The 57,671-nt window shown below is 58.3% G+C and carries 42 protein-coding genes (2 of these 42 only partly in view); 17 read left to right on the plus strand and 25 right to left on the minus strand.

Features of this window, described 5'->3' with window-relative positions:
• On the plus strand, positions 1-995 hold the 3' portion of the coding sequence (locus tag V8J88_RS15745; protein WP_338845145.1) for an ExeM/NucH family extracellular endonuclease. 988 nt of this gene lie to the left of the window's left edge; 995 of the gene's 1,983 nt are visible here — the last part of the coding sequence; its start codon lies off the left edge, out of view; it ends in the stop codon at positions 993-995.
• A gap of 256 nt (positions 996-1,251) precedes the next feature.
• Here V8J88_RS15745 and V8J88_RS15750 read toward each other — a convergent pair whose 3' ends face one another.
• Positions 1,252-2,337, minus strand: coding sequence for a TRAP transporter substrate-binding protein (locus V8J88_RS15750; RefSeq protein WP_338845146.1), 1,086 nt, complete (start codon positions 2,335-2,337; stop codon positions 1,252-1,254).
• 128 nt (positions 2,338-2,465) lie between these two features.
• A complete protein-coding gene (gene pmbA / locus V8J88_RS15755; RefSeq protein ID WP_338845147.1) occupies positions 2,466-3,818 on the minus strand; it encodes a metalloprotease PmbA in 1,353 nt (450 codons plus the stop codon).
• A gap of 309 nt (positions 3,819-4,127) precedes the next feature.
• On the opposite strand from pmbA, the gene yjgA reads away from it, so the two are divergent.
• Genes yjgA through maiA form a run of 4 tightly spaced genes read left to right on the plus strand, consistent with a single transcriptional unit; the run spans position 4,128 to position 6,711 of the window.
• Positions 4,128-4,745: a ribosome biogenesis factor YjgA gene (gene yjgA, locus V8J88_RS15760; protein WP_338845148.1), complete on the plus strand. Its 618-nt coding sequence runs from the start codon at positions 4,128-4,130 to the stop codon at positions 4,743-4,745.
• On the plus strand, positions 4,732-5,358 hold the full coding sequence (mog, locus tag V8J88_RS15765) for a molybdopterin adenylyltransferase (protein ID WP_338845149.1): 627 nt from the start codon (positions 4,732-4,734) through the stop codon (positions 5,356-5,358). The genes yjgA and mog overlap by 14 nt, the downstream gene beginning before the upstream one ends.
• Before the next feature lie 10 nt (positions 5,359-5,368).
• Positions 5,369-6,055 carry a dienelactone hydrolase family protein gene (locus tag V8J88_RS15770; RefSeq protein WP_338845150.1) on the plus strand — a complete coding sequence of 229 codons (687 nt, stop codon included), beginning with the start codon at positions 5,369-5,371 and terminating at the stop codon, positions 6,053-6,055.
• An 11-nt stretch (positions 6,056-6,066) separates the two neighbouring features.
• Positions 6,067-6,711: a maleylacetoacetate isomerase gene (gene maiA / locus V8J88_RS15775; protein ID WP_338845151.1), complete on the plus strand. Its 645-nt coding sequence runs from the start codon at positions 6,067-6,069 to the stop codon at positions 6,709-6,711.
• Between the two features lie 26 nt (positions 6,712-6,737).
• Here the strand turns inward: maiA and V8J88_RS15780 are convergent, their stop codons facing one another.
• The 8 genes from V8J88_RS15780 to V8J88_RS15815 form a co-directional block, all read right to left on the minus strand.
• Positions 6,738-8,462, minus strand: coding sequence for an AMP-binding protein (locus V8J88_RS15780; RefSeq protein WP_338845152.1), 1,725 nt, complete (start codon positions 8,460-8,462; stop codon positions 6,738-6,740).
• Positions 8,459-10,387 (minus strand): FAD/NAD(P)-binding protein, encoded by a 1,929-nt coding sequence (locus V8J88_RS15785; RefSeq protein ID WP_338845153.1) that lies wholly within the window; start codon positions 10,385-10,387, stop codon positions 8,459-8,461. The genes V8J88_RS15780 and V8J88_RS15785 overlap by 4 nt, the downstream gene beginning before the upstream one ends.
• Before the next feature lie 40 nt (positions 10,388-10,427).
• Positions 10,428-11,885 carry a hypothetical protein gene (locus V8J88_RS15790; RefSeq protein WP_338845154.1) on the minus strand — a complete coding sequence of 486 codons (1,458 nt, stop codon included), beginning with the start codon at positions 11,883-11,885 and terminating at the stop codon, positions 10,428-10,430.
• A gap of 9 nt (positions 11,886-11,894) precedes the next feature.
• Positions 11,895-12,485 (minus strand): hypothetical protein, encoded by a 591-nt coding sequence (locus tag V8J88_RS15795; protein WP_338845155.1) that lies wholly within the window; start codon positions 12,483-12,485, stop codon positions 11,895-11,897.
• A 429-nt stretch (positions 12,486-12,914) separates the two neighbouring features.
• Entirely contained in the window at positions 12,915-15,623 is a 2,709-nt protein-coding gene (locus tag V8J88_RS15800) for an ATP-binding protein (RefSeq protein WP_338845156.1), read from the minus strand.
• 84 nt (positions 15,624-15,707) lie between these two features.
• Positions 15,708-16,559 (minus strand): hypothetical protein, encoded by an 852-nt coding sequence (locus tag V8J88_RS15805; protein ID WP_338845157.1) that lies wholly within the window; start codon positions 16,557-16,559, stop codon positions 15,708-15,710.
• 307 nt (positions 16,560-16,866) lie between these two features.
• Positions 16,867-20,199 carry a UvrD-helicase domain-containing protein gene (locus V8J88_RS15810; protein ID WP_338845158.1) on the minus strand — a complete coding sequence of 1,111 codons (3,333 nt, stop codon included), beginning with the start codon at positions 20,197-20,199 and terminating at the stop codon, positions 16,867-16,869.
• Positions 20,196-22,943, minus strand: a complete 2,748-nt coding sequence (locus V8J88_RS15815) for a PD-(D/E)XK nuclease family protein (RefSeq protein ID WP_338845159.1) — start codon at positions 22,941-22,943, stop codon at positions 20,196-20,198. The genes V8J88_RS15810 and V8J88_RS15815 overlap by 4 nt, the downstream gene beginning before the upstream one ends.
• A 617-nt stretch (positions 22,944-23,560) precedes the next feature.
• On the opposite strand from V8J88_RS15815, the gene trxA reads away from it, so the two are divergent.
• Both trxA and rho read left to right on the plus strand, forming a co-directional pair.
• The gene (gene trxA, locus V8J88_RS15820; protein ID WP_338845160.1) at positions 23,561-23,887 is read left to right on the plus strand and encodes a thioredoxin TrxA; all 327 of its coding nucleotides are present in this window, start codon (positions 23,561-23,563) and stop codon (positions 23,885-23,887) included.
• A 101-nt stretch (positions 23,888-23,988) separates the two neighbouring features.
• Positions 23,989-25,251, plus strand: a complete 1,263-nt coding sequence (gene rho, locus V8J88_RS15825; RefSeq protein WP_338845161.1) for a transcription termination factor Rho — start codon at positions 23,989-23,991, stop codon at positions 25,249-25,251.
• A 112-nt stretch (positions 25,252-25,363) separates the two neighbouring features.
• Here rho and asnS read toward each other — a convergent pair whose 3' ends face one another.
• A complete protein-coding gene (gene asnS / locus V8J88_RS15830; protein ID WP_338845162.1) occupies positions 25,364-26,764 on the minus strand; it encodes an asparagine--tRNA ligase in 1,401 nt (466 codons plus the stop codon).
• A gap of 833 nt (positions 26,765-27,597) precedes the next feature.
• On the opposite strand from asnS, the gene V8J88_RS15835 reads away from it, so the two are divergent.
• The 3 genes from V8J88_RS15835 (at position 27,598) to V8J88_RS15845 (ending at position 31,067) form a co-directional block, all read left to right on the plus strand.
• Positions 27,598-28,182: a TRAP transporter small permease subunit gene (locus tag V8J88_RS15835; RefSeq protein WP_338845163.1), complete on the plus strand. Its 585-nt coding sequence runs from the start codon at positions 27,598-27,600 to the stop codon at positions 28,180-28,182.
• Positions 28,183-28,191: 9 nt separating this feature from the next.
• On the plus strand, positions 28,192-30,009 hold the full coding sequence (locus tag V8J88_RS15840; RefSeq protein ID WP_338845165.1) for a TRAP transporter large permease subunit: 1,818 nt from the start codon (positions 28,192-28,194) through the stop codon (positions 30,007-30,009).
• A gap of 125 nt (positions 30,010-30,134) precedes the next feature.
• Positions 30,135-31,067, plus strand: a complete 933-nt coding sequence (locus V8J88_RS15845) for an AEC family transporter (protein ID WP_338845166.1) — start codon at positions 30,135-30,137, stop codon at positions 31,065-31,067.
• A 389-nt stretch (positions 31,068-31,456) separates the two neighbouring features.
• On the opposite strand, the gene V8J88_RS15850 is transcribed toward V8J88_RS15845, so the two are convergent.
• Together V8J88_RS15850 and V8J88_RS15855 are read right to left on the minus strand one after the other, a co-directional pair.
• Entirely contained in the window at positions 31,457-32,002 is a 546-nt protein-coding gene (locus V8J88_RS15850) for a response regulator transcription factor (protein WP_338845167.1), read from the minus strand.
• Entirely contained in the window at positions 31,999-33,303 is a 1,305-nt protein-coding gene (locus V8J88_RS15855; protein ID WP_338845168.1) for an ATP-binding protein, read from the minus strand. Before V8J88_RS15855 ends, V8J88_RS15850 begins: the two co-directional genes overlap by 4 nt.
• 147 nt (positions 33,304-33,450) lie before the next feature.
• Between V8J88_RS15855 and V8J88_RS15860 the strand changes: the two genes are divergently transcribed.
• On the plus strand, positions 33,451-34,188 hold the full coding sequence (locus tag V8J88_RS15860; protein ID WP_338845170.1) for a hypothetical protein: 738 nt from the start codon (positions 33,451-33,453) through the stop codon (positions 34,186-34,188).
• A gap of 60 nt (positions 34,189-34,248) precedes the next feature.
• On the opposite strand, the gene V8J88_RS15865 is transcribed toward V8J88_RS15860, so the two are convergent.
• The 3 genes from V8J88_RS15865 to V8J88_RS15875 are packed head-to-tail and all read right to left on the minus strand — an operon-like array spanning position 34,249 to position 40,082.
• Positions 34,249-35,664 carry an efflux transporter outer membrane subunit gene (locus tag V8J88_RS15865; RefSeq protein ID WP_338845171.1) on the minus strand — a complete coding sequence of 472 codons (1,416 nt, stop codon included), beginning with the start codon at positions 35,662-35,664 and terminating at the stop codon, positions 34,249-34,251.
• Positions 35,657-38,818 carry a multidrug efflux RND transporter permease subunit gene (locus tag V8J88_RS15870; protein ID WP_338845172.1) on the minus strand — a complete coding sequence of 1,054 codons (3,162 nt, stop codon included), beginning with the start codon at positions 38,816-38,818 and terminating at the stop codon, positions 35,657-35,659. Before V8J88_RS15870 ends, V8J88_RS15865 begins: the two co-directional genes overlap by 8 nt.
• Before the next feature lie 10 nt (positions 38,819-38,828).
• Positions 38,829-40,082, minus strand: a complete 1,254-nt coding sequence (locus tag V8J88_RS15875) for an efflux RND transporter periplasmic adaptor subunit (RefSeq protein WP_338845173.1) — start codon at positions 40,080-40,082, stop codon at positions 38,829-38,831.
• A 159-nt stretch (positions 40,083-40,241) separates the two neighbouring features.
• On the opposite strand from V8J88_RS15875, the gene V8J88_RS15880 reads away from it, so the two are divergent.
• Complete coding sequence (locus V8J88_RS15880; RefSeq protein ID WP_338845174.1) at positions 40,242-40,868, plus strand: TetR family transcriptional regulator; 627 nt, start codon at positions 40,242-40,244, stop codon at positions 40,866-40,868.
• A 45-nt stretch (positions 40,869-40,913) separates the two neighbouring features.
• Here V8J88_RS15880 and V8J88_RS15885 read toward each other — a convergent pair whose 3' ends face one another.
• Positions 40,914-42,425: a S8 family peptidase gene (locus V8J88_RS15885; RefSeq protein WP_338845175.1), complete on the minus strand. Its 1,512-nt coding sequence runs from the start codon at positions 42,423-42,425 to the stop codon at positions 40,914-40,916.
• Positions 42,426-43,223: 798 nt separating this feature from the next.
• On the opposite strand from V8J88_RS15885, the gene V8J88_RS15890 reads away from it, so the two are divergent.
• Positions 43,224-43,859: a lysozyme inhibitor LprI family protein gene (locus V8J88_RS15890; RefSeq protein ID WP_338845176.1), complete on the plus strand. Its 636-nt coding sequence runs from the start codon at positions 43,224-43,226 to the stop codon at positions 43,857-43,859.
• 136 nt (positions 43,860-43,995) lie between these two features.
• On the opposite strand, the gene V8J88_RS15895 is transcribed toward V8J88_RS15890, so the two are convergent.
• Positions 43,996-44,616 (minus strand): PEP-CTERM sorting domain-containing protein, encoded by a 621-nt coding sequence (locus V8J88_RS15895; RefSeq protein WP_338845178.1) that lies wholly within the window; start codon positions 44,614-44,616, stop codon positions 43,996-43,998.
• Between the two features lie 605 nt (positions 44,617-45,221).
• On the opposite strand from V8J88_RS15895, the gene V8J88_RS15900 reads away from it, so the two are divergent.
• Positions 45,222-46,013, plus strand: coding sequence for a transporter substrate-binding domain-containing protein (locus tag V8J88_RS15900; RefSeq protein ID WP_338845179.1), 792 nt, complete (start codon positions 45,222-45,224; stop codon positions 46,011-46,013).
• A gap of 108 nt (positions 46,014-46,121) precedes the next feature.
• Positions 46,122-47,654, plus strand: coding sequence for a hypothetical protein (locus V8J88_RS15905; protein WP_338845180.1), 1,533 nt, complete (start codon positions 46,122-46,124; stop codon positions 47,652-47,654).
• 91 nt (positions 47,655-47,745) lie between these two features.
• On the opposite strand, the gene aceA is transcribed toward V8J88_RS15905, so the two are convergent.
• Positions 47,746-49,038: an isocitrate lyase gene (gene aceA / locus V8J88_RS15910; RefSeq protein WP_338845181.1), complete on the minus strand. Its 1,293-nt coding sequence runs from the start codon at positions 49,036-49,038 to the stop codon at positions 47,746-47,748.
• Between the two features lie 452 nt (positions 49,039-49,490).
• On the opposite strand from aceA, the gene rraA reads away from it, so the two are divergent.
• Positions 49,491-49,997, plus strand: a complete 507-nt coding sequence (rraA, locus tag V8J88_RS15915; RefSeq protein WP_338845182.1) for a ribonuclease E activity regulator RraA — start codon at positions 49,491-49,493, stop codon at positions 49,995-49,997.
• A gap of 8 nt (positions 49,998-50,005) precedes the next feature.
• On the opposite strand, the gene V8J88_RS15920 is transcribed toward rraA, so the two are convergent.
• Complete coding sequence (locus tag V8J88_RS15920) at positions 50,006-51,190, minus strand: MFS transporter (protein ID WP_338845183.1); 1,185 nt, start codon at positions 51,188-51,190, stop codon at positions 50,006-50,008.
• A 188-nt stretch (positions 51,191-51,378) separates the two neighbouring features.
• A complete protein-coding gene (gene clpB / locus V8J88_RS15925) occupies positions 51,379-53,970 on the minus strand; it encodes an ATP-dependent chaperone ClpB (RefSeq protein WP_338845184.1) in 2,592 nt (863 codons plus the stop codon).
• A 265-nt stretch (positions 53,971-54,235) separates the two neighbouring features.
• On the opposite strand from clpB, the gene V8J88_RS15930 reads away from it, so the two are divergent.
• On the plus strand, positions 54,236-54,766 hold the full coding sequence (locus tag V8J88_RS15930; protein WP_338845185.1) for a hypothetical protein: 531 nt from the start codon (positions 54,236-54,238) through the stop codon (positions 54,764-54,766).
• 111 nt (positions 54,767-54,877) lie between these two features.
• Here the strand turns inward: V8J88_RS15930 and V8J88_RS15935 are convergent, their stop codons facing one another.
• From V8J88_RS15935 to moaE, 4 genes are all read right to left on the minus strand, one after another.
• On the minus strand, positions 54,878-55,504 hold the full coding sequence (locus V8J88_RS15935; RefSeq protein WP_338845187.1) for an HNH endonuclease: 627 nt from the start codon (positions 55,502-55,504) through the stop codon (positions 54,878-54,880).
• 496 nt (positions 55,505-56,000) lie between these two features.
• Complete coding sequence (locus V8J88_RS15940) at positions 56,001-56,732, minus strand: PEP-CTERM sorting domain-containing protein (RefSeq protein ID WP_338845189.1); 732 nt, start codon at positions 56,730-56,732, stop codon at positions 56,001-56,003.
• Between the two features lie 217 nt (positions 56,733-56,949).
• Positions 56,950-57,327 (minus strand): fluoride efflux transporter CrcB, encoded by a 378-nt coding sequence (gene crcB, locus V8J88_RS15945; RefSeq protein ID WP_338849902.1) that lies wholly within the window; start codon positions 57,325-57,327, stop codon positions 56,950-56,952.
• Positions 57,328-57,329: 2 nt separating this feature from the next.
• Positions 57,330-57,671: the 3' portion of a molybdopterin synthase catalytic subunit MoaE gene (gene moaE, locus V8J88_RS15950; protein WP_338845190.1), read on the minus strand. The gene runs 126 nt beyond the window's last position; the window shows 342 of its 468 coding nt (coding positions 127-468); its start codon lies off the right edge, out of view; it ends in the stop codon at positions 57,330-57,332.

Here is a 57,671-nt window from a genome sequence, read left to right on the forward strand (position 1 = left end):
GCAGCAGCACACCGAAAACCGTCGGCGGCAATATCAAAGTCGCCAGCTTTAATGTGCTGAACTACTTCACCACTTTCGCTGATGGCACGACGTTTGACGGCAAGACCGGTCAGGGCTGCAGCATGGGCGGCACGGTCAGCAAGAGCAATTGCCGTGGCGCCAGCGACCTGAATGAATTCAAACGCCAGCGCGCCAAGATCGTGCAAGCCATGAAAGCGGTGAACGCGGATGTGATCGGCCTGATGGAAATGCAAAACAATGGCGATATCGCTATCGCCACGCTGGTGGATGCCTTGAATGCCGCCACCGCCGCCGGCACTTACGCCTATGTGCCGGCGGCGGCGCAAACCGGAGATGATGCGATCCGTGTGGCGATGATTTATAAACCGGCCAAGCTGTCCCTGGTCGGGGTCTCGCTGACGGATAGCGACCCGATCAACAGCCGTCCGACGCTGGCGCAAACCTTCCGCACCAGCACGGGTAAAAAATTCTCGCTGGTGGTCAACCATCTGAAGTCCAAGGGTTCCTGCCCGGGTGATGGCAGCGCGAATGATGATCAGCGCGATGGCCAAGGTTGCTGGAATGCTTTGCGCGTGCAACAGGCGCAGCGCCTGGTCAACAGCTTTTTGCCGCAAGTGCAAGCGGCCGCCGGCAGCAATGATGTGCTGGTGATCGGCGATATGAATGCGTATGGCATGGAAGATCCGATCCGCACGATGCGCAGCGCTGGGCTGGTGTCGGAAATCGAACGTTATGTGCGCCCGCGCGGTATGCCTTACTCGTATGTGTTCGACGGCGCCAGCGGCTATCTGGATCATGCGCTGAGCACCGCTTCACTCTCGCCCAAAGTCACCGGCGTGACAGAATGGCATATCAACGCCGATGAGCCGAGTGTGATCGACTACAACACCGAGTTCCGCACCCAGGATCTGTACAGCGCGACGCCGTACCGCGCCTCTGACCATGATCCCGTGGTGATCGGTTTGAATCTGTAAGCAGTGCGCCACGCCCGTTTCACTGCTGCACTGAAGCAATGGCGCGGCGCGGGCTGGATGCTGGCCTGTTGAAATCCATCACAGCGCGTGGTCCGGCCCGGCCTTGTCATACCGGGGAGCAGATTACGGGCCATACCGGCGGCGATGGCGGCTTTGGCGCACCGCCGTCGCCAAGTTGCTGGATGCTGTAAAAATCCGGCTGATAAAAAAACCGCAGCTTGCAAGGCTGCGGTTTTTTATTCTTGCCACTTGGCGCTTATTTACGGCCCATCTTGATCAGATATTCCTGCATCGGATGTTCCGCCACTTGCGCCCATTGGTTCTGGTCGTTGCGGAAGCGCTTCCATGGTTCGTAGATCTTTTTGAACTTGGCGTTTTTCGCGGCTTCTTCTTCCATCACCTCATGCGCGGCTTTGGCGCAGGCGTCCATGATGTCTTTCGAGAAGGCGCGCAGCTTGACGCCGTTTTTCAACAGACGCGCCAGCGCAGCCGGGTTTTTAGCGTCGTATTCGGCTTGCATATTCACATGCGCCTCATAGCTGGCGACTTCCAGCGCGGCCTGGTATTCCTTGGGCAACTTGTCCCATTCTTTCTGGCCGATGTAGAAGGACAGCTGCGGGCCGGCTTCCCACCAGCCTGGCGAATAGTAGAAGGGCGCAACTTTGTAAAAGCCCAGCTTTTCATCGTCATACGGGCCGACCCATTCCGCTGCGTCGATGGTGCCTTTTTCCAGCGCCGGATAAATATCGCCGCCGGCGATCTGCTGCGGCACCAGCCCCAGCTTGGACATGACGCGCCCGGCGAAACCGCCGATACGCATTTTCAAACCCTTCATATCGTCCACCGAGTGGATTTCTTTGCGGAACCAGCCGCCCATCTGCACCCCGGTATTGCCGCCCATCAGATTGATGATGCCATACGCTTTGTAAAACTCACGCAGCAATTCACGCCCGCCGCCCTGATCAAACCAGGCCGTTTGCTGGCGCGAAGTGAGGCCGAACGGAACTGCGCAGTCAAATGCGAAAGTCGGGTCTTTGCCGAAGTAGTAGTAAGGCGCCGTATGTCCCATTTCGACGGTGCCCGCCTGCACCGCATCCATCACTTGCAGACCCGGCACAATCTCGCCGCCGGCGAAGACGCGGATCTCAAATTTGCCGCCGGTCAGTTGGGCGACGCGCTTGGCGAACACTTCCGCCGCGCCATAAATCGTATCCAGCGATTTCGGGAAGCTGGAGGCAAGACGCCATTTGACGCTGGGGGCGGATTGCGCAATTGCAGGCGCAGCGACAGTGGCGGCAGCGCCGGCCACCGCAGCCTGGGTGATGAAGGAACGACGTTCCATAATGACTCCTCTATCTGATGGAGCGGCCTGCAATGCGGCCCTCTCCGTTGATCAAGCCTGAAAATATGCGTAACAAATGCAGCATAGTGTTACAGCCGTCGCAGATTGTATCCTGCTTTTGGCCAAATTCAATTGCCTGCCACCACCATGTTTTCGATCAAAATCGAACCGCAGGTTTTGGCCCCGCGCTGCATTTCATCCGCGCCCACCGCCACAATTTGCTGGAACATGTCACGCATATTGCCGGCAATTGTGATTTCCTCGACCGGGTAGGCAATCACGCCGTTTTCGACCCAAAAACCGGCGGCGCCGCGCGAATAATCGCCGGTCACATAATTCACGCCCTGCCCCATCAAATCCGTCACCAGCAAGCCGGTGCCGAGCTTTTGCAGCATGGCGTTGAAATCATCGGTTTTGCGGGTGCGCGAGGAGCGCAGGCGCAGATTGTGCGAGCCGCCGGCGTTCCCGGTGCTGACCATGCCCAGCTTGCGCGCGGAATAGGTGGACAGAAAATAACCCTGCACCACGCCCTTGCTGACCACCTCACGGCGCACTGTGCGCACGCCTTCCTCATCAAACGGGGCCGAGCCCATGCCGCCTTTGATGTGCGGCTCTTCCAGAATACTGATATGCGAGGGAAACACTTGCCGTCCCAGGCTGTCGAGCAGGAAAGAAGATTGGCGATACAGCGAACTGCCTGAAACCGCCTGCACAAAGGCGCCCAGCAAACCAACCGCCAACGGTGCTTCATATAAAACCGGATACTGACCGGTCTTCAGACGGCGCGCATGCAAACGCGACAAAGCACGTTCAGCGGCATAACGCCCGACCGCTTCCGGCTCAGCCAATTTACGCGGATCGCGTTGCGAGCTATACCAGTAATCACGCTGCATATGACTGCCGCGACCGGTGATCGGGCAGACTGATAAAGAATGGCGGGAGTAGGGATAACCGCCGGCGAAACCGCGTGAATTCATCATGAAAAATTGCGAATGCTGCACCGAAACCGCACTGCCTTCGCTATTGGTGACGCGCTTATCCACGGCAAACGCCGCATCTTCGGCGCGCTTCGCCAACGCCAGCGCCTCTTGCGCATCAATCGGCCAGTGATAAAACATTTTCAAATCCTGCGGCTGACGCTCCAGCATGTCCACATCCGGCAAGCCGGCGCACGCATCCTCAGCCGTAAAGCGCGCAATATTGCAGGCCGCCTCGACCGTGGCGCGCAATGAAGCAGGGGAAAAATCGGATGTGCTGGCGTTGCCGCGCCGCAAACCCATATACACCGAAACGGCAATCCCTTTATCGCGGTTTTGCTCGATGGTCTCGACTTTGCCGCGCCGCACCGAGACCGACAGGCCACTGCCCTCAGAGACATCGACGGTGGCGTCAGAGCAGCCTTGCTGCTGTGCATGACGCAAAATTTGTTCGGCATAGTCCTGAAACTGCGCCTGGGTATAGGTAAACGCGGAATGCTTCATCCTGGATTCCTTAGTTGGACAGATGTGAGTACGCAGTTTACCGGACTCCTGGCTAGGCGCGACGACGACGCAGACTGCATTCTGCTAGGAGGCGCAACAACGCCAGGGGGCCGGGAAACAAGTAATCGCGTCTGTAGCGCTCTCACCAAACGAGAGGCGATGCAATTTGATGAACATTTTAACAAAATCATTTGGTTGTCGAAGCCAAAAAGCGGTTAACTGAGGAATCTGGGATCATTCTGTCGGTCTTCGGAAAGAGGCTTAAAAGGGTTATGATAGCAGTCGTTGATACTTGCGTGCTTTCACATTATGCCAAATCCAAATCGCGGCTCGTGCGGCTTCCAATCGAATGAATTCGAGCAGGAGTACGACCGGCCCTCAAAGTCCCAATTAAAACGCGAAATGACTGCGTTGCAAAAACTGGGCGAAGAATTAATTGCGCTCTCCAAAGACCGGGTGCGTAAAGTCCCGATGCCGGAAGATGTGCGCGAAGCCATCCTGGCCTGCCAAACCATCCGCGATCATGAAGGCCGCCGCCGCCAGCTGCAGTACGTTGGCAAAAAAATGCGCAGCCTGACTGAAGAGGAAGTGGCGCAAATCCAGCGCATGCTGGAGAGCTTCAAAGGCGGTTCGCGCGCGGAAACCGCGCTCTTGCACGCCACCGAACGCAAACGCGAACGCCTGCTGGCGGACGATAACGCGCTGACCGAATTGCTGGCGCGCCACCCTGAACTCGACGCCCAGCATCTGCGCACCTTAATCCGCAATGCGCGACGCGAGCAGGAACAAAACAAACCGCCCAAGGCTTACCGCGAAATTTTCCAGATTTTGAAAGATCTGGGCACTGCCAGCGCGACCCGTATTGCCGGCGCCGCCGCCGCCCAGGAAGCCGATGAAGCGTCCGGGGATGAAGATGACGAGTCCTGAACGCGCTTTGAAAATCGGCCTGGTTTCGATTTCCGACCGCGCCAGCAGCGGCGTATATCAGGATCAGGGCATTCCGGCCTTGCAAGACTGGTTGCGCACTGCGCTGATTTCTCCCTTTGCATGCGTGACGCGGCTGATTGCCGATGAGCGTGCGCAAATTGAAGCCGCCCTGTGCGAATTAGTCGATGTGGCGCGCTGTGACCTGGTGTTGACCACCGGCGGCACCGGCCCGGCGCGGCGCGATGTGACGCCGGAAGCCACGCTGGCGGTGGCCACACGCGAGATGCCGGGCTTTGGCGAACAAATGCGCCAAATCAGCCTGGCCTTTGTGCCGACGGCGATTTTGTCGCGCCAGGTGGGCGTGTTGCGAGAAATCGAAGGCCATGCCGCCCTGATTTTGAATTTGCCGGGCCAGCCCAAAGCCATCAAAGAAACGCTGGAAGGCTTGCGCGATGAGCAGGGCAAGACCCGCGTGCCGGGCATTTTCGCTGCTGTGCCGTATTGCATTGATCTGATCGGCGGGCCATATGCCGAAACCCGGCCCGAAGTATGCGCCGCCTTCCGCCCCAAATCGGCGCAGCGCCCGGCGGCTGTCCAACAACAACAGCAATGAGGTGCGTGGCATGACGGAAAAATTATTGGATGCGGTGCAACGCGAAACCGGGCCGAAACCGCAGGCGGCAGTGATCTGGTTGCATGGCCTGGGCGATTCCGGCCATGGTTTTTCGCCCATCGTGCCGCAACTCGATCTGGACGGCTGTCCGGACATCCGTTTTATCTTCCCGCATGCGCCAGCGATGCCGGTGACGATCAATAATGGTTATGTGATGCCGGCCTGGTATGACATCCGCGATGGCGATTTGGCGCAGCGCGAGGATGAAGCCGGCTTGCGCAAATCTGAAGCGGCAATCGCCAAATTGATTGCGCGCGAACATGCGCGCGGCATTCCCTATGAACGCATCGTGCTGGCCGGTTTCAGCCAGGGTTGCGCGATGACGCTGCAAACCGGTTTGCGCTTTCCGCACCGCTTAGCCGGCTTGCTCGGCCTGTCAGGTTATTTGCCGCTGGGCCATACGCTGGCCAATGAGCGCCATGCGGCGAACGCCAAAACCCCGCTCATGCTGATGCACGGCAAGCAGGATCCGGTTGTGCCGATCCGGCGCGCCGAGCAAAGCCGCGACCTGCTGGCTGCGCTGGGCTACCGCGTGGAGTGGCGCGCTTATCCAATGGAACATACCGTGATCGATGAGGAACTCGATCATATTTCAGCCTGGCTGCGCGCGCGTCTATGCCCGCCGGCAGCTCAATAAGGAGGAAACGCATGAAGCTGTACACCTATTTCCGCAGCTCCGCCGCCTACCGTGTGCGCATTGCGCTCAATCTCAAGGGCTTGCAGCCGGAGATGATCCCGATTCACCTGCTGAAAGATGGCGGCATGCAATTGCAGCCGGCATACCGCGCCATCAATCCGGAAGGCTTGGTGCCGGCGCTGGAAGATGCCGGTCAAATGCTGACCCAATCGCTGGCCATCATCGAATATCTGGATGAAACCTGTCCGCAGCCGGCCTTGTTGCCGGCTGATGCGCTTGGCCGTGCGCGCGTGCGCGCCCTGAGTCTGTCGATTGCCTGCGACATCCATCCGCTGAATAATTTGCGCATTCTGCGCTATCTGAGCGGTGAATTTCAGGTCACGGAAGAGCAGAAAAACGCCTGGTACCGGCACTGGTGCGAAGTGGGGCTGGGCGCACTCGAAGCGCAGCTCGCGCGCAGCGAGGCCACAGGCCGCTTCTGCCATGGCGACACGCCGGGCATGGCGGACTGCTGCCTTGTGCCGCAAGTCTTCAATGCGCAGCGCTTCAATGTCGATTTGAGCGCGCTGCCGACCATTCTGCGGATTAATCAAGCCTGTCTGGAATTGCCAGCCTTCGAGGCGGCGCATCCATCCAAACAAGCTGACGCGGAATAAAAGCACGCACCGCCTGTGGCGGTGCATCAATTCTGCGCCAACAACTCATCCACCAGATATTCATCGTCCAGCGCGGCAATCGGCAGACCTCGTTTGCCTTCTTTGTCGCGCAATTCAGCCCGCCGCACTTTGCCTGAAGCTGTCTTGGGCAGGGTTTCGACAAAACAAATGCGGCGAATGCGGAATTCCGGCGGTAAATGCTCACACATCCAGCGTGCAATATCGAGCGCGGTTTCCTCGCCGGGGTACCAGTCGGGATGGGTGCAGATAAAGGCTTTCGGCACCACCAAGCCGAGCGGATCCGGGGATGGCACAATCGCCAGCTCGACAATTGCAGGATGCGCCAGCATCACACGCTCCAGTTCAAACGGCGAGATGCGATAGTCAAACGACTTGAACACATCATCAATCCGGCCAATGAAGGTGATATAACCGTCGGCGTCGCGTTTGGCAAAATCGCCGGTATGGTAAAACGCGCCGTCAACCACCCCTCGCTTATTTGTGGTTTGCTCATCATAGCCATGCATCAAGCCACAGGGCTTGCCCTGGCGCAAGTCGAGGCAGACTTCGCCTTCCCCCTCGCCCGCCACCAGCGCACCGCTTTGATCCAATAACACCACCTGGTAACCCGGCATGGGCAAACCCATGGCGCCGATTTTGATGGGCAGGCCGGGCGCATTGCCGACCAGGCAAGTCGCTTCCGATTGGCCATAGCCATCGCGCACTTCCAAGCCCCAGGCTTGTTTGATGGCGTCAAATAGCACCGGCTGCAAGGGTTCGCCGGCAGAATTCAATTGGCGCAAGGCGGCAGGGCGCGCGCCCATACCATGCTGTTGCAACATGCGCCAGACTGTGGTCGGAGCGCAGCAACTGTTGACTGCCCTGCGCTGCAACACATCCAGAATGAATTGCGGCCGGATCTCTGCCGCATCCAGCACCACAATCGTGGATTGCGCATTCCACGGCACAAAAAACGAACTCCAGGCATGCTTGGCCCACCCGGGATTGGATACATTCAGATGCACGCTGCCGGGTGTGACGCCATTCCAATACATGCCGGACAAATGCCCGACCGGGTAGCTGGTGTGCGTGTGCAAGGCCAGTTTCGGCAATGATGTGGTGCCCGATGTGAAATAGCCGAACAATAAATCATGCGCCAGGGTCGGCTCACCCGGATCGTAAGTAAAGGGGGCGTGCCGGCTGTCATCCAGACTGAGCCAGCCTGGCGCTGTTCCCTGCGCCACAATACGGCAATGCAGCGGCGGCAATTGCGCCAGACGTTCCAGTAAAGCAGCCTCGGCAATCAAGTGTTTGATCCCGCCGCGCTGCACCCGATCGGCGCATTCAGCTGCACTGATGGTGACATAGGATGGAATCAAGACCAGACCGAGTTTAATGCCCGCCAACAGCACCTCATATAAAGCGATACTGTTGCGCATCAACACCAGCACGCGTTCGCCACGCTGCATGCCTTGCTGTTGCATCCAGGCGGCAAGCTGATCTGAGCGCCGCGCCAAGCTGGCGAAATCAGCTTCCACATCGCCATCCGGCGCGCACACCACCAGCGCGCAACGGTCCCCATGTTCCGCCGCCACCACATCAAACCAATCTCGCGCCCAATTGAATTGATGCAATTCGGGCCAGCGAAAACCGGCATGCGCCGCAACCGGGTCTCCTGTTTGCAACAGGAAGTCCCGGGCGGCGCGAAATGCGGCGCTGGCGGCAAGATTTGCGCCAGCGGTTTTCATCATTGCTCCAATTCGATCACGGTCTTATAGATGTCATCGGAAATCGATGCGGCATCTTTGGAGAAACGCGATACCGTGTTCGGCGTGCCGCTGCCGACCTGCTGGAACCAGCGCGTATGCTCTGTTGGCAAACCCAGCGCGTAGCAATCGTGATTCGGTTCGCCATTGCCATCAATCACATAGAACGGCGCTTCGGTCACGGCTAAGCCGCCGACTTCAAAACAGTGATCCATCCCGTCGCCATTGGTGTATTCATCAATGAAGCGGTTGGCCAGCATGGCTTGCGTGAGGGCCGAGCTGTCGCTTTGCAGATTGGTGGTCGGCACCCGGGTGTCGATCACGGTTTCAGCCAGCCAGAAGGTGTTGCGCACGCGCGGTGAAGAAACGCGGAACTTGCCTTCGCGCTTATCGCAGGCGAAATTCGCTTCGGGGCCGGCGATTTCCAAAATACCGGCATCCATCAAGGCCACTGCCTGCTCCAGGCGCATCAGCGGCGGGCCGGAAGACAGCGAAGTGGCGGCGGGCACAAAGGCGCCAAGGAAATGATCGCGATGCGAGCGCGGCTCCAAACCGCCAAAGTCCACCGCATGACGGATGGTGTCGCGCACATCGCGCAGCACGTCCAGCGCGGCTTTCAAGGGGCCATCGACATTGCCGCGTTTGGCGGCGGCGATATCGTCCAGCATCACTTTGCGCAAGGCGGTCTGATAGGTCGCGTTGTCGAGAAACTCCATGCCGGCAAAGGGACGCGCCAGTTTATACATATCAAACGGGGTCACGTCGGATAAGCTGTACTTGGCCAGGAAGGTGGCGTCGCGTGTGCTGCCTTCCAAAAAGCGCTGCTGATATTCAGCGGAAAACTCGGCTTCTTTTTCCGGCCCCTGGCGGTGACGCACTTCAATCTTCAGATAGATATGCTCCATTTCCGCATGCAAGAGCGGGAACACATCGCGGTTGAAGTCGAGTTGTTCGGTGTCGCGCTCACGGCGGGCGCGGATGCGCGCCGATTGCAGCGAGCGCTCATTCATGAACAGCGCTTTGAAACTCTGGCCCGGTTTTTTGAAATTTTTACCGCGTGCAAAAATCGGACAGCCGCTGCGCGAGCCGGACACAATCTTCGGTTCACGCCCGCTGGGCTTATACACCAGCTTATCGCCCACGGTTTCAAAATGCCCGCCGCGCCCGACTGTCAGCGACAGCAAAGCGTCGAAGAAGCCCAGCCCCTGGCCGATCATCGCCGCCTGTCCCTCGCTCGGAATTTCATCCAGCGGCATACAGGCGGCGGAATCGCCGGCGACAAAGATCAAGCCCGGATTTTGCTGGGCAAAGCGCATGAATTGTTTTTTCGCCCCCTTCGGCTCATGTTGCGGATGGCCGGTGGTGAGAATGACTTTATGCACTGAGCGCGAGCCGCCGCCATCGGCCAGATGCAGGCTGTGCGCGCCATCTTCTTTGTGCACCGCAATCACTGTGCCGACGATGGATTCAACCGCGACATTCTGCGGCAGATTATCGAGAATCGATTGATACACCGATTTCAGATAATGCCCATACACCACGCGCGGCGCGTAGTCGTCCGGGCCGGCTTCGGGGATATTCGGATCGATTTTGGATTGATCGCGCATCCATTCATACAGCGAAGGGCCATTGCCGGCGCGCGCCGGGCCGCCATCCGGGCCGAAGGAGTACATCGTGACTTGCCCGGTCAGCGTGTTCATCATGAAGTGATCAGCCTGGTCCGTGCGCCAAATCCGTCCCACACCCACTTCATGGCTGTCGATACACAAGATGCGGATTTTGCGCTTTGGCGCCTGCTTGATGCAGCTGTGCACAAAATGTTCCAACACCGACAAACCGCGCGGCCCCATCCCGATGATCGCAATTTTGAATTCATTTTCCGCGTTCAACACGGGGAGATTCGTTGTCATAGCTCACTCCTTTTCCGAACAGATCATTGACAGATTTCAGTTAAGCAGGCACCACTTCATCGTTTTGATTCTCACCTTGCGGCGCTTCGCTGGTGGAGATGCCCAGCAAAGCCGGATTGGCGCCATCCACCATACGCGCAGTGTTGTTTTTGAAATACTTGTCATCGTAATGCGCTTGCACCTGGGCCAGCATGGCGCGGAATTCTTCCGGCCCGAGCTGATCCGGGTGTGCGCCCGGATTGCGGATTTCGAGCGCCATATTGCCCACATTCAGCCAGCGCAAAGCGCCGCCTTTGTCGATGTAGGCGCGCGATTTTTTGGCATTGTCGATATGCAGACAGAACGGCACATCCAGCAGGCCTTTCTTGAAGGCTTTGTCAAACGCCAGATCCAGATGCGGATAATTGCCATGTCCCTCCGCCGCGCCAGCTTCCGCCAGCACGCTTTCAATCACGCGTTTGGCCTGGGTGTACAGATCGTCATCAAAGGGCGTCGGCAGCGCGCGCGGATTGCGCATCAATTCACGCGAATAGTTGTGCGCATGCGTGAGCGAAGCCATGTTTTCGGCAATGGTCGGAATGCGGTGCGCTTCCGCCGGGGTTTTGACGATGATGCGGTCGGCGCAACGCTCCAGTTTTTCTTCCTGTCCCGGCGCGGCGACATTGACCTTGGCGCGCGCTAAAAACACCGATTCGCTCAACAGGTCAGTCGCCCCCTGCACGGTGAGCGGGAACACGCCCATATAGGTGTACAGCACGACATGCCAATCCACCGTCAGATACTCATGCGCCAGACGGCGCATGGCCGCCAGTGCGGCGATATCCTGCGCCATGCTGGTGCCCTGCGCATAACTCATCGAGACGCTCTTGACGCCATAGGTCTGGAAGAAAATGCATTCGAGCACGCTGATCGCCACCAGCAATTCGGGCGGGCACAACTGGCCCAGCATGCAACCGCCGAAGCTTTCCAGGTGGATCACATGGCCGCCGTCACGCGCAGCTTCCTCGCCCAGCATCTCGCTGCAGGCGCGCCAGGAGGCAATCGCGGTTTTCAGCGGGGTGCGGCTGTATGGCAGGCAGTAGGATGCCGGGCCGCCTTCGGTGGCGTCGATGCCGGCTTGAATCAAGACTTTGAAAATATCTTCCGGCGTCGGGCAGCCGTGCCGCACCTGGATCGGAAAGGTTTCATCCTGAATCGCGTACAGCATGGCGCCGGTGGCGTCGGCCCCGTGGGCGCAGATCGGGAAGCCATTCAGGGTGCGCCCTTCGTCCAGCGCACGGCGCGCCGAAGCGTCATCGCGCACCCGGGTGTAGCTGTCGAGGGTAATGGTGCCGATGGTGGGAATGCGCCCGCCGAACGGCGATTCGGGATCATGTCCGGCGGCCTTCACCGCCGCCAGTCCCTGTTGCATGGCGCGCAAATGGGTGAAGCCCATGCGCGGCTGCACCACCAGAAAATCGGCTTTGCGCGCGTTCTGGATAAATTTGACGAAATTCATATGCGCTCCTCAGGCTGATTTGGCCGGGGCCGGCAAGGCGCCCTGGAAGACTTGCAAGACTTCATCGAAAGAAGCGCTGGCTTTGCCGGCCAGCGCCAATTTCACACGATCGCTGAAGGCGCCGCACTTGCTGGAGTCGTCGCTGACCGCATCAAAGCCGGCCGCCACCAGCTTCTGGCTTTCCACCGCCAGATCATGCCCGGCGGCGGTGGTGAGCTTGCCGCCGATCACCGCCGGCAGCGTTTGCAACAGCGGATTGCTGCGCAAGCGCTTCATCAGCCGCTCGCCATCGATGCTGCCATGGCCGTTCACGCTGGAGACGATCAGATAATCGTAGGGGGTTTCAGTGGGCGCGGAACCGTCTGTGCCGGCGGTCAAGCCTTTCAGACATTCCTGCTCGATCATTTCATCCGGCACGCAGGCCCCGAGGTTGACCACCTCGTGTCCGCTCTGTTCGAGCAGCAGCTGCATATACACCAGGTTCCATGTGTGGGCGTCTGAGGAAACGCTGGTCAACAGCACCTTTTTTGCTTTCCCCGGTTTTTCCTGCGCATTTGCAAGCTTGCCGCCTGCGCTTGCCTCGTTGCTAGTATCGTTCATGAAATTCTCCACAAAACACTATGACTGTCCAACGAAAAGCTGTTGTTGCAGGGGATGTCGCGCCCGTTGCTGTGATTCCGGCGGCGCACCACCCTTGATTCGCATTCCTCCCTGTTTTGCGCCGCTTGCGCGGCGGCCTGCAAAGGCCAGACACACGAGTATTGCAAGAGCCGGGCCAAAACACCCGTTCCGCGCTTTGCCGCCCCTTGCATCAGCAGGTTTGATGCGCGCCGGCTGCACGCTCTCTGTCCCTCTGCTGATGTGACAGGCATGCCGCCAATCGCGGCGCGCCGTGTGTCACGGGTTCACAAAAGTGTCTTCCTTTCCCTGGCGTTTGTCAAATTTGATGCTGTACGTCAAGTTTTTACTTTACCCATCATAGTGCAGGGCGCCATTTCTCCCAATATTTTCTTGCTTATTCCTTCTGATTCAGTCGGGTTTGCCGGCCCCATGTATGCCGTCCAGCCAGGCTTGCGCCGCATGCACGGTTTGCATCATGTGCAAGCCGGCGCGCTCGAAGCCGGCGCGGATCTGCATCTCCTCTTGCTGCGCCAGAATATCTTGCTCCAATTGCAGGGAATCATCGATAAAACTGCGCGCGCCCAATGAGCCTATCGCCCCGCGCAAGCTGTGCAACAGGCGGGCAGCCGTCTTTATCTCCCCGTTTTCCCATTCATGCAAAGCCTGTTGCAAGTCGCGCGGTCCGCGCACGCACATTTTTTGCACCAACTCACATAACATCCGCATATATTCCGCATCATTCGCGTTCCAGGCCAGCAAGTCACCCAAATCAAATTCACTGCGGTCTTGCCTGACTTCTGCAAGCTCAAGCGGGGCCACAGCATCAGGCGGCGCGCTGTCGTCATGCTTGTCTGCCTGGTTTGGCTCCGGCCCGTCCTGCGCTGCGGGTGACGGCGCATCGTTGTGCAATGCCGCCGGCGCTGCGCTGGATGGCGGCCCGCTCTGCGCCGCCGCATCCGCCAGCATCTGCGCCGGCAGGTGTGCGGCGATGACGCCAAACATTTGCTGCACATCGATAGGTTTGGCGATGAAGTCATCCATGCCGGCTTGCAGGCAATGCGCGCGCTCTTCATCCATCACCCCGGCGCTCATGGCCAGCACCGGCAATCGCAACCCCAGTTCATTGCGCAGTTTGCCGGTGGCGGTAAATCCGTCCATCACCGGCATTTGCACATCCATCAAGACCATGGCGTAATGCGCGCTGTCTTTGCGCAAAGCCTGTATGGCCAATTCGCCATTTTCCGCCACATCCACTTCGGCCCCGGCCTGCCTTAACACTTTGCACGCCACCAACTGGTTTAAGTGATTATCTTCCACCAGCAAAATGCGCACGCCTTTGAGGGAGGGATAGCCGGCGGCGCTTTTGCGCTGGGCCAGGGAGGGACTGCTTTGCATGGCCTGGACAATCCCTTGCGCCAGGGTGTGCGGCAGACAGGGTTTGAGCACAAAAGGCAGGGCTGACAAGGTGCGCGGGGCCTGCTGCCGCTCACGCGAGGAAGCCAGCAACAGCAGGCGCGGTGCGCCGCTCTGCGCGCTTGCGGCGCATTCCTGCAGTTGCTGCATGCACTGCTGCAGGGCTGCGGCCCCGGCCTGGCTGTCAAGCAATACGCAGAGCGGGCCGGATGCGACCTGCCGGCAGCGGTGCAGTAAATCGGCCTGATCGTGGGCGCACTCCAGAGGGATCTGCAGACGCTGCGCCGCCAGCTGCAAAGCCTGGCGGCTGGCGTCTTGCTCAATCCAGGCCAGCAAATGCGGCCACGCCGTCTGCGGGGGCGCAAACTCCGGTGCGCCGGGGTCGATTTGCATGCGCACCTGAAATGAAAACGTGCTGCCGCGCCCCGCTTCGCTTTGCACCTGAATCGCCCCGCCCATCATGTGACAGAGGCGCTGACAGATCACCAGCCCCAGGCCGGTGCCGCCAAACTGCCGCGTGATGGATGTGTCAGCCTGGGAAAAGGCATTGAACAAGCGTTCCCTTTGCTGCTCGTTCATGCCGATGCCGGTGTCGCTCACTGCACAATTTAAAATAAAACTGGAGACATGCTCAAATTGCGCGCCAACATGCAAGGACACCCTCCCCTGCTTGGTGAATTTGAGCGCATTGCCGACCAGATTCAGCAAAATCTGGCGCAAGCGCAACGCGTCGCCCAGAATATATTGCGGGGTGTCGGGGGCCACGCAGATCACCAGTTCAAGTTCTTTGTCAGCCGCCGCATGCATGATGCCGGCCACCCCGTCCAGCACTTCTTCCAGCACAAACGGGGCTTCGTGCAATTCCATGCGGCCCGCCTCGATTTTGGAAAAGTCCAAAATATCATTGATGATCGCCAGCAGCGCCTGGCCGGACGAGCTGATCATATCGAGGTAGTTTTTCTGTTCGTGATTAAGCGGCGTCTGCCCCAGCAAATGCGTCATCCCCAGCACGGCGTTCATGGGGGTGCGGATTTCATGACTCATATTCGCCACGAATTCGCTTTTGGCCTGGCTGGCGGCTTCCGCTATGTCCCTGGCCTGCTTCAATTGCTCCATTTGCATTTGCATCGCAGTTTCCAGCGCCCGCGCGTAAGCGTGGTTCCATAACAGGAAAATGCCGGTGAAAAAAAACACCACCACCAGAATCGCCGCCCAGGCCCCGGGCTGGCCCATGAAGTAATACAGGCGCGGGTCGAGCTGGATCCAGCCGCTGATATGTAAAAACGCGAGTGTTAAAAGGAGCACTGCGCACACGCCGCAATAAATCAGGGTAACGCGGCGCGAGTGACGGGTGGAAACGATGAGGCAACTCAGCGCCAGCCACCAAAAGCCGGGCGCGGCGGCGCCGAAAGTCAGAATACTGGAGAAGCCGGTGGCGGCAAGCAAGCCGGCGGCCAGATGCACTTTTCCGTCCCAGCTCAAGCGGCTTAAATTGAAGGTGACAGCCCACACCGCGCTGCCCAGCAAGATATGCAAAGCATATACCGGCAACCAGCCGGTGCCGACCGCACGCAAGAGCGATAATGGCACGGCAAAAGCCGCGATCAGGGCCAGTAATCTCCAGACCTGATCGATAAACTCCTCACGGATGCGGGCCAGATTGGCCTGCATCTGTGCGGGTATGCGGCTGTCGGATGATGCCATCTCGCCTCGCTTTTCCGCGCCCTGGCGGCGCTGCCCGATTATGCAATCATTGTGCGGGATCAAACCCGGCTTGGCAATCAGACATTAATGAAAGGCGGCGGGGTTGAGCCGTTCGATGACCAAGGTTTCTCCGCCCCCTTGCAAAAACTCGTTTTCCGGGTCGATTGCGCCAAAGCGCAGCAGCAGATTGTCGCCGAATTGCGCGGTATCGCCCACCTTCAGCTGGGCGCCGTGTTCCCGCACATAGGAAAACAGGGCGCGGAACAGATCGTATGCTTCTTGCGCTTGCGGCATTTGCCCAAACCAGGCGAAATCCGGCACGCCCCAGCGGTGATAGGCTTTGGAGCAAAACCAGATATTGTTTTCATCGACAAAGAATTTGACAAAGCCGCCCCACAATTCCACCGGCGGATTGGCGATGATCTGCTCCGCGCTTTCCAGTTGCAGCAGTTGCCGCACAATCAATAATGGATTGCAACTCCAGGCTTCCATGTCCAATAAAGCGAATGCGCCCGTTTTTTCCAACGCCAGCGCCACCTGGCAAAGCGCCATCAGTTGCGCGCTGACATCGGGGTTGCCATCCAGATATTGACAAAAAAAGTGGCTGCGGTGGGCGCGCATACGCGCCTTGTCTTCGCGCGTACAATTCGCCGCATTCAAGGCGTTTTGTACGGCTTCGCCATCCGCATCTTCATTCAGGCCCAAGACGCGGATCACATGCCCATCAAACTCGCACACCAAGTGACAAGATTCCTCCCGTACTACTTCATCACTGAATGCAATGTCCAGAAAGCCTTGCGCTTGCAAACCCTGTTGCAAGACATCGCGAAATGGGCCGTAATATTCGCCCGCCAATAAAATTATCGCTGGCGGATATTCTCCGCCCCAGTGCAAGGCTGGGCCTTCTGTTTCATCTTGTTGTTCGATATCACTCATTTTTTCGGGTTCAACTTGTGTTTTCTGCGCTGGAGAAAGCTGTTTTGTGTGCCCACCCGCCGGTTTAGCTTTGCCTCGGCGCATGCTGGCGCGACGTTTGGCGCGATTCATGGTACTGACTCCTTTGCAAATATGATGTGGAGATTGGCAGTCTGTCACTATATGAGAATCCTGGCGCAAACTCGAAACAAGGGTGCAGGTTTTGCTGAGACTCTCGCCAAATCTGACGCAGGACTGGCGCTGACGAAGCGGTAATTATGCGCTGCTTTACCGCAACTGCCCGTTTTTGCGCATCAAACTGTGTGATTTATGCCTCCAGCACACGCCAATCGCCATCCGCGCCGATCAAGGCGCAGCACACCTTGCTGTGTGGATACAAGGCTTGCGCCAAAGCGCGATATTGCATGAGCTGCTGGCGATGTTCCGGCGCCATCACGGGGCCGAGTTTGCGCTTATAGTCCAGCACCCACACCGCGTCCTGCGCCACCACCAGCCGGTCGAGCCGGTGCACCTGGCCGTCGGCCAGAATTTCCAATTCATTTTCCGCGCTGATAAAGGCGGCGGGATCAAAAAAACGCTGCAATTGCGGGGCTTGCAAAATGTTGCGCGCCTGACGCAAGACTTTGCGCGCGACACTGAGCTTGCAGGGCAGCCATTGCGCCAACTGTTCCGCCTGGGGCCAGGCGGGCGGCCAATCCGCGCCCCCGGTCAGGCGTTCCAACAGGGCATGCAAGGCGATCCCCTCTTCCTGCGCCAGACTGGGCAGGGCATGACTGGCGGCCAATTGCGCATCTTCGTCTGTTTCTTCTTCCTCTTCCGCATCGAGCCACTCCGGCGGCGGCGCGGCGGCGGCGCGCGCAGCGAGTTGCGGCGCGGCAAACAACGGCCAGACGAATTCCGCTTCCTGCGGCGCGGCCAGGGCGGCGCTGGCGGCAGCCTGCGGCCATTCTGCCAGGTGTTGCAAACGCTGATACCAGCTGTCAGTGCGGGCCTTGTCCGCCACGCCGGACAGCAGCAAAAAGCGGCGCGCGCGCGTCAGCGCCACATATAAAAGATTCCAATCTTCTTGCACGCTGAACGCTTCTTCCTGCGCAAACAAGGCCTGGCGCGCCAAGCCGCGCTCGGCGCGCCGGCCAAACGCGGAAAAGTGGTTGGGCGCCTGCGCATCTTGCGGCCAGTCGCACAAAATCCCGCTGTTGTCTTGCGCGCTCTTGCTGTGTGCGGCGTCGAGCAAAACCACCAGATCAGCTTCCAGGCCCTTGCTGGCGTGAATCGTCAAAATCCGCACCGCGTCTTGCGCGGCGTCGGCATGGGCGGCGTCGGGCGCTTCGTTTTCTTCGCTCTGCCGCCAGGCGGCAAGCGCGGCGATGAATTTTTGCAAGCCGGGATAGCGCGCGCCGTCTTGCTGCAAGGCCAGGCTGATGAAGGCTTCCAGATTGGCCACGCTCTGGCGTCGCGCGCTGGCCGGGGCCGTCTGCAGATAGCGCGCCAGCACATCGCCTTGATGCATGATGGCGTCGAGTAAATCATGCACCGCCATGCCGGGCGCCGCCGCCAGCCAGGCGGCCAGCAGCGTATGCGCGCGGCCCAGTGCGCTGTCAGCATCCAGCTGCGGCCCCAATAAACTCAGGCGCTGCCACCAGCGCAATTCAGGGGCGGCTTGCGCTAAGCGCATCAAGTCCTGATCGCTGGCGCCAAACAGCGGACTTTTCAAAATATGCGCCAGCGCGCAATCATCAGACGGTGTGGCCAGGAAACTCAGCAAGGCGATTAAATCCGCCACTTCCTGCGCCTGCAGCAAGCCGCCGCGCCGGTCTGAAACAAAAGGAATGCCAGCCGCACGCAGCGCACTTTCATAGGCATGCAAATGGGTGCGCTTTCTGACCAGCAACATCATTTCGCGCCAGGGCAACCCGTATTGGGTGCGCAAATCGAGCAAGGCTTGCGCCACCGCCCTGCCCTCATGCAGGCGCGCCAGGTTTTCCACTTCCGGCACAGCTTGCGTGAGCGGATCGCGCAAATCCCCGCTCTGAGGCGCTGCCGGCGCCGCCGGCGTGTCGCCCTCTTCCACCGCGCCCTGCGCCAGCGGCAGGCGCCAGGCCCCGCCGGCATCGCTGGCGAAAGAGCTTTGCGCTTCAAACAAAGGATTGATCCCGCTCATGCTCTGATTCAAGGCTTGCAGCACGGCCTGGCTGTTGCGCCGGGTTTGATTAGTGCGCAAGACCTGCGCCCCGAGTTCCTGCAAGCGCGCGCTGGCGCTCATGAACACGCGCGGCTCGGCGCGGCGGAAACGGTAAATCGATTGCTTGGGATCGCCGACGATAAACACCGAAGGCCGGCCCGCCGCCTCGCCATAGTTTTCCAACCATGACCAGATGATGTTCCACTGCAGCGGATTGGTGTCCTGGAATTCGTCAAGCAGAATATGCTGGTAGCGCATGTCCAGGCGGCTGTGCAGATAGGCGCACCATTCGGGATTCGACAATAGGCGGAAGGCCTGCCACTCCAGATCAGCGAAATCAAACACGCGCTCACGCGCTTTCAATTCCTGGTACGCCGTTAATAATTCATGACCGACCGCAAACAAGGCGCGGTTGAGCGCCAGCACATCGATTTCCGCCGCGCGCGCCTGTAATTCCTGCATGACTTGCGCCAGCGCTTCCCATTCCTGCGCAAATTCAGGCGCGCCGCCGGCAAATCCCAGGCCCGGCAAGGCGGCGGCGATTTGTTTATTCGACGGGGCCTTGCGCGCTTCGCCTTTGGTGGTCAAAAACACTTTCTGCAGCGCGTCAAACGCATCCAGTCCCGCCCCGGCGCCAAGCGCGCTTTCCAATGCGACGGCAGCTCTTTGATTCGGCTCTGTGCCCTGCCCCAGCACACGCGCAACTTGCTGCAAACGCTGACACAAGGCCGCATCCTGCCACAGACTCAGGCGGGCATCGCGCTCGCCATCCGCGCCGCACAGTTGCGCCAATTGCTGCAAGGGGTCTTCACCATGGATTTGCAAGGCCCACCATTCGGCGCGCCGCTCGCAAAACGCCATCAACAATTCGCGCGCGGTTTCGTTCTGGCTTTGATACAAATACAGCAGATGCTGGCGCAGACTGTCATCCTCAGCCTGCTCAATGCGCTGCAGGCAAAGGGAAAACGCTTCGCGCATCAAATGCGCGGCATTTTCCAGCAAGCCATAGCCATGCGGCACGCCGGAAGCCAGCGGCGCGAGCGGCAATAAACGCGCAAACCAGCTGTGAAAAGTGTCAATCGAGAGCGCTTGCGGACTGGCCAGCACCTTGGCGTAGAGTTGCTGCGCAAGCGGGATCTGGCGGGCTAATTCGCTTTGCGCCACACCGCGCTCAAGCAAACGCTGAGCGCAAGTATCGACATCCGCCAGCGCCAATTCTTCCAGCAATTGCAATAAGCGTTCGCGCATTTCCTGCGCCGCCTTGCGTGTGAAGGTAATCGCCAGCAATTGCGCTGGCGCTGCGCCAGCCAACAAAAGGCGCAACATGCGCGCCACCAGCAACCAGGTTTTGCCGCTGCCGGCGCAGGCCTGCACCACCACCGACTGCGCCGGATCGCAAGCGCAGGCGGTAAAAGCGGCCTGGCTGACCGGCTCGCCATTGATCTCAAAGGCGCTCACCAGGCCCCCTTGCGGCACAAGCCGCGCATTTCACACCATTCACACACACTGCCGCTGCCATGCGCCGGCAGCGGCGCGCCCTGCTGAATCGCTTGCATGCTGTGCAACAAACGTTGCTCCAGCGCGGCGCAATGTCCGGCAAAATCGTCCTTATCCAATTGCACGGTCTTCACTTCCTCTTTATGCAAGACCAGGTAGGCGGCTTTTTCCAGCGCGCCGCCGAGGCTGTCTTGATGCGCGCGCGCCAGCAAACCATAAAACGGCAATTGCTGATCTTCGCGTTGCGTCAATTTCTTTTTCAGCGTGCTCTGGTTGCCGGTTTTGTAGTCCAGCAAGAGCAAGGCGCCACGGTTGCCGGCCTCATCCTGCACATGGTCGATACGGTCGATGCGGCCATACAATTGCACACTGCCGCCCGGCCAAGGCAGCGCGGCTTCGAGTCGCATTTCGCCGCTGGCATAACTGCTGTCAGCGCTTTCCTGCCATTCCAGATAGCGCGGCATGATTTGCCGCCAGCGCGCCAGCCACACCAGCGCCACGCCATTGCGGCTGCGCTCTTGTGCGAATTTTTCTTCGCCGATCTGCGCCAGCAAGGCGGCGCGCTGCGCCACATCGGCGATCGGCTGCTGACGCAGACTTTCATGATAGCGGTACAGAATTTCATGCATCCAGTCGCCGAAGTCGCGCTTTAATGGCATGTCTTCCCACTCATCCAGCGCACTGATGCGCAACATGTGACGGGCGAAAAATTGATAGGGGCAGGCGAACAGGCTGTTGCAGGCCGAGGCCGACAGGCGCGCCGGCAACAGCGGCGCGGCGGCCGGGCGCGGCATGTCGATCCGCGCCGGCAGCAGGCTGCGCTGCGGCCACGCTTCCTGCCACAGTTCCAAAGCGCGGCCCTGCTGCGCCAGACAGAGTTGCAAGCGCAGCAGCCAGGGGCTGGCTTGATTCGGCTGACCGTCTTTATGCGCCTGCCAGGACAGCATCACACTGCGATTGCCAAGCAAAATCTCGCAAAAATCACGCAATTGCTGACGCTGGCGCGATTCGCGCGTGGCCAACAGCAATTCGCGCCGCACCGCATTCGCAAAAAACAGGGTTTCAGGCGCGCGGCTGGGCAGATTGTCGGCATCGCAGCCGACCACCAGCACAGCCTCAAATTGGCGCAAGCGGGCGCCGTTGAAGGGCAGCATCGCGACCCGCGTATCCGCGCTGTCCGGGGCGCAGGGCAGGCTTTCGAGTTGCAACGCCAGCATGGCGCGCCACTCGGTAAAACTGAGCGCATCGTCGCCGGTTTGCAATTCGCATTGCTCCAGCACTTGCAAAATCTGGCGTCCGGCGAAGTCGCGCGCGAACGCGCCCGGCATGCCCAGAGTGCGCAAAGCCTGGCGCAAAATCTGCGCCCACTCGCGCATGCTGTGGCGCCCGGCATGCCGCGCCGCCTGCTTATGCAAGAGGCGCAGCAGCAGAGGCGCATCGCGCGCCGCCGGCGGCAGCGGCGCATCTTTGAGCGCCTGCAAGGCCATGTCCCAGCCGCGTGTGACATTGGCGCGCCGCAAAGCTTGTTCAATCTGCCAGATGATTTCAGCCTGGCTGCGGTTTTCATCTTCGCGCAGACGCACAAAGGGCGACTTTAATAACTCCAGCAAAGTCAGGCTGTCGCATTGCCCGGCCACCAGATCCAGCCAGGCCATCAAAGCCGCCGCCGCGCGCGTGGTCGAGAGTTTCCAGCCGGTTTCATCCGCCACCTGAATCCCGGCGCGCGCCAGCAAAGCGGCGATGCGGCGCGCCGCCACCCGTTCCTGGGCGATGATGGCGATTTTCTGCAGGCCGGCTTGCAGCCAGTCAAAAATCGCCTGCGCCCCGGCTTGCGCTTCCGCCTCCAGACTGTGCGCCGGATACAGGCGCACATGCTGCAACACATCGTCGTTTGGCGGCGGCGGCGCATCCGCGAACAAATCCGGGCGCGCGCTGTGCTCCAGCATTTCCGGCCAGGCTTGCGCCAGCAAGGGCGGCACGCTGGCGGCGCGCCAATCTGATAATAAGAGCAAGACGCGGGCATGGCGCGCCCAGGCATCCAAAAAAGCTTGCTCAATCGCCGACGGCGCTTCCGGGCTGATCCACACCAGGGTTTGCCGCGCGCGCCGCGCCGCCGCCTGCAAACGGCGGTGGCGCTGCACCAGCGCATCCTCCTCATCCAACTGGCTTTGCCAGATCGCCCACACCAATTGCGCTTCCTGCGACAGCAATTCGCGACTGGAAGGCGGCAACTGGGCCAGCGCCTGCTCCCAGCACAAACCTGCCTGGGCGCGTGACTTTTCAATGCGCGGCAAGTGCGCTGTGGTCAATTCATCTGATAGCGTAAGTAACAGCTGGGCCAGGGGCAGCAAGTCGGTGTTGTGATGCGCGGCGAATAATTGCGCCAGCCATGCATGCTTGCGCAACCCGGCATATAACTGCAGCATGCGCTGCACCCCGCCTTGCGCCGCCTCCGGCCTGCCTTGCAAAGAAAGCCAGCCGTCCAGGGTGTTGATGCGCGGCAGACGCAGACAGGCGGGGCCGGCCTGACGCGCCAATTCCTGCTTGAAAGCCTGCGCATGCGAGTAGGCCGGCACAATGATTTGCATCTGCGCCAGATCGCCCAGCGCCTGCAAATGCGCCAGGGCCTGCGGCCAGAATTGCGCGCCTGCCGTAATCCACAATGTGCGCGGAGTTTTGTCCCCGCTTTTTGCCTCTGCCACCATGCTATTCCATTATCCCCGGCTCGCGCGGCCTTCATCGCCGCAGCCGGGATTGTAAGCGAGACGCAGCAACAAAGCAGCAACAAAGCAGCACAAACGCCGCATAAAACGCGCAAACCCGCCCGGCGCCAAGCCTGACAAAGCGATTTGATTTCCTGCAAGCGGTTCACACAAAAGTACAAAATAGGGTATTATTCCGCGATGTGTGCCGGGTGTTGCCGTCCGGCAGGTTTTTTGCCGTACTCTGGCGAAGCTTGCATCCAGGCAATCCGGCGCAATGCGCAACGCAAACAGGCACCTGTGCATCAGACCGATTGTCTCAGACCTGGAGCATTGTCATAACGCGCAGCACGAGGCAGAATGAGTACACTGAGCATATCGAAGGCGGATCCGGTTTTTCCGGCAGCCCGCGGCAAGCAGCTGAATTTGAGCTTGCCGGTTTCACGGCGCGCCCCCGCCCCCGGTCGCCACGCTTGCCAAACGCGCCGACAGGCTCCTGCAAATCGGTGGGTCTGTCCGCCATGTGCGGCGATAGGCTGGCGTTTCAGCGCCTGCAGCGCTGCACAAAACAGGGACCAACAACGGCATTCCTCGACACCTAGCTTATCTACAAGGGAAATATGAGTACTCTGATCAAACATATTACGGATGCCTCTTTCGAGCAGGACGTTTTGAAATCTGACGGCGCTGTGCTGGTTGACTTCTGGGCAGAGTGGTGCGGTCCCTGCAAACAGATCGCGCCTATCCTCGAAGCCGTCGCCACTGAATACGCAGGCCGCCTGACTATCGTCAAGCTGGATGTGGAAGCCAATCCGAGCACTTCCATGAAATACGGCGTGCGCGGCATCCCCACCTTGATTCTGTTTAAAAACGGCGCGCAAGTGGCGCAAAAAGTGGGCGCACTGGCCAAACCACAACTAACTGCCTTCATCGATACCAATATTTGATGGCAGGAAAGGGGCGGCGCAAAGCGCCGCCTGCCGTCGTCCGGCATGCCGGATGACCACCCCATCCCGACCGGGACATCTGGATTGAAATAACATACACCATGCACTTATCTGAATTAAAGGCCTTGCACGTTTCCGCCCTGCTGGAAATGGCCATCAGCCTCGACATCGACAACGCCGCGCGCATGCGCAAGCAGGAACTGATGTTTGCGATCCTGAAGAAGCGCGCCAAGGCTGGCGAGCAGATCTTCGGCGACGGCGCACTTGAAGTCTTGCCGGACGGTTTCGGCTTCCTGCGCTCGCCCGATGCGAGCTATATGGCGTCCACCGATGACATTTATATCTCGCCGTCGCAAATCCGCCGCTTCAACCTGCATACCGGCGATTCGGTCGAAGGTGAAGTGCGCACGCCGAAAGATGGCGAACGTTATTTCGCCCTGGTCAAGGTGGACAAGGTCAATGGTGAATCGCCGGAATCGTCGAAGCACCGGATTCTGTTTGAAAACCTGACGCCGCTGCATCCGAATACGCCGTTGCGTCTGGAGCGTGAAATCAGCGGCCAGGAAAACATCACCGGCCGCATCATCGATCTGATCGCCCCGATTGGTAAAGGTCAGCGCGGTTTGCTGGTGGCCTCGCCCAAATCCGGTAAATCGGTGATCCTGCAACATCTGGCGCACGCCATCACCGCCAATCATCCTGACATCACCCTGATTGTGCTGCTGATTGACGAACGTCCGGAAGAAGTGACAGAGATGCAGCGCTCGGTGCGCGGCGAAGTGGTTGCTTCCACCTTCGACGAACCGGCCACGCGTCACGTTCAAGTCGCCGAAATGGTGCTGGAAAAAGCCAAGCGCCTGGTGGAAATGAAAAAAGACGTGGTGATTTTGCTGGACTCCATCACCCGTCTGGCGCGCGCTTACAACACCGTGATCCCGGCGTCCGGCAAAGTGCTGACCGGCGGTGTGGACGCGAATGCGCTGCAACGTCCGAAACGCTTCTTCGGCGCCGCGCGCAATATCGAAGAAGGCGGCTCGCTGACCATCATCGCCACCGCGCTGATCGAAACCGGCAGCCGCATGGATGATGTGATTTACGAAGAATTCAAGGGCACCGGCAATATGGAAGTGCACCTGGAACGCCGTCTGGCGGAAAAGCGCGTGTACCCGGCGATCAATCTGAACAAATCCGGCACCCGCCGCGAAGAGTTGCTGATCAAACCGGACCAGCTGCAAAAAATCTGGATTTTGCGCAAGCTGCTGTACGGCATGGACGAAATCGAAGCGATGGAATTCATCCTCGACAAGATGAAGGCCACCAAGAACAACGCCGAGTTCTTCGATTTGATGCGACGCGGCGGCTGATTCTATGTTCAGCCCGCAAAAAAGCCACGGCATGCCGTGGCTTTTTTATTGCGTCTGTCGCGGGCAGGCAAAAAAATCCCCGCCGCAGCGGGGACACAGGAATCAAGTCCGCTCAGAAGCGCACATTGCCCGGCGTGCGCGGGAACGGGATCACATCGCGCACATTTGAAACGCCGGTGATATACGACACCGCACGCTCAAAGCCGAGACCGAAACCGGCATGCGGCACCGTACCGTAGCGGCGCAGGTCGCGGTACCAGTAATACGGCTCTTTCGCCAGGCCAATCGCCGCCATGCGCTCGTCCAGCACATCCAAACGCTCTTCACGCTGCGAACCGCCGATGATTTCACCGATGCCGGGGGCCAGCACGTCCATCGCCGCCACGGTTTTGCCATCGTCATTCAAGCGCATATAAAAGGATTTGATTTCCTTCGGATAGTTTTGCAGCACCAGCGGGCCATTCACATATTTTTCCGCCAGGAAGCGCTCATGCTCGGACTGCAGATCCACGCCCCAAGCCACCGGATATTCAAATTTCTGCCCGGATTTTTGCAAAATCTCAATCGCATCGGTGTAATCCATGCGCACAAACGGCTTGTCGATAATGCCCTGCAGCTTGGCGATCAAGCCCTTCTCCACCCGCTCATCAAAGAAGGCCATATCGTCCGCGCGCTCATTGAGCACAGCCTTGAACACATATTTCAACATCGCTTCGGCCAGATCCGCATTTTGCGCCAGATCGGCAAAGGCGATTTCCGGCTCAATCATCCAGAATTCGGCCAGATGGCGGCTGGTGTTGGAGTTTTCCGCGCGGAAGGTCGGGCCAAAGGTGTACACCTTGGACAAGGCCATGCAATACGTTTCCACATTCAGCTGGCCGGACACGGTGAGGAAGGTTTCACGGCCAAAGAAGTCTTGCGAGAAATCCGGCTTGCCTTCCGGGGTACGCGGGAAATTCATCATATCCAGCGTGGAAACGCGGAACATCTCGCCTGCGCCCTCGCAATCGGAAGCGGTCAGAATCGGCGTATTCACCCAGTAGAAATCCTGCTCATGGAAAAAGCGGTGAATCGCCTGCGCAATCGAATGGCGCACGCGCGCCACGGCGCCCATGATATTGGTGCGCGGACGCAAATGCGCCACTTCGCGCAAAAACTCCATGCTGTGCGGCTTGGGCTGGATAGGATAGGTGTCGGGATCATCGACAAAGCCCATCACCTCCACCTTGGAAGCCTGCATCTCAAAACTCTGCCCGCCGCCCTGCGACGGCACCACGCGCCCGACCGCGATGAAAGACGCGCCGGCGGTCAGGTGCAGCACTTCGCTTTCATAATTGGCGAGGGAATTCGGGGCCACCACTTGCAGGGGGTTGAAGCAGGAACCATCCGTCAAGGCCAAAAAGGAAATGCCGGCCTTGGAATCGCGCCGGGTGCGCACCCAGCCCTGGACTTTGACATCACTGTCAGCCGGCGCCTTGCCGGCCAGAACGTCTTTGACACTTAGCGTGATCATAACTTCTCCAAATCGATAATGGCCGACATGATACCCCGCAGCCGGGCAGGCCGCAAACCAGCGCGTGTCTGGCGCGCACGCCTGCGGCCTGGCCGGGCAGCCATCCACACAGCATGGGCGCAAACCCTTGGCTTCCCTCCCTCGAACAACGAAATCAATGAGAAATCAATGGAATCAATGGGGTCAGACTCGAATCAATGGGGTCAGACTCGATTGATTTTCCTTGTCTTACAGCTGAAGGCAATGTTTTTACACATCGCGGCGCGCTGAGAGTCTAGCAAAGCAGTGGGGGATCAAATGTCCATGCCGGTAAGTAAGCATATTGAGAATAGTGCGCTGTACATTTGTAGAAATAGCAGTTTCGCTAAGAGACTGCGACGCCATCCCGATGTCGCGGGGGCAGCTTGTGGGATCAATCGAGTCTGACCCCATTGATTCTGCGGGGGCAGCTTGTGGGATCAATCGAGTCTGACCCCATTGATTCTGACCCCATTGATTTCACGAACGTTCCCAGCTTCCTCATGACGGTTGTGCAACGCCATCCCGATGTCGCGCGGGCAGCTTGTGGGATCAATCGAGTCTGACCCCATTGCTTTGACCTCATTGATTCCCCCCTTGATTCTGGCGCGCACCCATCATGTATGCATTTTTTAGAACAAATCCCCTATACTTGGCAAACCCGGAAGCCTTGCCGCTAAACCGGGAAAATAAAGCCCAAGCCGGCTGAGCAGCCGGGATTGGGCCAGAGGGGACAGCAACATACCGCGCCACCACACCGGCTGCGCAGACATCGCGCCGCCCCCATCATCGCCACCACCAGAAAGAGGAAGTACATGTCAGCACTCCTGAGTCTGTCACGCATGATAGACGCGCTCAATCAAGCGCTGGGCAAGCTGGTCAGCTATGCGCTGCTGCTTGCCGTCATCATTTGCACCGGCAATGCGCTGGTGCGCTATGCCTTCAATATCAGCTCAAATGCCTGGCTGGAATTGCAATGGTATTTGTATGGCGCCATGTTTTTAGGCGCGGCCAGCTATACCTTGAAACGCGATGAACATGTGCGCATTGACGTCATTGTGGGCCGCTTCTCCAAGCGCACCCAGGTCATCATCGATTTGCTCGGCTTCCTCTTTTTCATGATGCCGATCTGTTTATTGATTGTGTATTATTCCTGGCCCTACGCCCTGCTCTCATTTGAAAGCAAAGAGCTGTCCACCAATGCCGGCGGGTTGATCGTGTGGCCGGCCAAAATGCTGATTCCTTTCGGCTTCGCCCTGCTGTCTTTGCAAGGCGTCTCGGAAATCATCAAACGCGCAGCCTATCTGATGGGCTTGATTGATTCCTCCGCCTTTGACAAGCAGCAAGTCAAGCCGGAAGACGAAGTGGCGGCGATCAAAGCCGCCAATAATCTGAAATAAGGGGCTGCCATGCTGGAATTTATCGCGGCGAACCTCGCCCCTATCATGTTTTTCACGCTGGTCATCTTTTTGATGTCCGGCTTCCCGGTCGCCTTCTCGCTGGCGGCTAACGGCCTGTTTTTCGGCATTGTCGGGATTGAGCTGGGCCTGCTCAAACCTGAACTCTTGCAAGCCCTGCCCAACCGCATCTTCGGCATTTTGGGCAATGACACCTTGCTGGCGATTCCATTTTTCACCTTTATGGGCTTGATACTGGAGCGCTCAGGCATGGCCGAAGATTTGCTGGACACCATCGGCCAGCTGTTCGGCCCGGTGCGCGGCGGCGTGGCGTATGCCGTGATCTTTGTCGGCGCCTTACTGGCCGCGACCACCGGCGTGGTGGCGGCATCGGTGATCTCGATGGGCCTGATCTCGCTGCCGGTGATGTTGCGCTATGGCTATGATAAAAAAGTCGCCACCGGCGTCATCGCTGCCTCCGGCACGCTGGCGCAAATCATTCCGCCTTCGCTGGTGTTGATCGTGATGGCGGATCAGCTCGGGCGCTCGGTGGGGGATATGTATAAAGCCGCGTTTTTACCCGGCTTGCTGCTGACGGCGATGTATGCCGGCTATATTTTGTCGCTCTCGATTTTCAAACCGCATACCGTACCGGCATTGCCGCCCGAAGCGCGCAATTTGCGCGAGCCGAATGGCGACAGTGGCACGCTGTCCCTGTTGCTGTTGACAATTGCCTCGGTCGCCGCCGGCTGGGGCTTTGCCTGGTGGTACACCCAAGGCCATCCAAATGCACACACCGATCAAGTGGTGGTGTATTCGATGGCGGTAGGCATACTGGCTGCGTTTGTGCCAGCGCTGCTGAATCGCTATCTGAAACTTGGCCTGCTCTCGCGATTGGCGGAAAAAGTGGTGTTTGTGCTGATCCCGCCGCTGGCCCTGATCTTTTTGGTGCTGGGCACGATTTTCGTAGGCATCGCCACCCCGACCGAGGGTGGCGGCATGGGCGCTGCCGGCGCGATTTTACTGGCGCTGATGAACCGCCGCCTGAAATGGTCATTGCTGACCCAGGCGATGGAATCGACCACCCGCTTATCCTCTTTCGTGATGTTCATTTTGATCGGCTCCACCGTCTTCGGTCTGGTGTTCCGTGGCATCAATGGCGATTTGTGGGTGGAACATCTGCTGACCTCGCTGCCGGGCGGTCAGATCGGCTTCTTGATCGCGGTGAATATTCTGTTCTTTGTGCTGGCCTTCTTTCTCGACTTTTTCGAGCTGGCCTTCATCCTGGTGCCGCTGGTCGGGCCGGTGGCGGAAAAGCTGGGCATTGATTTGATCTGGTTTGGCGTCTTGCTGGGGGTGAATATGCAAACCTCCTTCATGCATCCGCCGTTTGGTTTCGCCCTGTTCTATCTGCGCTCGGTGGCCTCGAAAGAAGTCAAGACCTCAGATATCTATTGGGGCGCGGTGCCGTTTGTCTGTATTCAGGTGATTATGGTCGGCCTGATCATTGCTTTCCCGAATCTGGTTTCGGTGGATAAAAAAGACAACCACAACGAGCAGATCGAATTGCGGATTGACGCGCCAAGCGACAGCAGCGCCAAACCTGGTGAGAAAAAAACGGATAGCAAAACCGACACCGGCGGCTTCAATCTGGAATTTTCCAGCGATGCTGAACCGGCCAAGGCGTCTTCGGCATCTGCTTCGGCATCTGCTTCGGCATCGGCTTCGGCTTCGGCATCTGCTTCAGCCAGCGCCTCCGGCAAAGCTTCCGCCAAAGACGAAGGCAGTCCGTTTGGCGATTTGCAATTCTCGGATGACACAAAGAAATAGCGCGACAGCAATGCTGCATCAAAACGGGCGCCAGCATGCGCCCGTTTTTTTTCGCCCGCAACGCCATCCCGGCCAGCATGGAAAGCTGCTAAAGTAGGACTCCCGCCCAATGTTTTTTCTGCGCTATGCTCATTCAGCAAATTCTGCTCTCCGCGCCCCTCTTCATTCTGGTGTTTTTAGGCTATGCCGTGATGAAATTCGCAAACTGGCCCGCCAGCATGTCAGAAAACCTGTCCCGCTATGTGTTCACGCTGGCGCTGCCGGCTATGCTGTTTCATTTGATGAGCGATTTAAGCCGCTTGCCGCCGGTTGATTGGCGTCTCTTGCTGGCGTTTTTCGGCTCTTGCCTGATTCTGTTTGCGCTGGGCCGCCTGCTGTATTGGAAGGTCTTCAAACTCGATGGCGCAAGCCAGGCGGTGTGCGCCATGTGCGGGGTGTTTTCCAATAATGTGATGTTGGGCGTACCGCTCACCAAGACCCTGCTGGGGGAGCAGGCGATGCCGGCAGTCGCGCTGATTCTGGTCTTCAACGCGCTGGTTTTGTGGACCATGATCACCGCTTCGATTGAAATTTCACGCAGTGGCAAGGTGAAGCCGGGCGATTTGAAAATGATTGTCTGGAATGTGGTGCGCAATCCCATGGTCGGCTCGATTGTGCTGGGTTGTTTGTGGGGTGTGAGCGGCATTCCCTTGCCCAAGGTTGTGGACGACACCGTGCAACTAATCGGCGCCAGCGCCGCCCCGCTGGCCCTGCTGGCGCTGGGCATGGGGCTGGCGGAATACGGCATGGGCAAAGACTGGCGCCTGCCGCTGGTAATCAGCGTGATGAAATTAGTCGCCCAGCCCCTTATCGCCTGGCTGCTGTGCTATTGGCTGGGCCTGGGCAAAACCGAAACCGCCGCCGTGGTCTTGCTGGCCTCGATTTCGATTGGCGTGAATGTGTATTTAATGGCGCGCCAATTCGGCGCCCAGGAAGGCCCGGTGGCCAGTGCGATTTTGATTTCCACCGGCTTGTCGGCGCTCTCCACGCCGTGGTTGATGAGTTTGGTGGGGTATTGAGGGACTGTTTAATAGCCTTGAAATAATTCGGTTCGGCGCATTTCCCTTCACACACAGTCAAAATGCGCGAACCTTGCACCCTCCTTTTTTGCTCTCAGCGCGCGCCAGTTGGCGCGCGCGGGCTTGTCCATCGCGCCCCATTATGCTGGCAAGGCGGAATGCAATTCATCCAGCATGGGCAAGGCGCCATACTGTCCCTGCATAATATTTAAGAAATTTGCGGAAAAATTGCATTTTTTTAATTTATTTTCTGAGGAAACAGAGAGTATTTCAGATCAAGCAGGAACTGGCTGTGTTGAAGCAGGACATTCCAGCCGCCTGTTGCGTCAAGCGCATCATGATCGAAAGCGCATCGCGGGCTTTCAGGTCGTCTGCAGCGCAGCGCTGGCCTACTCCTGCGCCGGTTTCTTACCCAATTTGCGCTGCAAGGTGCGGCGGTGCATATTCAGCGCGCGTGCGGCTTGCGAGATATTGCCCTGGTGTTCCGCCAGCACGCGCTGGATGTGTTCCCACTCCAGCCGGCGCACGCTCATGGTGGCGGGGGTTTGCGCTTCTTCGACTTCCGGCGGGCTGTGCGCCTCAGCTTGCAGGGCGTGCAAAATCGCTTCCAGCGTGGCCGGCTTGGGTAAATAATCATCCGCGCCGGCTTTGATCGCCTGCACCGTGGTGGCGATGCTGGCGTAGCCGGTCAACATCACAATCCGCGCCTGCGGCTGGGCGGCGCGTAATTGCGGCAGCCAGTGCAAGCCGGAATCCTGTTCCAGATGCATGTCCAAACAAAGATAATCAAATTGCTGTGCGTGGCAGGCTTGCAAAGCCGCTGCGCCCTGCGCGCAAATCTGCACCGCAAACCCGCGCCGCCCCAGACTGCGCGCCAGCGTTTGCGCAAACACCGCATCATCTTCCAATAACAGCAAAGGCCCGGGCGCCCTCATTTTTCCTCCCACGGCACACTCAACCACAAGCGCACACAGGCGCCCGGCTTGCCGTCGGCCCGCGCGCCAAAGGCCAATTCCGCGCCGATCTGGCTGGCCGCCACCACCGCCAGCCACAAACCAATTCCCTGCCCGCCGCTGCTGGAGGTCAGCGGCGCATGCCCGAGCAAGGGTAAGAGTTCCGGCGCAATGCCCGGCCCGTGATCAGACAGGGTGAAACTCAGGCCGGCTTTCTCATGCAATTGCTGGCGCCGCACTTGCAGCATGAGCGGCTTGCCGGGTGCGGCTTGTTGCGCATTTTCCAGCAGGGTTTGCAAAATTTGCGCCACCGCCCAGGCATCGCTCAAGGGCGGCGCCGGCTGCAAATCCGCCGCCAGATCCAATTCCAGCGGCGCGTGCGGATGCAGCAGGCGCCAGGCGTCCAGCCATTCTTGCAACCAGCGCGCCAGCGGCGGCGGCGCGCTGTTGTTGGCCTGCCGCGCGCGCATTTGCTGCAAAGCCTGCCGACAGGAAGCGAGTTGCGCCTCGATCAATTGCAAATCCGCCTCGACCCAGGCGAGCGCCGGATTCATGCCGGTTTGCTCGCGCAAATCCGCCACCAGCAAGGTAATGGTGGAGAGCGGCGTGGCGAGCGCATGCGCCGCCCCCGCCGCCTGCGCCGCCAGCGCCAACACTTGCGCATGCTGCATCTGCCGTTCGCGCGCCTGCGCCAATTGGGTGTCGCGCATGCGCAAGGTGGTGGAAATGCGCGCCACAAACCAGGAAATCACCAGCGCCGCGAGGGCGAAAGTGAGCCACATGCCGGCCAGATGCAATTTCACCGCCAGCTCGCCATTACCCAATTCCAGCGGCAGATAAAAGCGCCACAGCAAGGCATACATGCCGACCGCCAGCGCAGCCAACAGCGCCGTTCTGCGCGGCGGCAAAATCGCCGCCGCCAAGGCCAACAGCGCAAGTAAAAAGGAAACAAAGGGATTGGTGGCGCCGCCGCTTAAATACAGCAAGCCGCCGTATAACAGCAGATCGAGCAGAAATTGCAAAAACAGCCCGCCTTCGCTCAATGGGCGCGGCTGACGCATACGCCAGATGGTGGCGGCGATGCTGGCCAGCGCCAGCAAAATCAATGCGGCAAAGGGCGTGGACGGCATGCGCAAACCCAGCCAGCGCCAGGCGGCCAGCAGCGCCAGCAATTGACAAGTCCAGCCAAACAGGCGCAACAAAAGTATGCGGCGCAACATCGCGTGCTGCGGCCAATCCGGCAACAGCGCAGCGAATAAGGTGGAGACGGGCGTGGTGAGCATGCAGGGATTATAGCGCCGCATAGTTTGCTTGCGGGCAATTCCAGGGAGAAACGGAGTGGCGCCTGGTTTTCTCGCTCTGCACTTGCCGCCCGCACCACAGCACGGCTACACTCCATCTGCCGGTCTGGCTTGAGAGGAGATCAAAGCATGAAGTGGCATCTGTGTTTGCCAGTCGCCGCACTGGCCATCGGGGTGGCGCAGGCCGCCTCATTTGACTGCGCGCGCGCCGCCAGTCCTGCGGAAAAAATGATTTGCGCCCAACCGGAATTATCCAGCCAGGATGAAAGCATGGCGCGGCTGTGGCATGCTTTGCGCGCGCATGCGGCGGCGCCCGACCTGATGCCCAGGCAGCAAGCCTGGCTCAAACAGCGCAATCAGTGCAAAAACCAAGCCTGCCTGCAAATGCTGTATGCGCAAAGGATTCAGGCGTTTCAGCAACTCAAGCGCTGGCTGGATGCGCCGCATGCGCACAATATCGACTTGCTGCTGTACGCTGGCGAATACGCCACTGGCGCGTTTTTCAAAGACAAACAGGTGCAAGACGGCTTGCGCGCGATTTTGCAAAACCGCTACCCGGCTTACCAGCAATTTTTACGCGCAGCCGGCGGCGGTATGATCGAGGTGCGCGGCGACTATCTGTTTGCCGACCGCAGCCAGCTGCATAGCGGCGGCTATACCTCCAAGCTGTTTATCAATTTGCGCGACGGCACGTTTTGCCTGTTTTGGCTGAATGATGCGGCGGCTTCCGGCAAGGCTGAGTTTTTCGGCGTCGAACCGGCGCCGGAAGCTGTATTGCAAATGGTGGCGGATGATATGAATCAGGAATGGGGACATGTGGCTGTTTTCAGTGCGCGGCAAGGCAAATTGCACAGCAAGCCAAAGTAATCAATCCTGCCAGTCCCCATAAGCGGGCGCGCACCGGATAAACCGGCGCGCCCGCCCCGTTCACGCCGCGCCGCCGCCCAGGGCGCGATACACCCCGAGCAGGGCTTGCAATTGCTGGCGCTGCGCTTCCAATAAAGCCAGTTCCGCTTGCAAGCTGTCGCGTTCGTGGTTGGCGGCTTCCAGTGCGGATTGCAAACCGCGCGCCTCGCGCTGGCGCTGCATGGCGCGGTTTTGCTGCGCCAGGGTATGGCGCTGCTGCTGCGCCAGCAGATTGTGCTCGCCGGCGGCATACGCGCCGAGCGCGTCGTGCACATCGCGAAACGCCGCCTGCACACTCTGCGCATATTGCGCGATTGCCTGTTGCTGGCGCGCATTGCTGCCAGCCACCACCGCATCAATGCTGCCGCTGCGGAATATGGGCTGGGTCAGATTCGCCGCCAGATTCCACAACATGGAAGACGGGCTGAACAAATCGCTCATCTCGCGCGACTCGCGGCCATAAGCCGCCGTCAGGCGCAGACTGGGAAAATACAGACTGCGCGCCTGCGCCAGATCGGCTTGCGCGGCCTGCAAACCGGCTTGCGCAGCGCGCACATCAGGCCGCCTTTGCAAAACCTCGGATGGTGTGTCTTGCGGCAAGCGGCTGCGCGCCAGCAAGCTGGGCAGATCGGCCCCCCGCGCAATTTGCGGCGATGCGATTTGCGCCGGCGAGCGCCCGGCCAGCATGGCCAGCGCGGCCTCGGTCTGGCTGCGCGCTTGCTGCGCCTGACTCAAGCTTTGCGCCGCCGCCAACACCTCCTGTTGCGCCAGATTGAGTTCGAGCTGATTGGCCAAACCGGCGGCGAAGCGCTTTTGCAGCACGGCATGGGCCTGGCTGCGCGAACTGTGCAGCGCTTGCAGCAGCGCATATTGTGCGTCCAGCGCGCGCAAATTCAGATAATGCTGCACCACATTCGCGTACAAACTCATGCGCACGGCGGCGCGGTTGGACTGGGCCGCCAGCACGCGCGCCCGCGCGGCGGCATCCGCCTGTCCCAATTTCCCCCATACATCCAGCTCATAACTGGCCGCCAGACCCCAATTGAAATCATTCGAGGTCAGTTTGGCCCCGGCGGGCAGGCGACCCGTGTTGGCGCTGCTGCGGGTGCGGCTGTTATTGGCGTACAGATCCAGCGCCGGAAACAGATTCGCATGCGCCGCCTGGGACGCGGCGCGCGCTTCTTCCAGACGCGCGGCGGCTTGTTGCAAATCCTGATTACGCGCATCCGCTTCGCGCAATAAGTCTTGCAATGCCTGGTCTTGCCAGATCCCGGCCCAGTCCTGCCAGTCCGCTGCGCCCTGTCCCTCAAGAGCAAGCGAGGCCGGTAATTCATATTGCGGCAGGCTGGCGCTGTGCGGCGCGCTGGCGCATGCGCTCAGGGCCAAACTGAGGGCAATGACTAGCGCACGGGTGGATGCAAAATGCGCTTTACGCATGGTCGGCCTCCTGTTTTTGTTGCTCTTTTATGGTGATGTGCTGCGGATGTTCAAAATCCTGCGGCAAGCTGCGCAAGCGCCTGTCGTGAATCAGTTTGAAAAACAGCGGCACAAAGAAAATCGCCAGGAAGGTGGCCCCCAGCATGCCGCCCAGCACACCGGTGCCCAGCGACTGGCGCGCCGCCGCACCGGCCCCGTGTGAAAACGCGAGCGGAGCGACGCCTAAAATGAAGGCCAGCGAAGTCATTAAAATCGGCCGGAAACGCAAGCGCGCCGCTTCCAATGCCGCCGCCGCCGGGGCAAAACCCTCATGCGTTTTCATGACTGCGAATTCGACGATCAAAATCGCATTTTTCGCCGCCAGCCCCAGCAGTGTCACCAAGCCGATCTGGAAATACACATCATTATTGAAGCCGCGCGCCCACACCGCGACCAGGGCGCCGAAAATGCCAAACGGCATCGCCAGCAAAACCGAGAACGGCAGCGACCAGCGTTCATATTGTGCGGCCAGAATCAAAAAGATCATCAGCACGCCGGCCCCCAGCGCCAGACTGCCGGCGCTGCTGCTGCGTTTTTCCTGGAAAGATACGCCGCCCCAGTCATAACCGACATCCGCCGGCAAGACTTTTTGCGCGACCCGTTCCATCGCGGCTAAAGCCTGTCCCGAGCTGTAACCCGGTTTGGCATTGCCGAGCAGTTTGATCGCCGGCAGACCATTGAAACGCGGCACAGAATCCGGCCCGGTGACAAAGCGCACCTGGGCGAAACTTTGCAGCGCAATCATTTTGCCGCCATTGCTGCGCACAAACAGCTTGCCGATATCTTCCGGCTTGGCGCGGTAATCGGCTTCGGCTTGCAGCAGCACATTGTAGGTGCGGCCATTTTTATTGAAGTCGTTTACGTAATATGCGCCCAGGGTGGCGGCCAGGGTGTTGTACACATCGGCCAGATTCACGCCCATAGCGCGCGCTTTCTCATTGTCCACATCGACAAATAATTGCGGTGAATTGGCTTGCCATAAGCTTTTCACGCCGGCCAATTCCGGCTGCTTATTCGCTTCCTCCATAAAGGTTTGCAGCAGCTGGGCCAGACGGCGCACCCCGCCCTCCCCTTTGTTTTGCAGATAAAACTCAAAGCCGCCGGTTTGTCCCAGTCCCTGAATCGCGGGCGGCGAGAAAAAGATCGGCATGCCTTCACGAATGCCGCCGGTTTTCATAAACGCCTCGCCCACCAATTGCTGTACGCCCTTGCTGCGCTGATCCCAGGGTTGCAGCGGGAAAAACATGGTGGCGCCGGAAGTTTTCATGCCGCCGCCGCCCAGGAAGTCGAGGCCGACCAGGGCGAAGCGGGTTTTGATTTCCGGCGTGCCTTCAAAGATTTTTTCCACTTGCTGCACCATTTGATTGGTGCGCTCAAGCGAAGCGCCATCCGGCATGATGGCGGCGCCGATGAAATAGCCCTGATCTTCATCCGGGGCCAGACCGGTCGGCACTTTTTTCCACAAGAAGACGGATGCGGCCAGCATCAGACCAAACAAAAACAGCCCCAGCACGGCGCGCCGCAGGAAAAACGCGACGCCCCGGGTATAGCCGGCGGTGACACGCTCAAACCAGCGATTGAAGGCCATGAAAATGCCGCTGGTATGACGCGTTCCCGGTTTTAAGAGCATGGCGCACAGCGCCGGGGTCAGGGTCAGCGCCACTACGCCGGACAAAATCACAGCAATCGAAATCGTCACCGAGAATTGGCGGTACAGCTCGCCGGCCAGGCCGCCTAAGAAGGCAATCGGGCCGAAAGCGGCGGTCAGCACCAGCACAATCGCAATCACCGGGCCGGTGACTTCGCGCATCGCTTCGATCGCCGCCTCGGTGGGTGACAAGCCTTCTTCATGCATCAGGCGTTCGACGTTTTCCAGCACCACGATGGCGTCATCCACCACAATCCCGATTGCCAGCACCATGCCAAACAGGGTCAGGGTATTGATCGAATAACCGAGCAGGTGCAAGCCGGCCATGGTTCCGATCAGGGACACAGGCACAGCCAAGGTCGGGATCAGGGTGGCGCGCCAGTTTTGCAGAAAGACATAGACCACCACAAACACCAGCAACATCGCTTCGCCCAGGGTTTTCAAGACTTCCGCAATCGACTCGGTGACAAAGGGCGTGGTGTCATACGGTGTTTGGTAATCCATGCCGGGCGGGAATTTGGCTTTCAATTCCTGCAGCGCGCTCTCAACTGCGCGCCGGGTTTCCAAGGCATTGGCCCCGGTTTGCAAAAACACGCCGATATTCGCTGAAGGATGGCCATTCACGCGGCCGATCAGGCTGTAATCTTTAGCCCCAAGCTCGACCCGCGCCACATCGCGCACACGGATCGCCGCGCCGCCGGGCTGGGATTTGATCAAAATGTTTTCAAATTCCGCAGGTTCCTGCAAGCGCCCGCGCGCGGTGACGGTCATAGTCAGCTCTCCGCCGGCATCCGGCGGGGCGCCGATTTTACCGGCGGCGTATTGCGCATTTTGTTCATTCACCGCTTGCGCGATGTCATTGACGGTGACGCCGAGTTGCGCCATGCGGTCGGGCTTGAGCCAGATCCGCATCGCATAGTCGCGCGCACCGAATACTTGCACATTGGTCGTACCGGGAATGCGTTTGATCGCATCCAATACGTTTTGCGTGGCGTAGTTGGATAAAAACAGGGTGTCGTAACGGTTATCCGGCGAATACAGCGCCGCCACCACCAGGAAATTGGAGGAGGATTTGGCCACCGTCACGCCCTGCCGCCGCACCTCCTGCGGCAATTTGGCGTCGGCCTGGCGCACCCGGTTGTTGACATTCACCGCCGCGATATCGAGGTTTGTCCCGACTTCAAATGTCACGTTGATGGTGACACGTCCGTCAGCGGATGAGGTGGAATCCATGTACAACATTTTTTCCACGCCATTGATTTGCTCTTCAATCGGCGCAGCCACGGTGCGCTCCAGCACTTCAGCGGAAGCGCCCGGATAATAGGCCGAGACTGTCACCACCGGCGGCGCGATGTCGGGATAGCGCTCCACCGGCAAGACGCGCAAAGCGGCCAGACCGGCTAACACGATCAAAATCGACAGCACGCTGGCGAAGATCGGCCTTTGTATAAAAAATCGCGAAAACATGGGCGCTCCTTCAGTGCGCTGCGCTGGCGGCAACGCTGGCTTTAGCGCTGGCGGCGGCGCTGGCCGGGGCCGCCGCAGCAGGTGCGCCAGGCGCGGCTTGCAGCGGAATCAGATGCGGCTTGACCGGCATGCCTGGAATATGCGCCTTGATCACGCCATCCGCCATCACCATATCGCCATCCTGCAAACCTTTGGTGACCACCCACAAACCCTGTTGCCAGCCATCGACCTGCACCGGGCGCGGCTGCAATTTATTATCTTTGCCCACCACAAACACCATCTTGCCCATCGGGCCATCGATCACCGCGCGCTGCGGCACGGCGATGGCTTGCGCGCGTTGCGCGCCTTGCAGCAGCACGCGCACGAATTGGCCGGGGCGCAAAACGCCATCCGGATTCGGGATTTCCGCGCGCGCTTCAAAGCCGCCATGCGCCGGATTGATTTTTTCACTGGTGAAATTCATTTTGCCGCTGCGCGCATACAGGCTGCCGTCGGCCAATTTGATTTGCACGGTGAACGGCAGGCTGCCGTTTTTGGCGCGCGCGCCGGGCAGCACAATTTTTTGCGCCGCCGCTTCGCGCTGCAAACTCAGCCAGTCGCTTTCCGGCAGCGTGAAATGGATATGCATGGGGTCGGTTTGCACCAGGGTGGTCAAGACATCGTTCGGCCCGACCAGATTGCCATTGCTTTTCAGAGCCACGCCGGTGACGCCGGCCACCGGCGCAGTGATGGTGCTGCGCTCCAGATTCAGTTTCGCATCCGCCGCCTGGGCGCGTGCCTGCAGCAAACCGGCTTCAGCGATTTCCAGCGCGGATTTGGCGTCATCCGCCTCTTTCTGGCTGACTGCTTTATCTTGCAACAGCGGCTGCAAGCGCTCGAATTCGCGCCTGGCCTGGCGCTGACGCGCTTCCGCCAGAGACAGATTGGCTTGCGCGGTTTGATATTGATTGCGGTAATTGTCGGCATCGAGTTTGAACAGCGGCGCGCCAGCCGCCACCCGCGCACCTTCTTCATATAAACGCTGTTCGATGATGCCGGAAACGCGCGCGCGCACTTCAGTTTCCTGCGCGCCGGCGCTTTGTCCCGGATATTCATAGTTATTCGGCAATGCCTGCAGTTTGGCTTGCACCACATTCACATCCGGCGGCGGCATCTGAGCCGGCCCCGGGCCTGGCGCTGCGGGTTTTTGACAGGCGGACAAGAGCAAACCAGCCGCCAGCAGCGAGAGCCAGGCGGCGGGCTTGAAAGGAGTTTGTTTTGACATGGATCTATCCTTGGAATGCCTCGGCTGAAGTGAAGTGGCGTGAGGCGATGTGCTATTATATACATACACGGATGTTTGTATAGTCTCCAATTTTAAGCGGATTGTTGCAGACTGTGTAAACTGCAAGCAGCCGGGACTCAGGCGCACACAGAGGGAAGTATGGTCAGAAAAACAAAAGAAGAAGCGCTGCAAACCTATCATGCGCTATTGGACGCCGCCGAGCGCGAGTTCCGCGCGCGTGGGGTGAAAGACACCACTTTGGCGCATGTGGCCGCCGCCGCCGGCGTCACGCGCGGCGCGGTGTATTGGCATTTCAAAGACAAAGAAGCCTTATTCGCCGCACTGCGTGAGCGCGCCTTTGCGCCGAACGAGGCGCTGTTGCAGCAAATGGAGGCGAGCGCGCAAACCGATCCACTGGCTTCATTGCAAACCCTGCTGGAACAAGTCTTGATCCTGGTGGCGCGCGACCCGCGCCAGCGCGTGATGTTTGAAATTTTGTTTCACCGCTGCGAAAAAAATCAGGATTTATTATTTTTCGGCGACGACCGCGAAAAGCGGCGCGAGTGCATGTCGCAATTGCAGCTGCGCTTCAACGCCGCCATCGCGCGCGGCGACCTGCCGCAAAACGCCAACAGCCATGTCTTGATGCACGCCATGCATGCGTATCTGATCGGCTTGATTCATGAATGGCTGGTTGAACCGGAAGCATATGATTTGGCGCAACAGGCGCCGGCGCTGGCGGCGATGTTTATGGCGGGGGTGCGGGCGAGGCCGGTGACGGGATGACAAAAAAGGCGGCCCGCAGGCCGCCTTTCTCACAGCAAAAAGCAATTACTGCACAGTCGCCACCAGGCTGGCGCCCGAGGTTGCGGTGTAGCCATACACCAGCAGATAATACGTGCCGGCAGCCGGTGCGCTGAAGGTGATGGTTTCGCTATTGGTCGAACCATCCGACTTCTTGGTGTAGCTGGTGGTGGTCGGCGGGGTGGACATACGTGCATACAGATCGCCATCGCCACTGCCACCGCTCATGCGGAAGGTCAGACTGGTTTTACCAGACGGCACCACGATGCTGTACAACTTGCTCGCGCCTTTGGCCAAAGACCCCACGCTCACCGTCACACCGCTGGTCAAGACGTTGGAAGGCGGATTCGGATCGCCGCCGCCGCCGTTCAGGAATTGCGTGTTCAGGAATTTATTCACACCGGAAGGAATGCCGGTGATTTTCCCGGTCAGGCCATTCGTCACCAGTGCGCTGGTGACTTGGCTGACAGTGGCGTTCGGATTGGCTGCCAGATACAGCGCAGCTGCACCGGCCACATGCGGCGACGCCATCGAGGTGCCGGACATGGTGGTCGAACCGGTGTCGGAAGCACGGCTGGCCGAGGTGATGTTCGAGCCAGGCGCATAGATATCCACGCAAGAGCCGTAGTTGGAGAAGCTGGAACGCGCATCAGTGTTGGTGGTGGAGCCAACCGTGATCGCGCTGGCGGCGCGCGCCGGCGAGTAGTTACAGGCGTTGCTGTTGTCATTGCCGGCAGCCACCACGGTGACGATGCCAGCAGCAGTCATACGCGCCACGGCATCATCCACGGCTTGCGAAGCGCCGCCGCCCAGGGACATATTCGCCACAGCAGGCTTGATCGCGTTTCTCGCCACCCAGTCCATACCGGCAATCACGCCGGAATTGGTGCCGCTGCCGTCACAACCCAGCACGCGCACCGGGTGCAAGGTAACCGATTTCGCCACGCCCCAAGTGGTGCCGCCAACGGTGCCGGCGACGTGAGTGCCATGGCCTTGGCAGTCATTGGTGCCATTGCCATCGTTCATGGCGTCAAAGCCATTGCCCATACGGCCAGAGAACTGGCTGTGGGTGGAGCGGATACCGGTGTCGATGATGTAGGCGTGCACACCGCTGCTGGCCGGGTAGGTGTAAGTGGTGGACAAAGGCAGATTGGTTTGGTCGATACGGTCAATACCCCAGGTGGCGCCGGTTTGCGTGGCGACCACGCGCACCACTTGATCCGCTTCCACATAGGCCACCGAAGGATCATCCGCCAGACGCTTGGCGTTTTCCGGGGTGGAGGAAATCACCGCACCGCGCAGCGCATGCTCAAAGCTGCGTTCCACCGCGCCGCCATAACGCATGCTCAAATTGCCGGCAACGCTGGCCGATGTTTGTTTGACGCCGGCAATTGTCATTGCCTGATCTTTGAACACCACGATATAGCGGTTCGGCACGGCATTCGGCGATTGCAAAGCACGCACTTCACCAGCTTGTGCGCCAAAACATGCCAATACTGCGCAGGCCAGCAGAGATTGTTTCAGGTATGCAGATTTCATCTATGTCTCCTCTATTTTTCAGGTGTAAGCAATCCCCTTCCCTTTAATAAATATCAAAGGAAATTGAATGCCATATTCAGGACGAATGTATTCAATGTGCTGATGCACATGAATCTTGTCCATTTATTTTTAAATAAAACATGCCCTGCAGTTATTCTGCAAACAGAATATAAATCGCAGGAGGGTGAATCCGGAAAACACGCTGAAGTAAATCAGGTATTCCCTATGCAGAGACTGCGGAAATTGGACATATCAAAAAATAAACACATCCAATGAGGCAGAGTATGAGTTTGATTTTTTAACAAGTCAAGGGCTGCTGTTAAATTTTTATTGATGCATCGCAAACAGATTCGGACAAATGTTTGCCTGCGAATTGCTTTCATGTATACGAATTCAGCCCATGCGCTTATCAAGTTTTTTCCACACGGAAATTAAAAAATTTGCAAAATATCTACACGGCAATATTTATTGCCAAAAAATCACTTTTGCAGCATGAAATCTCTTCACTGTGCCGGATGCTGCAGCCGCACTGCATAAAATCATCTGATAACCTGGGGATTAGCAAGCAAGTAACTGCTCTATTTTTTTAACGCTGCTTTGCCGGTTTTTCCCGCTTGATTCGCAGCGATCTGCGGCAAGCCGGCGCGGACTGCCAGCCGCACTTTGCGCATTTGATGCGGAAACTTGCCCCGCACTGCCGGTTTGGCAGTGGTTTTTCACCATCCGGCATGGCTGTCATCTATCAGCAAAGCGCCGGACATGACTTATCATGAGCACAGGCAAACCAGGGAGCCGCGTATGCGCACACAAATTTTCGCCGTCTTGTCATGCATCATCCTGGCCTGGGACGCGCCGGCGCTGGCGCAGGAACAGTGGGAATACCACGAAACCGTGCACTACCAGGAAAACCACGACCCGCAGATGGTGTGGTTAAAGGATGGGCGTCAGTTGCAAGTCGTGTACGGGACGGAAATCAGCTGGGAGGCGGTGGAGAGTTGGCGCCCCGGGCGGCCACTGGCGCTGCTGTGGAGCGCGCAACGCGGTCTGGCGCTGCAGGATACGGCAAGTGGAAAGTGGATTACCGTGCTGAATGGCTGGCAGATCCATCCCATTGAAAAAATGCGCGAACAATGCCTGAACAAAAATCCCGTCACCATGGGCTTGGCGGAATGCTATCTGACGGAAGCCGCGCACTGGGACCGCATGTCAAATTGGGCTTACAAGCGCCTGCAGGCAAGACTCAAGCCGGAAAGTCGGCGCGCCTTGCAGCAATCGCAAAGAGAATGGCTCAAATTCCGTGAGGCGCAAGTGCGCTCGATTCAAGCGGTGTATAGAGAGCGGGAAGGCTCGATCACGCAAATTCATTATGCGCAAAGAGTCCGTCAGGTCAGCAAAGATCAGGCCTTGCTGCTCAACAGTTTGCTGGAAGACTAAGCGCCGGCAAGCCTGCCACATCGGCACAATCTATTTCTTCCGCTTATTTTCGCGAGGAATCGCTCAGCCCGGCACACGCCGGCGCCAACAACAACGCCGCCCGCAGGCGGCGTTGAGACACGCAAGCAATCAAGAATCAGGCTTGACGGCGACGGCGGGCCAGCAGACCCAGACCAGCCAAACCAGCCAGCATCATGGCGTAGGTTTCAGCTTCCGGCACGGCATTGACGCGGAAGTTAGCGCCGCCGATATAAGCGCCGGTCATGGTGAAGCTCTTGATGACAGCAGCGTTTTGACGGAAACCGTGGAATTCACCAGTGTTTGTGCCGCCACCGGTGTTGAAATTCAGGGTGTAGGATTCCAGCAGCGCGCCATTGGCATCATACGCGGCGATCACCGGGGTGCCATAGGAGGCGCTGCCGGTTGCGTAGTTCATGAAGCCGCCGAAAGCCATCACCGGAGTATTGAAGGTGAAGGTCATTTTGGCGGAAGGCGAGTTGCTGCCAACCATGGTGACCGAAGCGCCGCTCCAGGAACCATTGCCAGCGAAGCCATAGCCATTGGTATAGCCATACACCGAGTTGGTGCTGTTGCTGGTCCAAACGGTGTTGGCGTCCAGGTTTTGCGGACCAGAGCCAAAGTAGTTCAGCACTTGCATATTCAATGCTGTGCCGTCATTGAGTTCGGTGATATGTGCAGCTTGAGCGGACATTACAAAAGCGCCGCCGAGCAAAGAAGCCAAAATCAGTTTTTTCATGTTATATGGTGGTCTGAAAAGGTGGAAACGAACGCCGGTGCTATGGCGAAAGATTTTATTATTGCCTGCCTAAAAACTGAAAATCACATTTTTAAGGCCTGAATGGCTTGCAAAACGAGCTACACAAAATGACAATGAAAATGAAGTAAATACCATCATTTTATTCTGTTCTTGCATGCAGTTCTGCACTCCATGGATGAGGATACTAACAAAGAAAGTTTCATATCGCAATGCAATGTTACAAATTAATTGCCTTAACATCATCAAAAAATATCATTCAAGCATATTTTTTAATAAAACAATGCTATTTACATCATTTAACAAGCAGAACAGATCAAAATCTCTGCATCTTTTATGCAACACCTGACAGCACACAACACACTTTCCCTATACGTAAACTGATCTGAATTCAGCCAATTCCTGAAAAACTGATCAAGTCCAAAAGTAACAATGCATCATCTGACTTGAAAAGAGTCGCTGCACAGCACCCGGCATGCAACGTTTCAAGCCGGAAACAAGCCGCCGCCAACCTGCTTGCCGCACTGATATGCGCGTGCTTTCCGGGCTATACTGAAATCACTCACAGCCCAGCTGAATGCCCGATCATGTCCTTGAATCGTCGCCAAGCGCTAGCCGCCACGCTGCTTTGCCTGAGCGCACCACGCCTGCTCAGAAGTGAAAATGCGCCAATCCGTCTCGCCTTTTCTGATGTACCGTCCTGGCCCTGGCAAGTGGGCGAAAGTATGGCGCTGGCCAATCCGCCGGGGATTGCGGTGGAATTGATCAAGCTCGCCGCCGCGCAGACCGGCATGCTGTTGCAGATTGAACGCATGCCTAACAAGCGCATCCTGCAATCGCTGCAAAGCGGAGCGCTGGATGGCGCCTTTATCTATTCATATAGCGCAGAACGGGCGCAATTTGCCGCCTACCCCATGCAAAAGGGACAGCCTGACAGCTCACGCCGGGTGGCCCGCCTGTCTTATTATCTGTACCAGTTACAAGGCCGTCCTGCGATCTGGGACGGCCAGCAATTTACACGCCTGCATGCCCCGCTGGGCGCGAATGCCGGCTACTCAATTGCAGAGGATTTGCGCAAACAGGGTATGGAAGTGGAGGAAGCGAAAACCACGGAACAAAACTTCGCCAAACTGCGCAAAGGCCGGCTGGCGGCTCTGGCGCATCAAGACCATATTGCCGACCTGTATCTGGCGCAACACAAAATCAAGGATGTGCAACGCCTGCCGCAAGCGCTATCCTCAAAAGACTATTTTCTGATCTTCAACCGCCAATTCGCCCAGACGCAAGCGGCGCAAGTTGAAACCCTGTGGGAGCGCATCGGGACTTTGCGCGACAACTTCACGCGCCAAGCGCTGCCGCGTTACAGTGCGAAAGAATAAAACGCAATCAATACACGCTTGAAGCACGCGATTGGTGAGCAATCATGCGGGAAATTGCTTATACTTCGCCCATCAAATAAGCATACATATATTATTTACTCACCACTCATGTTCTCACATTCTCCCCTTCTGGCCCGTTCCCTGCTCTGTTGCAGCCTGGCCATCAATCTGTGCTGGCAGACTGCCCCCGCCCATTCCACCAACCAGCCGCCGCAAGCGCCCAGCCAGGCGTCTGAGTGGCGTGCGGCGGCGCAAACTGAAGTTGAAGCAGCATACCAACTGATGCGCGCGAACCATCCCGGCATGAGCGATCCGGACAATCCGGGCTTTGCCGCGCAATTGGCGCAAGCGCGTCAAACCGCGCTGGAATATGCGCAAAAAGTGACAAACCAGGGCGGCTTTCGCGCCACGCTGGCGAGTTTCACCACCATCTTGCAAGATGGCCATGCCTGGGTCGGCCCCAATTTGCCAGCGCAGCAAAACACCGTGCGCTGGCCCGGCTTTATCAGCGCCTGGCGCGGCGCCTCCTTGTTGGTGTTTCGCTCTGATGAGGAAAACATCCCGGCTGGCGCGCAAATTCTGCATTGTGATGGCGTGCCAGCGGATGCATTAATGCGTCAACGCGTGTTCCAGTTCGGCGCGCAGGAAAATTTACCCGGCCATTGGTGGAGCGAGGCCTATATCGTCATGCAGGAGCGGGACAATCCTTTTTTGCCGCCGCTGCAACAATGCGCCATCCGCATCCAACAGGAAACGCACCAAGTGCAACTCAAATGGCGGCCCATGCCGCCCAAGGCCCGGCAGTGGGTGGATGAGAGTATCAGTGGCGAGCGCCTGCCGATTGGCCGGCGCTGGCTGGCTGACGAATTACTGTGGATCGCCCTGCCCGACTTCAAACCCGGCAAGGCGGAAGTGGCGCTGTATAACAGCATGCTTAGCCAATTAAGCACAGAGCGCGAGCGGGTGCGGCGCGCACGCGCGATTGTGCTGGACCTGCGCCACAACAGCGGCGGCAATTCGACTTGGGCGGATAAAGTGGCTGGCGTATTGTGGGGCCAAGCCTTGCTCGAACGTGCTGTAGAAGCGTATTCCGCCAGGCAGGAAGTCTGGTGGCGCACGTCGCCTGACAATATCACCCATGTGGCGCAAACGATTCCTGACAAATTGCGCGAATTGGGCTTGCAGGAAGAAGCGGATGAAATTGCCGAAATCGGTCAGCGCATGCAAGCTGCGGCCAGACAGGGCGAAGATTTTTACCGGGCCGGCCATGGGCGCAAAACCGCGCCATCCTTGGCGCAAGCGCTGCAGGCGCAAGCCGGAGATGCGCCAAGGCTGACGCCGCCGGTTTGGGTGATCATGCCCGGCTACTGCGCCAGCAGTTGCCTGGACGCGATAGACCGTTTCAAACTCTTCCCCAACACGCGCTTGATCGGCGCCCCCAGCGCAGCCGACAGCACGTATATGGAAGTGCGCAAACAATACAGCCCGTCCGGCTTAAGCCGGCTGGTGATCCCGGTCAAACTCTACCGCAATCGCCCGCGCGGCAATAATGTGTATTACACGCCGGATGTTTTGCATACTGATCTGGATTGGGGAACAGCGGGTTTTGAACGCAAGATCCGCAGCCTGCTGCCGAAGTGAGTCAGGACGGCCAGGCAGAGAAAGCAAGGCTATCGATGCAGCCACATGAAAAAACCGCCTTGCGGCGGTTTTTTCATTTCACAGCAGCAAATCAATGCTTGCCATCAAAGAACTGCTCATCCTCAGTCGAGCCATGCAGCGCGGTGGTGCTGCTTTGGCCTTGCTGGATGGTCTGGGTCACGGCGTCGAAGTAGCCGGTGCCGACTTCGCGCTGGTGTTTGACGGCGGTGAAACCGCGTTCCGCTGCGGCGAATTCAGCTTCCTGCAGTTCGACGAAGGCCGACATTTGGCGGCGCGCATAGCCGTGCGCCAGGTTGAACATGCCGTAGTTCAGCGAGTGGAAGCCGGCCAGGGTGATGAATTGGAACTTGTAACCCATGGCGCCGAGTTCGCGCTGGAATTTGGCGATGGTGGCGTCGTCCAGATTCTTTTTCCAGTTGAACGACGGCGAGCAGTTGTAAGCCAGCATCTTGCCCGGGAATTTGGCGTGCACCGCATCGGCGAAACGCTTGGCGAATTCCAGATCCGGCTTGCCGGTTTCACACCACACCAAGTCCGCATACGGCGCATACGCCAAGGCGCGCGAGATGGCTTGTTCCAGGCCCGGCTTGACTTTGTAAAAACCTTCCACCGTGCGCTCACCGGTGCAATACGGCTTGTCATTGTCGTCCACATCGGAAGTCAGCAGGTCAGCAGCTTCAGCGTCAGTACGGGCAATCACCAGGGTGGACGTACCCATCACGTCAGCGGCCAGACGGGCGGCGGTCAGTTTTTCCACGGCTTCGCGGGTCGGCACCAACACCTTGCCGCCCATGTGGCCGCATTTTTTGACCGATGCCAATTGGTCTTCAAAGTGCACGCCGGCGGCGCCCGCTTCAATCATGGCTTTCATCAATTCAAAGGCGTTCAACACGCCGCCGAAACCGGCTTCCGCATCCGCCACGATGGGAGCGAAGAAGTCGATATCGTCTTTGCCTTCCGACCATTGAATCTGGTCAGCGCGCTGGAACGTGTTGTTGATACGGCGCACCACCATCGGCACCGAGTTGGCCGGGTACAGCGATTGGTCAGGATACATTTCGCCCGCCAGATTGGCGTCGCCTGCAACTTGCCAGCCGGACAGATAAATGGCTTTCAAGCCGGCTTTGACTTGTTGCATGGCCTGGTTGCCGGTCAGGGCGCCCAGGGCATTGACGAAGGGTTCATTGTTGACCAGGTTCCACAGCTTTTCGGCGCCACGTTTGGCCAGCGTATGTTCAATTTGCAAAGAACCACGCAGACGCACCACGTCTTCTGCGGTATACGCACGCACCACGCCCTTCCAGCGCGGATTGGTATCCCAGTCGTGTTGCAGGCTTTCGATTTGCTGTTGACGTGAAGACATTGTTTTCTCCTGTGAGATGAAAGTATCAAACCCTTGCACAACCGCACCCTCTGCAGCTGCTGCGATGGAATAAGCATAGGCGCTTTTCCGCATTGCATCAAGGTCTTATATAAGACACAAAACACAAACGAAAAGGCTTTTAAATCAACATCTTACAAAACAAATTTCATGATACGGAACGCCATTTCTTCCCGTGAGAGAAAAATGCTGCAAAATAGGCCCTGATTTCCCGCAATACAAAATACGCATTTCGCAATGTGGAATGATTCAGGTTTTTTGGAAGCATTTCTCGGTTTTGTCGCTGGTGCGCCGAATTTTGTCAGTTCATCATAACAAGCTCTGCGCTGCTGTGCACAAAAAATGGGCAGGCCGGGCGTTTTTTGCCACAGTGCAGGGACATGATTGCGGCTTTTTGCCAAGCACACCTGACCAGACAGAAAAGAGGAAAACCCATGACTGCGATTGATTTCACCTGTTGCGATTTGCTCGACGCCAATGAAGCGCTGCAGGCGCAAGGCCGGCTGGCGGTGTTGCCGCCGCTGTTTAAAAGCTATGGCGCGCTGACGCGCTTTGCCGGCCCGGCGCATACACTGAAAGTGTTTGAAGACAACGCCCTGGTGCGCGCCGCACTGGAGCAGGCGGGCGCGGGCCGGGTCTTGGTGGTGGATGGCGGCGGCAGTCTGCGCACCGCGCTGGTCGGCGGCAAGCTGGGCCAATTGGCGCAAGACAATGGCTGGGCCGGGCTGCTGGTGTTCGGTTGCATCCGCGATGCGGAAGAAATCAATGCCTGCCGGATCGGCGTGCGCGCGCTCAACACCATGCCGCAAAAAAGCAGCAAGCAGGGTTTTGGCAGCGTCGGCGCGGTAGTCGATATCGCCGGCGTAAAAATCGCGCCCGGTGATTGGATTTACGCCGATGCCGACGGCGTACTGGCGGCAGCGCAAGCTTTGCATGCCTGAAACAGCGTTTATGCCGCCGCCGGCAGTCGCAAGCGCTGCCCGCTGGTGAGCCAGGCGGCGCCAATCGCCAGCCATTGGCACAGGCCGATGCCAAGCAACACCATGCCGGCGCGCCCATGATCGAGCAATCCGGCAAACAGCAAGGGGGCCAGGGCGAAACCCAATTCAAGGCCGCCATACACCAGGCCATAGACGCGCCCGATCGCTTGCGCCGGCGCGCTGCGGCGGATTAAAAAATCGCGCGCCGGCCCCGCACTGCCGGAACACAGCCCCATTAAAAACAGCACGGGAAACAGGGTCAGCGCCGGCAAGCCGCGCCAGCTCAGCAGCAGCGCAAGCAAGCCTGCCAGACCAAAGGCCATGGCGATGATGCGCTCATGCCCCTGTTCGCGCGCCGCCAGAAAACCGCCGGCCAGCATGCCGCACGCCGAGCCGCTCATGAAGACGCTCAAGCCGGTGCTGGCGGCCAGCAGGCTGATGTGGTGAATTTGATGCATCACCGGAGCCAGAAAGTTTTGCACCCCGCCCAAAGCCAGCGCGCTGACCAGAAAAAACAAAAAACTGGCCCATAAAGCCGGTTGCCGCAGCAAGCTGCGCATAGCCGGCCCTGCGCATTGCTTGCCCGGTCCGGGTTGCGGCGCCGGCGTGCCTTGCGCCAACAAGAGCATGGCCAAAGCCGGCAGCAACGCCGCCCCCAGCATGGCGGCATGCCAGCCGGCGAAATGCGCAATTCCCAGTAAATACAAAGGCGCGGCCACCCAGCCGATATGGCCGGCCAAGCCGTGCATGGAAAATGCATGCCCCAAGCGGGCCGGACTGATGCAGTGATTCAGCAGGGCGAAATCGGCTGGATGAAACACACTGTTGCCCAGCCCCGCCAGAATCGCCCCAAACAGCAAGGCGCCCCAGCTGTTTGCCTGCGCCAGCCAGAGCGCGGAAGCGCATAAAAGCGCCAAGCCGCCCAGCAACACACGGCGCGCGCCATAGCGATCCACCAGCACCCCGGCCAGGGTTTGCGCCACCCCGGACACCAGAAAATAGACCGTCATCAACAAGCCCAATTCCTGCCAGGAATAGCCGGTGGCGTTGCGAATGGCCGGAAACAGCACCGGCAGCAAGAGATTGTAGAAATGTGCGCAGGCGTGCGCATAGCAGATACTGCCGATGATGCGTGCATCTTGTCGCAGCGTCATGTCGGTCCTTTCGCCAGGGGCGCAGCAGATCTGCGCATCGGAATCATGCTAAGCGAATTGGCCGGCTTTGAACAGCCGCCGCCGCGCCGTGGCCTGATTCATGCGCGGTGTTGCAACAGATGTTGGTCGCATGCAGACAAACAAAAACCCGGCGCGCAGCCGGGTTTTTGTGAAGCAATGAGATGAGATTATCCCTTGTCGAAACTTAATTCGCCGTTCTTGACATCCACCAGCACCCTGTCTTTCGGCCCGAAACGCCCGCTCAAAATATGTTTCGAGAGCGGGTTTTCGATGTATTGCTGCACCGCCCGTTTCAAAGGCCGCGCGCCATACACCGGATCGAAACCGGCTTCGGCGATCTTGTGCAAAGCCGCCTCCGAGACTTGCATACCGATTTCGACGCGCGCCAGGCGCCCTTGCAAAATCGCCAGCTGGAATTTGGCGATTTGCCCGATCTGCTTTTCATCCAAACCATGGAAGACCACGATTTCATCGATACGGTTTAAAAATTCCGGGCGGAAATGGGAACGCACATCCGCCATCACCGAAAGCTTGACCAAGGCCGGGTCGCTGTCTTCCATGGCCTGGATTTTTTGCGAACCCAGGTTGGAGGTCATCACGATCACCGTGTTTTTGAAATCCACCGTGCGCCCCTGGCCATCGGTCATGCGGCCATCGTCGAGCACTTGCAAGAGCACATTAAAGACATCCGGGTGCGCTTTTTCCACCTCATCGAGCAAAATCACGCTGTAAGGTTTGCGCCGCACCGCCTCGGTCAGATAGCCGCCCTCGTCATAGCCGACATAGCCGGGCGGCGCGCCGATTAAACGCGCCACCGAATGCTTTTCCATGAATTCGCTCATGTCGATGCGGATCAGGGATTCCTCGGTGTCAAACAAGAATTGCGCCAGCGCCTTGCACAGCTCGGTTTTCCCCACCCCGGTCGGCCCCAGGAACATGAAGGAGCCATACGGGCGGTTCGGATCGGCCAGCCCGGCGCGCGAACGGCGAATCGCATCGGCCACCGCGCTGATGGCTTCATCCTGCCCCACCACGCGCTTATGCAAATGGTCTTCGATGTGCAAAAGCTTATCGCGCTCGCCCTGCATCATGCGCGAAACCGGAATGCCGGTGGCGCGCGACACCACTTCGGCGATTTCTTCCGCGCCCACCTGGGTGCGCAAAAGTTTGCGCGTGCTTTCGGACTGTTCGGCTTTTTGCTCGGCGTGATCGGCTTGTTTCAACTCGGCCAGCAATTCCTGCAGGCGGCCATATTCCAATTCCGACGCGCGCGCCCAATCGCTGTTGCGCTTGGCTTCCTCGATCTGGAAGCGCACTTTTTCGATTTCCTCTTTGATATGGCTGCTGCCTTGCAAAGCGGCTTTTTCGGCTTTCAGAATTTCTTCAAAATCATTGTATTCACGCTGCAAACGGCTGATTTCTTCTTCAATCAGTCCCAAGCGCTTGGCGGACGCTTCATCTTTTTCCTTTTTCACCGCTTCGCGCTCGATTTTGAGCTGAATCAAACGGCGATCCAGTTTATCCATCACTTCCGGCTTGCTGTCGATTTCGATTTTGATTTTCGAGGCCGCTTCGTCAATCAAATCAATTGCCTTATCCGGCAAAAAGCGGTCGGAAATATAGCGGTGCGACAATTCAGCGGCGGCGATAATCGCCGGGTCGGTGATTTCCACTTTATGGTGCAATTCATAGCGATCTTGCAAGCCGCGCAAAATCGCAATCGTGGCTTCCACGCTCGGCTCATCGACCAGAATCTTTTGAAAACGGCGCTCCAGCGCAGCGTCTTTTTCAATGTATTTGCGATATTCATCCAGCGTGGTGGCGCCAACGCAATGCAATTCACCGCGCGCCAGGGCCGGTTTCAACATATTCCCGGCGTCAATCGCGCCTTCGGCCTTGCCGGCCCCGACCATGGTGTGCAATTCATCAATAAAAACAATGGTGCGGCCCTCATCCTGGGCCAATTCTTTCAGCACCGATTTCAAGCGCTCTTCAAATTCGCCGCGATATTTGGCCCCGGCCAGCAGCGCCGCCATATCCAGCGACAGCACGCGTTTGCCTTTCAAGGATTCCGGCACTTCATTATTCACAATGCGTTGCGCCAGCCCTTCGACGATCGCGGTTTTGCCCACCCCCGGTTCGCCGATCAAGACCGGATTATTTTTGCTGCGCCGCTGCAGCACCTGAATCGCGCGGCGGATTTCATCATCGCGCCCGATCACCGGATCGAGCTTGCCTTGCTTGGCGCGCTCGGTCAGATCGAGGGTGTATTTGCGTAAAGCCTCGCGCTGGCCTTCGGCGTCATTCGAGTTCACCGTCTCACTGCCGCGCACAGCCAAAATCGCCGCTTCGAGCGCGGCGCGGCTCAAGCCATATTCGCGCGCCAATTGGCCGGCGGGCGATTTATCTTCCAGCAAGGCCAGCAAAATCATTTCGCTGGCGATAAATTGATCGCCGCGCTTTTGCGCTTCGCGATCGGCCAGATTCAAAATCGCAATCAATTCGCGCCCTGCCTGCACCTCGCCGCCATTGCCGCTGACCTTGGGTTGCCGCTCCAGCGCCTGTTTCAAGGCATTTTGCAGACCGTTCACATTCACCCCGGCGCGCTGCAATAAGGAACGGCTTGCGCCATCATCCGATTGCAGCAAAGCAATCAATAAATGCAGCGATTCAATATAGGGATTGTCATTGCCGACGGCCAGGCTTTGCGCATCCGCCAACGCTTGTTGCAATTTGGTGGTGAGTTTGTCTTGTCGCATTTCAGGCTCCTGCGTAAGTGTTCGATTGAAGCTGATGTAGGGGCGCAGGGGCCAGTTTCAAGCGCCTTTTACGCGCCTCCCCCATTGTGCCTAGATCAGGTCTTTTGCCGAAAAAAATGGCAACTCTTACTTTGCGGCAAGCTGCGCTGCAATATCGCAACAGAGACTTACACAATGCGCGCCAAGTGAATTTCAGCATGCTATTCTGCGCGCCTCTTCTTACAAAAATTCCTTTTCTTCTCACCTAATTCTCCCGGAGACTTTGATGCAAACCATGTTTCGTTCCCATTTGGAATGGGACGCTGATGCCACACATCTGCGCGCCCGCATCATTCATCACACCACGCGCGACAATCTGCTGCTGGCCTTTCTGCTGGCGCTGTCCTGGCTGTTCTTCAGTTTTCTTTTAGTCAATTTGAGCGATCAAAACCACCCGGCCCCGCTGGCGGAACTGCTGGTGTGCGCCATCTTGCACGGCACGCTCTTGCTGGGTCTGGGCTGGCTGGCCACCGGGCGTCAGGAATTCATGGTGGAAGGCGGAGAATTGGTGCAATCGCTTACGCTGTTCGGCCTGTGCTGGACGCGCCGCGCACAATTGGCGCACATCGCCGAACTGGAAATCTGCGCCTGCAGCGGCTATGAGGAATTAGGGGAAAACGATTATGTGCAAATCGAATTCCAGTGCGGCAGCAAGCGGCGCAAACTGGGCAGCGAACTGCCGCTGGCGCAAGCGCGTGAAGTGGTGCAACGCTTAAGGCATTATTTGCCGCAACAGCAGCTGCGGCAGGCGGCTTGAGTTTGTGCGCGCCTTGCGGCAAGAGGCGTGACGCGAGATGGCAGGCCAGCAGGTCTGCTTTTTCTTACTTCAGCATGGGGGGCTGATCACACACATAGCCCCGCTGGAACATCAACCATGCTGAAAAATCTCCTCCCTATGCCTGCGCAAAAAAGCGGGGTCCGGTAAAAACTTATCTGGCAAGCGCAAGCGTGCGCCTTCACATTGCAGTAGCGCTTGCTGTAAAAATGGATCATCAAAGGCTTTGAGTTTGGGCGAAATGCACACAGTTAAATCGTCCTGAATACAGAGCAAACCGCTATCAAACGCTTTGTCATGCAAGACTGAGAGGCAAAGTCCGTTGTGCGGGTTGATGCGGTTTTTGACATCCCAGCTCCAAGGCACAATGTGACTGGCAATCAGAAATTGTGGGACAGATAGACCGCTTATACAGCAACGCTGATCATAGGTGCTCAATACAATATTGCGAAAGAATGATTGGCCGACACGCACCGTGCTCAAAACTGTCCTATCTTCAGCACTAAAATCGTCAACCAGCGCAGCCTCTTCTGACTTGGTATGCTCGCTTTGCGCTGGTTCAAACAACTTTCTGGCAGCTTCCGTATGCAATGCAAACGCCTGCCAATCCGCCTGCATTTCCTGCCACATCGCCCGATCTGCATTCGACGCGCCAGGCAAACCCTTGCGCCCGGTGTTGATAATATCGGGGTCAAGGCTGGCAATATTCGTCAATTTCATGGCAAGCGCGGATGGCGTGCGCCCCATCAAACCGGCGCATCGTATGATTTCTGGATTGCGCATATGCAAATTGCCAAAGGGCATGCGGCAATACAGATAAAACGCGAATAACAATTCATCACGCGACCAAGACCGACGAGTTTCCATTACCCCTCCAATGAAGCCCCCAACACAAAGCCCGCAATAACAAAGCCCAGCATCACGCCGCCACATCCCGCAAACAAAGCAATCTCCTGGCGTACAACGCCGCGCTGGAAATCTGCGCCTGCAGCGGCTATGAGGAATTAGGGGAAAACGATTATGTGCAAATCGAATTATAGTGCGGCAGCAAGTGGCGCAAACAGGGCAGCGAATTGCCGCTGGCGCAAGCGCGTGGAGTGCGCCAAGGTCTGATGGATTTTTTGCCGCAACAGCAGCTGCGGCAGGCGGCTTGAGCAAAAAAGCGGGACAGATGGGAACGCCATCCGCCCGCCAGTTCTGAATATGGCAGTTGCGCTTACGCAGTGATTTTCTGCTCTTGTTTGCGATAGTGCTTGCGGCCCATGAGCGCCAGCAAGCCCATGCCAAGCAGCCCCCAGGTTTCAGGTTCCGGCACAACGCTGGTCTGCAAGACCACATCGTCGAGCATGTAGTAAGAGACATTCGACGAAGACAAGCCGATGAATTCCAGCCGGTCCATCTGCAAACCCTGCAAGGCGCCCAAGCCGCTGCCGCCATAACTGGCATAGCTGTTTTGTGGCGTGGCCAGATCAACCGTCGCCAGCAAGCGCCCATTGCGCCAGGCGCTGGCTTGCACTGCCGTGGTCTGACTGCCATCCCAGGTGGAATTGCCCACCACCAGACTCTGCAATGAAAAAACCGTATTGGCAGTTGTGGGTTTGAAAAAGAGCGGGTCCTTTCCAGCCATACCATCGCGCCACAATACACCCCGTTGTGCTGTTGGGCGATCTGGAACCTTATGGATTACCTGGCTATTCACTTCATGAAAATGCAAGTCGCCGCTCGCGGCTGGCCCGCTCCCCTGAATATCCACCATAAAACCATCCCGGATTAGCGCACCCCAGCCTCGGCCATCCTCTGTACCGTACACCGTACCAAGATGATTATTGGGATCTGCTTCTTCAAACGTGAAGGTATGCGTTGCCGCCTGCGCCATCGGCGCCGCCAGCAAGCTGGCAAACATAACTGCACTGCTCAAGCCCATCATGCGTGAAGTACGTGTTTTCATCTCTCTCTCCTCTGTTGTAAGTATGCGCCACGGCTTCCCTGCCTGGCTTTTGCAACACCCGCTTGCGCTGTGTCTTAATCAAATCTTAAACGGCATTATTTGGAATTAAGCGATAAAAAGAAGCCATTTCACAGCGCAATTCTCCACTTTGGGGTCAAGCATGGAGGATGTGATGAGAAAGCAGGCGGGGAAATACGGCGGGAGGGCGCAGCGGCGGTTAACTCAAGGCCCGATACGCCATCAAGCCGGCAAAACACAACAACACCGAGCCGCCCAGATGCAAGGCGGAATGCAGCAGCGCCGCTCCGGCTTGGCCGCTTTGCAGCAGGGCCATGCTTTCAGCGGAAAAGGTGGAAAAAGTGGTCAGGCCGCCCAGAAATCCGGTCACTGCGAATAAGCGCCATTGCGGCGCCAGGCCGGGGTGGTGCAGGAAAAAGCCGCTGGCGATGCCGATCAGAAACGCGCCGCCCAGATTCGCCGCCAGCGTGCCGCCGGGGAGGTTGTGCCACAGCATGGGCAGGCGCACACTGAGTTGCCAGCGCAGAATCGCGCCCAACGCGGCGCCCAGGCCCACCGCGCCTGCGCTCCACCACATATTCATGCCGCGCCTCTCTTGGCGGCCCATTTTTGCACTGCCGCGTCATCGCTGCTGCGCGCATCGACCCAGCGCGCGCCCTGCGCGGTCTGTTCTTTTTTCCACAGCGGCGCTTCGATTTTCAGGTAGTCCATGATGAATTCACAGGCGGCGAAGGCTGCGCCGCGATGGCTGGAGGCGACCGCCACCAGCACTATTTGATCCATCACTTGCAAGGGGCCGACACGGTGGATCACCAGCGCGGCGTGCAAATCCCAGCGCGCGCGCGCCTGGTCGATGATGGCTTGAATCGCTTTTTCGGTCATGCCGGGATAGTGCTCCAGCTCCATGCTGCTGACCGCCGC

This window comes from Massilia sp. W12, assembly GCF_037300705.1.
Taxonomy (GTDB): Bacteria; Pseudomonadota; Gammaproteobacteria; order Burkholderiales; family Burkholderiaceae_D; genus JACPVY01.

Bases quoted from the DNA above. Each gene is read 5' to 3' on its own strand.
- V8J88_RS15885 (WP_338845175.1), bottom strand. From the start codon at position 42,425: ATGAAATCTGCATACCTGAAACAATCTCTGCTGGCCTGCGCAGTATTG.
- V8J88_RS15815 (WP_338845159.1), bottom strand. From the start codon at position 22,943: ATGGTGGCAGAGGCAAAAAGCGGGGACAAAACTCCGCGCACATTGTGG.
- V8J88_RS15835 (WP_338845163.1), top strand. From the start codon at position 27,598: ATGTCAGCACTCCTGAGTCTGTCACGCATGATAGACGCGCTCAATCAA.
- V8J88_RS15840 (WP_338845165.1), top strand. From the start codon at position 28,192: ATGCTGGAATTTATCGCGGCGAACCTCGCCCCTATCATGTTTTTCACG.
- V8J88_RS15805 (WP_338845157.1), bottom strand. From the start codon at position 16,559: ATGAGTGATATCGAACAACAAGATGAAACAGAAGGCCCAGCCTTGCAC.
- V8J88_RS15900 (WP_338845179.1), top strand. From the start codon at position 45,222: ATGTCCTTGAATCGTCGCCAAGCGCTAGCCGCCACGCTGCTTTGCCTG.
- maiA (WP_338845151.1), top strand. From the start codon at position 6,067: ATGAAGCTGTACACCTATTTCCGCAGCTCCGCCGCCTACCGTGTGCGC.
- V8J88_RS15940 (WP_338845189.1), bottom strand. From the start codon at position 56,732: ATGAAAACACGTACTTCACGCATGATGGGCTTGAGCAGTGCAGTTATG.
- yjgA (WP_338845148.1), top strand. From the start codon at position 4,128: ATGCCAAATCCAAATCGCGGCTCGTGCGGCTTCCAATCGAATGAATTC.
- V8J88_RS15780 (WP_338845152.1), bottom strand. From the start codon at position 8,462: ATGATGAAAACCGCTGGCGCAAATCTTGCCGCCAGCGCCGCATTTCGC.
- V8J88_RS15845 (WP_338845166.1), top strand. From the start codon at position 30,135: ATGCTCATTCAGCAAATTCTGCTCTCCGCGCCCCTCTTCATTCTGGTG.
- V8J88_RS15880 (WP_338845174.1), top strand. From the start codon at position 40,242: ATGGTCAGAAAAACAAAAGAAGAAGCGCTGCAAACCTATCATGCGCTA.
- V8J88_RS15920 (WP_338845183.1), bottom strand. From the start codon at position 51,190: ATGACGCTGCGACAAGATGCACGCATCATCGGCAGTATCTGCTATGCG.
- V8J88_RS15795 (WP_338845155.1), bottom strand. From the start codon at position 12,485: ATGAACGATACTAGCAACGAGGCAAGCGCAGGCGGCAAGCTTGCAAAT.
- V8J88_RS15865 (WP_338845171.1), bottom strand. From the start codon at position 35,664: ATGCGTAAAGCGCATTTTGCATCCACCCGTGCGCTAGTCATTGCCCTC.
- V8J88_RS15850 (WP_338845167.1), bottom strand. From the start codon at position 32,002: ATGAGGGCGCCCGGGCCTTTGCTGTTATTGGAAGATGATGCGGTGTTT.
- V8J88_RS15905 (WP_338845180.1), top strand. From the start codon at position 46,122: ATGTTCTCACATTCTCCCCTTCTGGCCCGTTCCCTGCTCTGTTGCAGC.
- V8J88_RS15870 (WP_338845172.1), bottom strand. From the start codon at position 38,818: ATGTTTTCGCGATTTTTTATACAAAGGCCGATCTTCGCCAGCGTGCTG.
- V8J88_RS15785 (WP_338845153.1), bottom strand. From the start codon at position 10,387: ATGACAACGAATCTCCCCGTGTTGAACGCGGAAAATGAATTCAAAATT.
- mog (WP_338845149.1), top strand. From the start codon at position 4,732: ATGACGAGTCCTGAACGCGCTTTGAAAATCGGCCTGGTTTCGATTTCC.
- V8J88_RS15770 (WP_338845150.1), top strand. From the start codon at position 5,369: ATGACGGAAAAATTATTGGATGCGGTGCAACGCGAAACCGGGCCGAAA.
- rho (WP_338845161.1), top strand. From the start codon at position 23,989: ATGCACTTATCTGAATTAAAGGCCTTGCACGTTTCCGCCCTGCTGGAA.
- rraA (WP_338845182.1), top strand. From the start codon at position 49,491: ATGACTGCGATTGATTTCACCTGTTGCGATTTGCTCGACGCCAATGAA.
- aceA (WP_338845181.1), bottom strand. From the start codon at position 49,038: ATGTCTTCACGTCAACAGCAAATCGAAAGCCTGCAACACGACTGGGAT.
- V8J88_RS15750 (WP_338845146.1), bottom strand. From the start codon at position 2,337: ATGGAACGTCGTTCCTTCATCACCCAGGCTGCGGTGGCCGGCGCTGCC.
- pmbA (WP_338845147.1), bottom strand. From the start codon at position 3,818: ATGAAGCATTCCGCGTTTACCTATACCCAGGCGCAGTTTCAGGACTAT.
- V8J88_RS15890 (WP_338845176.1), top strand. From the start codon at position 43,224: ATGCGCACACAAATTTTCGCCGTCTTGTCATGCATCATCCTGGCCTGG.
- crcB (WP_338849902.1), bottom strand. From the start codon at position 57,327: ATGTGGTGGAGCGCAGGCGCGGTGGGCCTGGGCGCCGCGTTGGGCGCG.
- V8J88_RS15895 (WP_338845178.1), bottom strand. From the start codon at position 44,616: ATGAAAAAACTGATTTTGGCTTCTTTGCTCGGCGGCGCTTTTGTAATG.
- V8J88_RS15935 (WP_338845187.1), bottom strand. From the start codon at position 55,504: ATGAAATTGACGAATATTGCCAGCCTTGACCCCGATATTATCAACACC.
- V8J88_RS15800 (WP_338845156.1), bottom strand. From the start codon at position 15,623: ATGGCATCATCCGACAGCCGCATACCCGCACAGATGCAGGCCAATCTG.
- clpB (WP_338845184.1), bottom strand. From the start codon at position 53,970: ATGCGACAAGACAAACTCACCACCAAATTGCAACAAGCGTTGGCGGAT.
- V8J88_RS15855 (WP_338845168.1), bottom strand. From the start codon at position 33,303: ATGCTCACCACGCCCGTCTCCACCTTATTCGCTGCGCTGTTGCCGGAT.
- V8J88_RS15875 (WP_338845173.1), bottom strand. From the start codon at position 40,082: ATGTCAAAACAAACTCCTTTCAAGCCCGCCGCCTGGCTCTCGCTGCTG.
- V8J88_RS15860 (WP_338845170.1), top strand. From the start codon at position 33,451: ATGAAGTGGCATCTGTGTTTGCCAGTCGCCGCACTGGCCATCGGGGTG.
- V8J88_RS15790 (WP_338845154.1), bottom strand. From the start codon at position 11,885: ATGAATTTCGTCAAATTTATCCAGAACGCGCGCAAAGCCGATTTTCTG.
- V8J88_RS15930 (WP_338845185.1), top strand. From the start codon at position 54,236: ATGCAAACCATGTTTCGTTCCCATTTGGAATGGGACGCTGATGCCACA.
- trxA (WP_338845160.1), top strand. From the start codon at position 23,561: ATGAGTACTCTGATCAAACATATTACGGATGCCTCTTTCGAGCAGGAC.
- asnS (WP_338845162.1), bottom strand. From the start codon at position 26,764: ATGATCACGCTAAGTGTCAAAGACGTTCTGGCCGGCAAGGCGCCGGCT.